Origin of the sequence: Luteimicrobium subarcticum (assembly GCF_002798015.1) — a bacterium.
In the GTDB taxonomy this organism is placed as follows: domain Bacteria; phylum Actinomycetota; class Actinomycetes; order Actinomycetales; family Cellulomonadaceae; genus Luteimicrobium; species Luteimicrobium subarcticum.
Window position 1 is genome coordinate 569,583 of the sequence record NZ_PGTZ01000006.1, and the last position, 57,671, is coordinate 627,253.

Consider the following 57,671-nt stretch of genomic DNA (forward strand, 5'->3'; position numbering starts at 1 on the left):
CGTCAGCCGATCGTCGCCGTGCGCCCCTCGACCGTCAGCCCGTCGCGTGCGACGCGGCCCACGACGTCGACGAGCAGGCTCCGCTCGGCGACCTTGATGCGCTCGTGCAGGCTCTCCTCGTCGTCGCCGTCCTCGACGGGCACGGCGACCTGCGCGACGATCGGGCCGCTGTCGACACCGGCGTCGACGACGATCACCGAGCAGCCCGACACCTTGACCCCGTAGGCGAGGGCGTCACGCACCCCGTGCGCCCCCGGGAACGAGGGCAGCAGCGCGGGGTGGGTGTTGAGGATCCGTCCGCCGAACCGTGCCAGGAACGGCTCACCGACCAGCTTCATGAAACCGGCCGCGACCACGAGGTCCGGGGCGAACACGTCGACGGCCTGCGTCAGCGCGGCGTCCCACGCGGACCGGTCGGCGAAGTCGCCCAGCCGGACCACGGCCGTCGGGACCCCCGCGTCCTGCGCGAGGTCCAGCGCACCGACGCCCGGGCGGTCCGTCACCACACCGACGACGCGGCCGCCGTACGCCGGGTCGTCGTGCACCGCGAGCAGCGCGGCGAGGTTCGACCCGCCGCCCGACGCGAGGACGACGATGCGGGTGGACGAGGCGGTCGGCACGGCGTGGCCCGAGGGTGTCTGCACGCCGACACCCTACGCGGGCTGCCTCCCCAGGGTGCGGCGCAGCCACGGACCGATCCCGAGCAGCCGCCAGCCCACCGCGAGGACGACCCCGACGCCAACCTCGGCCGCCGCCCAGGCGCCCGTGCGCCACGCGTCCGCACCGACCTGGACGAGGACGCCCGGGCCGGCCGCACCGTTCGCCAGCCCTTCCAGCCCGACCACGAGCAGTCCCGCCGTCGCGGCCGCCACGACCACCGAGACCACCAGTCCCGACCACGAGGTCCCGCCGGCGTACGCGTGCGACCGCCACAGGAACCCACCGGCGACCACCCCGAGGACGACGACCACGAGCGGCGCGAGGACGGACACGTCGTTCGTCCAGCCCGCCCCGGGCAGCACCCCGACGACCGGCAGCGCCGGGAGCGCACCCTCGACGTGGGCCGTCGTCGCGTACAGCGAGTCGGTCCCGATCCCGAACCCCGGGCCCACGACCCAGGCCGCGGCCCACGCCACGAGGTTCGGCACGAGCGCGAGCTGCGCGACCGCGAGCACCCCGCCGCCGACCACGCCGGGGTCGAGCAGGCGCAGCACGTCGGCGACCGTGGAACGCCCCGACACGGCCCACACGACCACCAGCAGCCCGGCGACCGCGACGAGCAGCAGCACGGCGACGAGCCCGGCCACGAACCCGCGGCGCAGGCCGTCGAACCAGGGGGCGCCGATCCACCGCACGCGACGGAGGACGGCGTCCTGCGCCGCCAGCGCCCGCTCGCCGACGGTCGGGCCGCGCCCGGACGCGCTGGACCCGAGCGTGAACGCGGTCGCTGCGAGGAGCGCCGCGCCCACGGCACCGCGCCAGACCGCACCGGGTGCCACGGCCGTCGTGAGCAGCGACGCGCCGGCGACCACCCCGGTGTAGAGCACGACGGCGAGCAGGAGCGGCAGGGCCGACGGGCGCAGGGTGCGCCGGGCGGCGCGGTACCCGACGAGCAGGCTGAGCGCGGTGACGCCCAGGGGGACGATCGTGAGCGTCACGCCACCGGTCACGAGGGGGACGCCCTGCGCGGCGAGCCATACCGCACCCGTCACCTGGGCCGTGCGTCCCCAGCCCGACCCGCTCGACGGCGGGCTCGCGACGAGGACGGCGCCCACGACGACCGCGACGACCACGAGCGGCAGGACGACCGTCTGGACGACCACGCCGACCGCCGCCACGACCTGCTGGGTCCGGGCACCGCGGCCCGAGCCGTCGTCCGTGCGGCCGGTGCGACGTCGCAGCCCCCGCAGTCCGCGTCGCGGGGCGTCCGGCTCCGCGTCGATCGTGCGTGCCCGGGGCGACCGGGTGGGGGTGGTGGAGCTCACGGGGCAATCGTCGCGCACGGCGGGGTCGTGGTGGTGCAGGAGCCGCGGCGGGTCGGCGCGGCGGGTCGGCACGACGACGGGCCGCCGGGGCGAGCGGTGCTCGGCCCCGACGGCCCGTCGGGTGGTGCTGCCCGGCGTGCGTCACGCCGGGATCGTGCTGCGACTCACGCCTGGGTGAGGATCTCCCGCATGAGCGCGGCGGTCTCGGACGGCGTCTTGCCGACCTTCACGCCGGCGGCCTCGAGGGCCTCCTTCTTCGCAGCCGCGGTGCCGGACGAGCCGGACACGATGGCGCCCGCGTGGCCCATCGTCTTGCCCTCGGGGGCGGTGAAGCCCGCGACGTAGCCGACGACCGGCTTCGTGACGTTCTCCTTGATGAAGGCCGCGGCACGCTCCTCGGCGTCGCCGCCGATCTCGCCGATCATGACGATCGCCTTCGTGTCGGGGTCGGCCTCGAACGCGGCGAGCGCGTCGATGTGCGTGGTGCCGATGATCGGGTCGCCGCCGATGCCGATGGCGGTCGAGAACCCGAAGTCCCGCAGCTCGTACATCATCTGGTAGGTCAGCGTGCCGGACTTCGACACGAGACCGATCGGGCCGGAGCCCGTGATCGTCGCCGGGGTGATGCCGACGAGCGACTCGCCCGGGGTGATGATGCCGGGGCAGTTCGGGCCGATGATCCGGGTCGTGTTGCCCTTCTCGGTCGCGTAGGCCCACGCCTCGGCGGAGTCCTCGACGGGCACGCCCTCGGTGATGACGACGAGCAGCGGGATCTCGGCGTCGATGGCCTCGATCATCGCGGCCTTCGTGAAGGCGGCGGGGACGAACGCGATCGACACGTCCGCGCCCGTCTTCTCCATCGCCTCGGCCACCGAGCCGAAGACGGGGAGCTCGACGGCGTTGCCGTCCTTGTCGGTGTGGTTCACGGTGGTGCCGGCCTTGCGGGCGTTCACGCCGCCGACGACCTGCGTCCCGGCCTTGAGCATGAGGGCGGTGTGCTTGGTGCCCTCACCGCCCGTGATGCCCTGGACGATGACCTTGGAGTCCTTGTTGAGGAAGACAGACATCGTTGCTCGGTTCCCTTACTTCGCAGCCAGCGCGGCGGCCTTGTCGGCGCCCTCGTCCATGGTGCTCGCCAGCGTGACGAGCGGGTGGGCGGCCTCCGCGAGGATGCGGCGGCCCTCCTCGACGTTGTTGCCGTCGAGACGCACGACGAGCGGCTTGTTCGCCTCGTCGCCGAGGATCTCGAGCGCCTTGACGATGCCGTTCGCGACGGCGTCGCACGCGGTGATGCCGCCGAAGACGTTCACGAACACCGACTTGACCTGCGGGTCGTTGAGGATCACGTCGAGCCCGGCAGCCATGACGGACGCCGAGGCGCCGCCGCCGATGTCGAGGAAGTTGGCGGGCTTCACGCCGCCGTGGTTCTCACCGGCGTACGCGACGACGTCGAGGGTGCTCATGACGAGACCCGCGCCGTTGCCGATGATGCCGACCTCGCCGTCTAGCTTGACGTAGTTGAGGTCGCTGGCCTTCGCCTTGGCCTCGAGCGGGTCGGCCGCGGCCTTGTCCTCGAGCTCCTCGTGCTCCGGGTGACGGAAGCCGGCGTTCTCGTCGAGCGAGACCTTGCCGTCGAGCGCGACGATCGAGCCGTCCGCCGTCTTGACGAGGGGGTTGACCTCGACGAGCGTCGCGTCCTCCTCCTTGTAGACGGTCCAGAGCTTCTGGATGACGTCGGCGATCTGCGGGGCGACGTCGGCGTCGAAGCCCGCGGCCTCGACGATCTCCTGCGCCTTGGCCGCGTCGATGCCGGTGAGGGCGTTGACCTCGATGCGCGCGAGCGCCTCGGGGCGCTCGACCGCGAGCTGCTCGATCTCCATGCCGCCCTCCTTGCTCGCCATGGCGAGCAGCGAGCGGTTGGACCGGTCGAGCAGCACGGAGAAGTAGTACTCCTCCGCGATCTGCGCGCCCTGGGCGATCATCACGCGGTGGACCGTGTGGCCCTTGATGTCCATGCCGAGGATCTCGGACGCCTTCTCGGCTGCCTCGTCCGCGGTCTTGGCGAGCTTGACGCCGCCGGCCTTGCCGCGACCGCCGACCTTGACCTGCGCCTTGACGACCACCACGCCGTCCTGACCACCGGTCAGCTTCGTTGCGCCTTCGCGGGCCTCTTCGGGGGTCGTCGCGACGACGCCGCCCAGCACGGGCACGCCGTGCTTCTCGAAGAGGTCGCGCGCCTGGTATTCGAACAGGTCCACCCTGGTGCGTCCTTCCATCGACGGAGATTCAACAGTGTCTCGACGTCGAGACAGCCGTGTTCCAGGTTAGACCTGCCGCGCGGCGCGACCGGCCGCAGGCGCCCTCTCGACGCCGCCTGGACGCCGCCGAGTGACGAGCGCCACATGCTCGCGCGCTCTCGTCGCCGTGCGGACACCCGGCGGACACTCGACGTCAACATGTCTTGACATCGATGGCTCGTCAACGTAACTTGACACCATGTCCGACGATCCCTCCCGCGCCCCGGCCGACCTCACGCACGCCGCCGCCGGCGACGACCCCGCAGCCGGGCTCCGGGCCGTCAGGGCGCTGCGCGTCCTCGCGGACCGGCTCGAGGCCCTCCAGGTACGTCGGGCCCGTGCGCTCGGGTGGTCGTGGCAGGAGATCGCGGACCAGCTCGGCGTCACCCGACAAGCAGTGCACCAACGGTTCGGCCGACAGGACCGGACCGGGTGAACCCACCCCGGTCACCACGCACCGCACCCGACACCACCACAGCCCGTCACCACCGCAGACAGGAGCCGACCATGTTCGCCCGATTCACCCACGACGCCCGCGCGGCCGTCAGTCGCGCCGTCGACGACGCCACCCCGACCTCCCCCGTCGACAGCACCGCACTGCTGCTCGCGCTGGCGGCGCTCGCCGACGAGGGCGACACCGGACCGGGCAGCGTCGTGCTGCGCGACGCCGGGCTCGACCGTGCCCGTCTCGCCACGGCGGCCCGTGCCGGCGCCCCGACGACGGCTGACGGCACGACCGCCGACGGGACGACCGCCGGCACGGCGTCGGCCGACGTCCTCGACGCGGAACTCGACGCCGACGCGCTGGCCTCGCTCGGCATCGACCTGGACGCCGTGCGCGCGCACGCGGACGCCGTGTTCGGCGCCGGGGCGCTCGACGCCCCGGCGCCCTCGGAGGCCCGTCGGGGCCGGCGGCCCCGGGGACGTCTGACCTCCGACGCGAAGCGTGCGCTCGAGCTCGCGCTGCGCGAGGCGGGACGGCTGCACGACAAGCAGCTCACGAGCGCGCACCTGCTGCTCGGCCTCCTGCGGGACGCGGACTCCCCCGCGTCCCGCACGCTCGCGGCGGCCTCGGCCGACGTCCCCGCGCTGCGGGCGGCCGCCGAGCGCGCCCGCGACCGCCGGACGGGACGCGCTGCCTGACGCCTGTGGGCGGCGGCCCGGCTACCGCCCGGAGACCGTCTTGAGAGCGTCCTCGACGACGCCTGCGTACACGGGGATGCCCTTCATGTTCGGGTGCGTCCGGTCCGGGTGCAGGAGGCCGGGCTCGCTCTTCGCCGCAGAGCACCAGTCCGCGACCACGACGTTGGGGTAGCGGCCCGCGATCTTCGCGAGCTCCTTGTTGGCGTCCGGCACCCAGTAGGACACCCCGACGGTGTTGACCAGGACGACCTTGCGGTCCGGGCCGAGGATCGCGAGGACCTTCTCGAGCGCCTTGTCCGAGCCCGCGAACTGGAAGCCGCCGTTCGTCCCGAAGTTGAGGACGACGTAGGGGCGGAGCTTGCCCGCGTCGGCCGCCTTCTGGACGATCGCGGGCGCGTCGACCCACTTGCGGATGGGCACGGCGTCGAGCGCGATGCCCGGGAACGCCTGAAGCAACGCGGGCGCGGCGCCCGACATCACCGAGTCGCCGAAACCGATGACCTGCTTGCCGTCGACCGCGCCGTGGACGACGAGCGGGCTCGCCGCGTCGTCTCCCGCGCCGGTGCCCGGCGCGGTCGGGATCCGCGACGGGTCGGAGGACGGGCTCTTCTGCGCGTTCCCGCGCGACGCCCTCCCGCCCGTCGTCGGGCTCGCCGTCGGGTCGGGCGTCGGGTGGGGCGTCGGGGCGGTCGCGGGGTCGACGCCGTCCGTCTCCACACCCGTCGTGTCGATGGCGGCCATGCCCGCTTCGACGGACCGCTGCGCGCTGGTCTCGGCCGGCGCCGTCGCGACCGCGCACCCGGCGACCACCACGAGCCCGACGACGCCGGCGACGGCGACGGGCGCGAGCCGCGCGCCGGGTCGGCGCACCGCCCCGGTCGCGCGGTGCCACACGGCGCGGAACCCGTCGCGACGGATCGGCGTCTCCACCCACCGGTAGGAGGCGGCGGCCACGAGGAGCGTCACGGCGACGCCGATCGCGGTCGCGAGCCACCAGGTCGACGTCCCGGGGAACGCGTCGAAGGCGCCCCAGACGACGAGCAGAACGGGCCAGTGCCACAGGTACAGCCCGTACGAGCGGACGCCGACCCAGGTCAGCGGCGACCAGCCGAGGAGTCGCAGGTAGCCGCCGGCGCGGCCGGTGCAGCCCGCGACCGCGAGCATCGCGAGGGCGGAGCCGAGCAGGATCCCGCCGCGGTACGCGAACGTCATGTCGGTGCGCAGGAACCGCATCTCGACGACGAGCGCCACGAGCGCGAGCGCGGGGACCCAGGACGCGACGGCGCGCGGCAGGAGCTCGCGCCCGCTCCCCCACCACAGCGCCGCGGCGACGCCGATCAGCAGGCCGAACACGTGGGTGTCGGTGCCGTAGTAGACGCGGGTCGGGTCGGCCCCCGGCGAGTACAGCGCCGCCATGAGGACGGCCGACCCCAGCGCCGCGGCGAGCACGACGGCGGTGCACGCCCGGCCGCCCCGCACGAGGGCGATGAGCACGGCGAGCACGACGGGCCACACGAGGTAGAACTGCTCCTCGATCGCGAGCGACCAGAAGGTCTGGAAGATCAGCGGCGACGTCTGGTCGAAGTAGCTGGACCCGGCGACGACCTCCACCCAGTTGCTCGTGAACGTCGCGGCGCCGAACGTCTGCCGGCCGATGTGGACGAGCAGGTCGGGCTCGACGAGGCGTGCAGCGACGATGCTCGTGACGACGACGACCACGAGCGCGGGCACGAGCCGTCGCACGCGCCGCATCCAGAACGCGGGCAGGTTCAGGCGGTGGCGCGTCTGCAGCTCGCGCAGTAGGAGCGTCGTGATGAGGAAGCCGCTGACCGCGAAGAACACGTCCACGCCGAGGAATCCGCCGGGAAGCCAGGTGGGCTGGACGTGGTAGACGATCACGGCGATGACGGCGACGGCACGCAGCCCGTCGAGCCCGGGCACCCTGCCGCTGCGCCGCCCCGACCGCCCTGTCCCGGTCGACGGGGCTGCGGCGCGCGGCGGCGACTGCGGTGGTGCCGGCGGCGGCGGCTGTCGCAGCGACGGTGGGGGCGGGGGCGGCGGGGGGCCGGCCACGGGCACCTCCTTCGTGGGCAGGCGGGCGTCCGCTCCCACGGTAGGACGCGTCAGGTGCTCTGCACAGCCCCCGCACGGCGCGTCCCGAGAACGACCTCAGGGCGCCCCGATCGAGGAGCAGGAGGTTGCCCGGGCTGCCCCGTCAGAGCTTGGTGACGGGTGAGAAGCGCAGCAGCAGACGCTTGGTGCCGTCGCCCCCGAAGTCGACCTTCACGACGGCGTTGCGCCCGACGCCCTCGAGCGCGACGACCGTCCCGAGCCCGTAGGCGTCGTGCGTGACCTTGTCGCCCACGTCGAGGTTCGGGATGCTCGCGTCGTCCCGGGGCGTCGCGGACCCGAACGACGGCCCGCCCTCCTGCCCGCCCCGCCCGCCGACGCCGCCGCTGCGCGCGGCCGCCCCGGAGCGGCGGAACCCGGAGCGGGGTGCGGCCGACGACCCCCAGCCGCCGCCCCACCCCAGGGAACCGCCACCGCGCAGCGTCTGCATCGACGACTCGCGCCGCCTCCAGTCGACGAGCTCCTCAGGGATCTCGTCGAGGAACCGGGACGCGGGGAACTCGTTGGCCATGCCCCAGGCGGAGCGCACGGCGGACCGCGACATGTAGAGGCGCTGGCGGGCGCGCGTGATGCCGACGTACGCGAGGCGGCGCTCTTCGGCGAGCTCGGTGTCGTCGTGCAGGGACCGCATGTGCGGGAAGGTGCCGTCCTCGAGCCCGGTGAGGAACACGACGGGGAACTCGAGGCCCTTGGCGGTGTGCAGGGTCATGAGGGTGACGACGCCGGGGTCGCGGCGTGCCGCACCGAGCCCGTCGCCCTCCCCGTCGCCGTCGTTCGGGTCACCGCCGTCGTCCGCGGGGATCTGGTCGGAGTCGGCGACGAGCGAGACGCGCTCGAGGAAGTCCGCGAGGGTGCCCTCGGGCTCGGCCTCCTCGAACTCGGCGGCGACGGCGTGCAGCTCGGCGAGGTTCTCGACGCGACCGGCGTCCTGCGGGTCTTCCGACGCGCGCAGCTCGGCGAGGTACCCGGACCGGTCGAGCACCGCGCCGAGCACCTCGGCGGGGCCGACTCCGCTCGCGGCGAGCTCGCGCAGCCCGGACATGAGGTCGCGGAACCCTTCGAGGGGGCGCAGCGACCGCGTCGTCATGCCGGGGATCTCGTCGAGGCGGTCGAGCGCCGCACCGAACGAGATGCGCTCGCGCTCGGCGAAGACGGCGACGAGCGCCTCCGTGCGGTCGCCGATGCCGCGGCGGGGGACGGACAGGACGCGGCGCAGGTTCACGTCGTCGTCGGGGTTGGTGACGGCGTGCAGGTACGCCACGGCGTCCTTGACCTCGCGCCGCTCGTAGAAGCGGGTGCCGCCGACGACCTTGTACGGGAGGCCGACGCGGATGAGGACTTCTTCGAGCGCGCGGGACTGCGCGTTGGTGCGGTAGAAGATCGCGACGTCGCCGGGCCGGACGCCGTCGCTGTCGCCGAGGCGGTCGATCTCCTCGGCGACGAACCGGGCTTCTTCGTGCTCGTTGTCGGCGACGTACCCGACGATCTGCGGGCCGGCGCCGGAGTCGGTCCAGAGGCGCTTGGGCTTGCGGTCGGGGTTGCGGGCGATGACGGCGTTGGCGGCGGACAGGATGGTCTGCGTGGACCGGTAGTTCTGCTCGAGGAGCAGGGTCCGCGCGGCCGGGTAGTCGGCCTCGAACTCGAGGATGTTGCGGATGGTGGCGCCGCGGAACGCGTAGATGGACTGGTCGGCGTCACCGACGACGGTGAGCTCGGCGGGCGGCACGACGCCCGCGTGGCGCCCTTCCCGGAGGTCCCCCTCGACGGTCTCGTCGACCTCGCCCCCCACGGTCCTGGTGGTGCCGACGCCCGCGAGCTCGCGCACGAGGACGTACTGGGCGTGGTTGGTGTCCTGGTACTCGTCGACGAGGATGTGCCGGAACCGGCGCCGGTAGTGCTCCGCGACCGCGGGGAACGCCTGCAGCAGGTTGACGGTCGTCATGATGAGGTCGTCGAAGTCGAGCGCGTGCGCCTGCGCGAGCCGCGCCTGGTAGCGCGTGTAGACGTCGGCGAGGACGCCGTCGAACTCGTTGCTGCGGGGTACCCCGGCGACACCGTCTGCGGTCGCCGCGCCCGACGTCGACCGGTACGTGTCGGGGTCGACGAGCTCGTTCTTGAGGTCGGAGATCTTGTTCGCGAGCGAACGCGGCGGGTACTTCTTCGCGTCGAGGTCGAGCTCGCGGCACACGAGCGTGACGAGCCGCAGCGAGTCGGCGGCGTCGTAGATCGAGAACGTGGAGCGCAGGCCGAGCTGGTCGTGCTCGGCACGCAGGATCCGGACGCACGCGGAGTGGAACGTGGAGACCCACATGCGCCGTGCCACGGGGCCGACGAGCGCCTCGACGCGCTCGCGCATCTCGGCGGCAGCCTTGTTGGTGAACGTGATCGCGAGGACCTCGCCCGGGCGGGCGCGGCGGGTGGCGAGGGCGTAGGCGATGCGGTGGGTCAGGACGCGCGTCTTGCCCGACCCGGCACCGGCGACGATGAGGAGCTGCCCGCCCTCGTGCAGGACGGCCTCGCGCTGCTGCGGGTTGAGCCCTTCGAGCAGCGAGTCGGGCTCGTGCACGGACGGGCCCGCAGGCACCGTCGGGCCAGGGACGGGCGACGGTCCGTCGACCGCGGCGGCACGGGTCCCGGGGCGCGCGGCGGGGCGCGTGACACCGGGCAGGGGGAGGTCGTCGAAGAGAGAGTTCATCGCGGCACCAGCCTAGGCGTCCGGGCCGACAGACGACGCCGCCCGGCAGGTCGGCGTCGCGGGCACTTGAATGGGGCCATGAGCCAACACGTCGAGGAAGGCACGCGGTCCCTGGTCCGGGAGCACCGGGGGACGGAGGCGTCCAGCCCACGGTCCGTGCGGTGCGACGACGGCCTGTGGGCCGCCGTGAAGGCCCGGGCCGAGGCGGACGGCGTGACGATCAACTACGCGGTCGGGGTGCTCCTGGAGGGGTACGCGTCCGACGCGGTGCGCCTCGAGCTCCCTCCGCCGACCGATGACCCTGCGGTCACCGGGGGGACGCGGAGCTCGGTGAGCTCGCTGCGGGTGGCCGACACCGTCTGGGCCGCCGCGAAGGCGCGGGCGGCCGGGGAGGGACTGACGATGAACGCGGTGGTCAACCGGATCCTCGGGGGCTACCACGACGGGCTCCTGCGACTGCCGACGGTCGTGCTGTACTTCGCGCCCACCGGGCGCCCCTCCGAGGCGTGAAGGTCAGGTCAGCGCGACGCCGACGAGCCACGCGGACGTCGCGAGCAGCGCCCCGGCGAGCTGGACGACGATCGTGATGCCGGTCGCGACCATCGCGGCGACGGTAGCCGCCCACGCGGCCCGCAGGTCCCGCCGTCGCAGCAGCTCGACGACGAGCACCCCGAGCACGAACCCGAGCGGCAGCCCGACGACCGGGACGACGAAGAACCCGACGACGCCGACGACGCCGCCGATCGCGAGCGTGATCCAGGGGACCTCGGCGCGGCGCAGGTGCCGTGCCCCGAGGACGAGCTGCGCGACCTCCGCGACGGCGACGCACGCGAGCGCCACGCCGAAGCAGACCCAGGCCGTCGTCCCGCCGGTGAGGATCGCCCAGACGAGGATCGCGCCCAGCACGAGCAGGTTCCCGGGCAGCACCTGGACGACCACGCCGACCAGCCCGAGCAGGATCACGATCCCGACGACGACCTCGCCGCCGGAGCTCACGGCCTCCCCGCCCTGGCCGCCCGGGCGTTGCGGCTCACCAGAAGACGGCGATGACGATGTTCGCGATCGTGAGGCCGCCGACGGCGTGCTTCATCCAGGCGGGCGCGCGGTCGCCCTTGCGCTGCACGAGGAAGGCCAGGACGGTGATGACGAGCGCGACGACGAGCTTGACGGCGAGCTTGCCGTCCGGGAACGGGTGCCCGAGGACGTCCGGGTTCGACTCGATCACGCCCATCATCACGATCCCCGAGACGAGGGCGGTCGCCGCGCCGTGGAAGACGCCCTTCGGGAGCCCGGGCTTGCGGATGCTCACGAGGTACCCACCGAGGACGATCGCCCAGCCGATGAAGTGGAGGACGGCAAAGACTTCAACGAGGATCTTCATGGTGGCCGATCGTAGTTTGCTGACACCTGTGTCGTAAAACCAGGGGGCCGATTCGCCCCGAGATCTTCCGGGACGCGCAGCACACGGCCCACGAACCGCGCAGCCGCGTCCGCGATCCAAGACACCTGTCCATGATCTGGACGCGTGGTTCCACCTCTCGGGATCGCCAGGTACCGTCGTCACCATGACCGCACTCGCACCCCGTACGACGGCACCGGCTGCCCAGCCGGCACGGCCGACGTCCGCGGCGTGCCACGGCACCCTCATGTGCCTGTGCCCGGTCGCAACGTGTTGTTGTTGACCAGCCCTACCTCGGACCTGCCGCACCGCGGCACCATCCCCCCGAGCGAGGGCGCGCGAGTGCGGACCTCGTCTCCCCCCGGGAATCGCTGAGGCTCCACCACCCGCGCGTGCTCGCGGCCACAAGGAGCACGATGACCACGCCCGCACCCCCCGCCCGCGCGGACCGCGCCGCACGCCCCGCCGGCGAGCGTCCCGCGCGTCCCGCGGCCCGTCCCCACGGGCAGTGGAAGGTCGACGGCACCACCCCGCTCAACGGCAACGAGAAGTGGAAGCAGGAGGACGGCGGCCTCTCCGTGCGCGCACGGATCGAGGAGACGTACTCCAAGCAGGGCTTCGGCTCGATCACGGACGACGACCTCCACGGGCGTTTCCGCTGGTGGGGCCTCTACACCCAGCGCAAGCCGGGCATCGACGGCGGCAAGACCGCCACGCTCGAGCCGCACGAGCTCGAGGACGAGTACTTCATGCTCCGGGTGCGGATCGACGCCGGCGCCCTGACCACCGACCAGCTCCGCGTGATCGCGGGGATCTCGCGCGACTTCGGGCGTGACACCGCCGACATCACGGACCGGCAGAACATCCAGCTCCACTGGGTCGAGGTGGAGAGCGTCCCCGAGATCTGGCGCCGCCTCGAGGCCGTCGGTCTGGGTACCACCGAGGCCTGCGGCGACGTGCCGCGCGTCGTCCTCGGCAGCCCCGTCGCGGGCGTCGCCGCGGACGAGCTGCTCGACATCGGCCCCGTCGTCGACGGCATCACCGAGAAGTACCTCGGCGTGCCCGAGCTCGCGAACCTGCCGCGCAAGTTCAAGACCGCGATCACCGGGCACCCCAGCCAGGACGTCGTGCACGAGATCAACGACGTCGCGTTCGTCGCGCACCGCCACCCGGTGCTCGGCGTCGGGTTCGACCTGTGGGTCGGTGGCGGCCTGTCCACCAACCCGCGGCTCGGCGAGCGCCTGGGCGTGTTCGTCACCGAGGAGCAGGTGCCCGACGTGTGGCACGGAGTCGCACAGATCTTCCGCGACTACGGCTACCGCCGGCTGCGCAACAAGGCCCGCCTGAAGTTCCTGCTCGCCGACTGGGGGCCCGCGAAGTTCCGCGAGGTCCTCGAGACGGAGTACCTCGGCTACGCCCTGCCGGACGGCCCGCCCGCACCGCGTCCCACGACGCCGGGCGACCACATCGGCGTCCACAAGCAGAAGGACGGCCGCAACTACGTCGGCGCCGCGCCCTACGTCGGCCGCGTGTCCGGCCAGATCCTCGCCGACGTCGCGGACCTCGCGGAGTCCGTCGGCTCGGGTCGCGTGCGGCTCACCCCCCACCAGAAGCTCCTCGTGCTCGACGTCCCCGACGCGCATGTCGAGCACGTCGTCGGCCGCCTCAAGGAGCTCGGCCTCGACGCGAACCCCAGCCCGTGGCGCCGCAGCACCATCGCGTGCACCGGCATCGAGTACTGCAAGCTCGCGATCGTCGAGACCAAGGCCACGGCGTCGGCGGCGGTCGACGAGCTCGAGAAGCGGCTGGGCGACCTGTCGCACCTCAAGCCCGTGAGCCTCAACATCAACGGCTGCCCCAACTCGTGCGCCCGCATCCAGACGGCCGACATCGGCCTCAAGGGCCAGATCATCACCGTCGACGGCGAGCAGGTCCCCGGGTTCCAGGTGCACCTGGGCGGCGGGCTCGCGTCCGAGGACCGTGACGAGGCCGGCCTCGGCCGGACCGTCCGCGGCCTCAAGGTCGCCGCGTCCGAGCTGCCCGACTACGTCGAGCGGGTCGTGCGACGGTTCGACGCCGAAGGGGCCGAGGGCGAGACGTTCGCCCAGTGGGCCCACCGCGCGGACGAGGAGGCGCTCCAGTGACCACCGAGCAGACGACCGAGCAGACCCCGACACCGGCCGACAACCCGCTGGCCGCCCTGCGGGCCGCCGCACAGGCGCGCACGCAGGCGCGCGCCACGGCGAAGGCCGCCGATGCGGAGCGACGGGCCGCGCAGGCGCGCCCGAAGCGCTCGGCCGCCGAGCTCCGAGAGATCGTGCGGCGCGGCCAGGCCGAGCTGCACGGTCCGGGCTGGCCGGGCGCCGCGCCCGACGCGACCCGCGAGGCCACCGCCGAGGAGGTCGTCGCCTGGGCCGTCCGCGAGTTCGGCGACTCGATCGCCGTGGCGTGCTCGATGGCCGACGCCGTGCTCCCGCACGTCGTCGCCGCGACCAAGCCGTGGGTCGACGTCCTGTTCCTCGACACCGGCTACCACTTCGCCGAGACGTACGGGACACGTGACGCCGTCGAGACGTCGATGGACGTCACCATCGTCGACGTCACCCCGAAGCAGACCGTCGCCGAGCAGGACGCCGCGCACGGCAAGGACCTCTGGTCGCGCGACCCCGGCCTGTGCTGCGCGCTGCGCAAGGTCGAGCCCCTGCACGACCGGCTCGCCGGGTACGAGGTGTGGGTCACGGGCGTGCGCCGCGACGAGGCGCCCACCCGCACCACGACGCCGCTCGTCACGTGGGACGAGAAGAACGGGCTGGTGAAGATCAACCCGCTCGCCGCGTGGTCGTTCGACGAGCTGCTCGCCTACGCGACCGCGCACCAGGTCGTCCTCAACCCGCTGCTCAACGACGGCTACCCGTCCATCGGGTGCGCGCCCTGCACCCGGCGCGTCGCGCCCGGCGAAGACCCCCGGGCCGGCCGCTGGGCCGGTCTCGACAAGACCGAGTGCGGGCTGCACGTATGACCGCCACCGACATCCCGCTCGCCGACCCGACGGAGACCACCGCCGTGCCCACCACAGCCCTCGCGCCCACGGACACCACGTCCGAGGCCCGCCGGCTCAGCCAGCTCCAGGCCCTGGAGTCCGAGTCGATCCACATCTTCCGCGAGGTCGTCGCCGAGTTCGAGCGGCCCGTGCTGCTGTTCTCCGGCGGCAAGGACTCCGTGGTCATGCTGCATCTCGCGACCAAGGCGTTCGCGCCGTCGCCCGTGCCGTTCCCCGTCCTGCACGTCGACACCGGGCACAACTTCCCCGAGGTGCTCGCGTACCGCGACGCGACCGCCGAGCGCCTGCGCCTGCGGCTCGAGGTCGCGAGCGTCCAGGACTACATCGACGACGGTCGCCTCCGCGAGCGCGCCGACGGCACCCGCAACCCGCTGCAGACGCAGCCGCTGCTCGACGCCATCACCGGCCACAAGTTCGACGCGGTCTTCGGCGGCGGTCGCCGCGACGAGGAGAAGGCGCGCGCCAAGGAGCGCGTCTACTCGCTGCGCGACGAGTTCGGCCAGTGGGACCCGCGCAACCAGCGCCCCGAGCTGTGGAACCTGTACAACGGTCGCCACCGCCCGGGCGAGCACGTGCGCGTCTTCCCGCTGTCGAACTGGACCGAGCTCGACATCTGGGAGTACATCGCGGCGGAGGGCATCGCCCTGCCCGAGCTGTACTACGCCCACGAGCGCGAGGTGTTCGACCGGGACGGCATGCTCCTCGCCGTGAGCCCCGTGTCGCTGCCGCGCACCGACGCCGAGGCCGCGAGCGTCCGCACCGAGACGGTCCGCTACCGGACGGTCGGCGACATGTCCTGCACGGGCGCCGTCGCGTCCGACGCGTACGACGTCGCCGCGGTCATCGCCGAGGTGGCGACCACCCGCATCACGGAGCGTGGCGCGACCCGCGCCGACGACCGCCTGTCCGAAGCCGCCATGGAAGACCGCAAGAAGGAGGGCTACTTCTGATGGGTACCCCCACCCGCTCCGTCAGCACGCCCGCCACGAGCGACCGTGGCACCAGCACGCTGCTGCGCCTCGCCACCGCCGGCTCCGTCGACGACGGCAAGTCCACGCTCGTCGGCCGCCTGCTGTTCGACTCCAAGTCCGTCCTCGCCGACCAGCTCGACGCCGTCGAGCGGGTCAGCCGTGACCGCGGCCTCGAGTCGGCCGACCTCGCGCTGCTCACCGACGGCCTGCGCGCCGAGCGCGAGCAGGGCATCACGATCGACGTGGCCTACCGCTACTTCGCCACCGCGAAGCGGTCGTTCATCCTCGCCGACTGCCCCGGGCACGTGCAGTACACGCGCAACACGGTCACCGGCGCGTCCACGGCCGACGTCGTCGTCCTGCTCATCGACGCCCGCAAGGGCCTGCTCGAGCAGACGCGCCGCCACCTGGCCGTCGCGAGCCTGCTGCGCGTCCCGCACGTGGTCGTCGCCGTGAACAAGATCGACCTGGTCGACTGGTCGCAGGCGCGCTACGACGAGCTCGCTGCCGAGATCCGGACGGTCGCGGCGTCCCTCGGGGTCGCGGACGTCCACACCGTCCCCGTGTCCGCGCTGCTCGGCGACAACGTCGTCGACCGGGGCGAGCACACGCCCTGGTACGACGGCCCGACGCTGCTCGACCTCCTCGAGGTGCTGCCGACCGGCGACGACCCCGAGGTCGAGGCGTTCCGCCTGCCCGTCCAGGTCGTCCTGCGGCCCCAGGGCGCTCCCGCGCCCGGCCACGACCACGACCTGTTCCGCGACTACCGCGGGTACGCCGGCCAGGTCGCGTCCGGCGTGGTCAAGGTCGGCGACGAGGTCGTCGTGCTCCCCAGCGGGCGCCGCACCACGGTCGTCGGCATCGACACGGCCGACACGCTCGCCGACGGCGACGACCCGTTCGCCGGGCTGCCCGAGGCGTTCGCCCCGCAGTCGGTCACGCTGCGCCTCGCGGACGACGTCGACATCGCCCGCGGCGACCTCATCGCCGCCGCGTCCGACGTCCCCGAGACCACGCAGGACGTCGAGGGCACCGTGGCGTGGCTGTCCGGGTCGCCGCTGCGGCCGGGCGCGCGCGTCCTGCTCAAGCACACGACCCGCACGGTCCAGGCCGTCGTCAAGGACGTGGCCGGGCGCCTCAACCTCGACACCGCCGAGCTGGACCCCGCGGACCAGCTCGAGCTCAACGACATCGGTCACGTCACGCTGCGCCTCGCGCAGCCGGTCGCGGCCGAGGAGTACCTCGTCTCCCGGCGCACGGGCGCCTTCCTCCTGATCGACGGCCAGGACGGCGGCACCCTCGCCGCCGGGATGGTCGGTGACGCACTGGCTGCTGCGCGATGTCCTGCGCAGCGCCCGGTCCAGTACGTCATCTGACTCAGGCATCCCGGCGTCCGTCCCGGACGCGGCCCGTGTCGATGACGGGCTGGCCGGCGCTGCGGCCCGCAAGACCGCGCACCGCCCTGCCAGACCCGAGAACTCACCGACAAGGAACACACCATGACCGTCCGTCACCCCCACCCGCCCAGTTCCTCCTCCGCCACCGCACGCGCGCCGCGACGCCGGCGCCGGCTCAGCGCGGCGCTCGCCCTCCCGCTCGCGGCCGTCCTCGCCGCGTCGCTCGGCGCGTGCTCGTCGGACGACGCGTCGGGCAAGGCGTCCGACCAGGGCCCGGCGTCCGCACTCCGCCTCGGCTACTTCGCGAACGTCACGCACGCCCCCGCCGTCGTCGGGGTCGCCGAGGGCACCTTCCAGAAGGACCTCGGCTCCACGAAGCTCTCGACGCAGATCTTCAACGCCGGCCCGGCCGCGATCGAGGCGCTCAACGCCGGGGCTATCGACGCCGCGTTCGTCGGCCCGAACCCGGCGATCAACGCGTACGTGAAGTCGCACGGCGACGCGATCCGCATCGTCGCCGGTGCGGTCTACGGCGGCGCGCAGCTCGTCGTCCAGCCCGACATCACCAGCGCCGCCGACCTCAAGGGCAAGGACCTCGCGACCCCGCAGCTCGGCGGCACGCAGGACGTCGCGCTCCGCAGCTGGCTCACCGACCAGGGCCTCAAGAACTCGGTGAGCGGCGGCGGGGACGTCACCATCACGCCCACGGACAACGCGCAGACCCTCCAGCTCTTCCAGGACAAGAAGATCGACGGCGCCTGGGTGCCCGAGCCGTGGGCGTCGCGCCTCGTGCTCGACGGGGGCGGCAAGGTCCTCGTCGACGAGAAGACGCTGTGGCCCGAGGGCAAGTTCCTCACGACCAACCTCATCGTGTCGAAGAAGTTCCTCGACGAGCACCCCGAGACGGTCAAGGGCCTCGTCCAGGGCGAGGTCGACGCCGTGAAGTGGATCCAGGACAACCCCGACGAGGCGCCGAAGGTCGTCAACGAGCAGATCGAGAAGCTCAGCGGCAAGTCGCTGTCCGACGACGTGATCACGCGCGCGTGGGCGAACATCACGACGTCCGTGGACCCGCTCGCGAGCACGCTGCAGGAGGTCCAGGACCACGGCGTGACCGCGGGGACCACCCAGAAGGCCGACCTCAAGGGCATCTACGACCTGCGGATCCTGAATTCGATCCTCACGGCCGACGGCCAGCCCACCGTGTCCGCCGGCGGGCTCGGCGAGGAGTAGGCACCCGCCCGCACCGCGCCCGCAGCACCTTCGCAGCACCCAGGAGCACGCATGACCACCACCGACGCCACCACCGAGCCCGCCGAGGCCGCCCCCGGGGCGGTGCCCGCCGACGGGCCCGCACCGGCCGTCCGGGTCTCCGACGTCACCAAGCGGTTCTCGTCGTCGGGCCCCGCCGTCCTCGACGGGGTCAGCATCGACATCCGCCCCGGTGAGTTCGTGTGCCTCCTGGGGGCATCGGGCTGCGGGAAGTCGACGCTCCTGGGCATCGTCGCTGGCCTCGACCGTCCCACCTCCGGGACGGTCGAGGTCGGGGGCGCCCCGGCCAAGGCCGGTCGGGCGTCGCTCATGTTCCAGGAGTCGGCGCTGTTCCCCTGGCTCACCGCGCGCCGGAACATCGAGCTCGCGCTCAAGCTGAACGGCGTGGGCCGCGCGACCCGTGCCGAGCGGGCCACCGAGCTGCTCGACCTCGTGCGGCTCTCCAGCGCGGGCGACAAGCTCGTGCACGAGCTGTCCGGCGGCATGCGCCAGCGCGTCGCCCTGGCCCGCGCGCTCGCGCAGGACTCCCCCGTCCTGCTCATGGACGAGCCCTTCGCGGCGCTCGACGCCATCACCCGCGACCTGCTCCACGACGAGCTCGAGCGCATCTGGCGCGAGACCGGCCGCACCATCGTCTTCATCACCCACAACGTCCGGGAGGCGGTGCGGCTCGGGCAGCGCGTCCTGCTCATGTCGTCCCGCCCGGGCCGCATCGTGCGCGAGTGGCCCGTCGTCGTGACCGGCGAGCGGCGCATCGAAGCGCCCGAGGTCGCCGCGCTCGCCGCGGAGATCACGACCCACCTGCGCGAGGAGATCCGCCGCCATGCCCACTGACCTCTCCGCCGAGACCTCGCGCGACACCCCGCGCGACACCCTGGGTGCGCTCGAGGCCGGCCTCGACGCGCTCCAGACCGACGCTCGCGACCGCGACCCGTGGCCCCGGCGCCTCGGCCGTTCCGTGCTGCCGCCGGTGCTGGCCGTCGTGATCCTGCTCGCGATCTGGCAGGTCGTGTACGCGCTGCACATCAAGCCCGACTACGTCATTCCCGGTCCTGCACAGGCGTGGGACACCGCGTCCCGCCTGTGGGACGACGGATCGCTGCAGCGCGCCGTGTGGACGAGCCTGTCGCGCGGCGTGATCGGCTTCGTCGCGTCCGTGATCATCGGCACCCCGCTCGGCATCGTCGTGGCGCGCGTGCGGTGGGTGCGCGTGGCGTTCGGCCCGATCATCTCGGGCCTCCAGGTGCTGCCGTCCGTCGCCTGGGTGCCGGCCGCGATCATCTGGTTCGGCCTGTCGGACGCCACGGTCTACTTCGTGGTCCTCATGGGCGCGACGCCGTCGATCATCAACGGGATCGTCGGCGGGGTCGACCAGGTGCCGCCGCTGCTGCGCCGCGCCGGTCTCGTGCTGGGCGCCGGGCCCGTCCAGCTCGTGCGGCACGTCATCCTGCCCGCCGCCCTCCCCGGGTACGTCGCCGGGCTCAAGCAGGGCTGGGCGTTCTCGTGGCGCTCCCTCATGGCCGCAGAGATCATCGCCGTGGGCGGCTCGCTCGGGTTCGGGCTCGGTTCGCTGCTGTCCCAGGGCCGCGACCTGGCCGACATGACCGTGGTGTTCGTCGCGATCGTGGCGATCCTGCTCGTCGGCATCCTCATCGAGATGGCGTTCTTCGCGCCGGTCGAGAAGCGGCTGCTGCGCCGCCGTGGTCTGCTGCAGTCGTGAGCGTGGACGACCCGACCTACCCCCTCGGGCTGCGGCTCGCCGGACGACGGGTCGTCGTCGTGGGAGCCGGACCGGTCGCGGCGCGACGCCTGACCGCCCTGGTCGACGCGCACGCGGACGTGCTGGTGATCGCCCCGACGGCGGACGACGCCGTGGCGCGCCTCGCCGCGGCCGGCACCGTCACCTGGGAGCCCCGCCCGTACGCGTCCGGTGACCTCCACGGTGCCTGGCTCGTGCACGCGGCGACGGGCGACCCTGCTGTCGACGAGCAGGTCGCGGCAGACGCCGAGGCCGACCGCGTGCTGTGCGTCACTGCCGGCGACGCCGGGCTCGGGACCGCCTGGGTGCCCGCGGTGGCCCGCACCACCACCGAGGACGGCGCCACCGTCACCGTCGCGGTGCAGGCCGGGGGCGACCCGCGCCGTGCCGTCGCGCTGCGCGACGCCGTCCGCGCCGCGCTCGACGCCGGCACGCTCCCGCTGCGGCGGTACCGTACGCACCGCTCCGCCGCGCCCGCGCGTGCGGCGGTCGGGCACGTCGCCCTCGTGGGCGGGGGCCCGGGCGACCCGGGCCTGCTGACGTCGCGGGGCCGCAGGCTCCTCGCGGAGGCGGACGTCGTCGTCGTCGACCGGCTCGCCCCGCGCGCCGTCCTCGGTGACCTGGCTGACGACGTCCTCGTGGTCGACGTCGGCAAGACGAGCGGGCACCACCCCGTCCCGCAGGACGAGATCAACGCGCTGCTCGTCGAGCACGGCCTCGCCGGGCGTCGCGTGGTGCGGCTCAAGGGCGGCGACCCCTACGTGTTCGGGCGCGGGGGCGAGGAGGCGGACGCGTGCCGCGCCGCGGGCGTGCCCGCCGAGGTCGTCCCCGGGGTGACGTCCGCGATCGCCGTCCCGGCCGCCGCCGGGATCCCCGTGACGCACCGTGGGCTGTCGCGCGGCTTCACCGTGCTCACCGGCCACGAGGACGTCGGCAAGGTGCCCGCGGCGCCGGACCACACGGTGATCCTGCTCATGGGCGTCTCGCGGCTCGCGGCGACCGCCGAGGCGCTGGTCGCGAGCGGTCGTGATCCTGCGACGCCCGTCGCCGTCGTCGAGGACGGCTTCGGGCCGCGCCAGCGCACGACGGTCGGCACGCTCGCCACCATCGCCGCCGATGCAGCGCGCACCGGCGTGCGTCCGCCGGCCGTCACGGTCGTCGGCGACGTCGTGACCCGCTGCCCCGAATGGGTGGCCCGGACGGCGAAGGAACGGACAGCCGACTGACCACGCCGCGCGCGGTTGCGCGGAAGCCTCGTCGTCGATGCTCGACAGTCGAGCAAAGCGTTGCCTTCTGCGTCGTACGGGGCTCGAGCGTCACTCGCCCTGGTGGGCTCGATGCCATGTCGCGGGTGTAGCCCCGCGAAAACGTCCAGCTGGCCTTGTGACCGACGGGACGTTTTGGGAGAGGTTTTTGACCGGCGCGCCGTCCGGCGTGTCGCCGCCCCGGCAGGTCCGTCAGAAACGGTCGATTCTGCACGCCCCGTGGGAGCGGCTCAGCTCTCGCACCCCCTCGCGTGCTGACCAGCCGCTCGCCCCGTGCGCGCCAACTGCAAGCAGTCGCTGGCCCAACCTGCCAGCGGGCTACAGGCTGCTGACGCGACACCGAAGGCGGTTACATCACACCAGGCGCATGCGACCTGTCAACGCCGGGGTGGGTTCTAGTCAACGTCGCAACACGGACTGGTCGGACGAGGCTAGCAGCGCGGCGAAGAGCTCGGCCGGGGTGTGGTCCTCGAGGACGAGTCGAGGGCGGGTGTTGATCTCGTTCTCGACGGCGAGCAGGTGCTCGGGCGAGTGGATGGACAGGTCGGTTCCTTTCGGGAAGTACTGGCGCAGGACTCCGTTCATGTTTTCGTTGCTGCCGCGCTGCCACGGGGAGTGGGAGTCGCAGAAGTAGACGGGCGCACCCAGCGTCGCGGTGATCGTCGGGTGCTGGGCCATCTCGGTGCCCTGATCCCAGGTGATCGAGCGCATCAGATCGGCCGGCAGATCGGCCATGCGGGCCGTGATCGCCGTGGCGACGGTCTCGGCGTCGCGTGCGCTCAGGTGCACGAGCCGGACCGTGCGCGTCTGTCGTTCGACGAGAGTCGCGATCGCGGACCCCTGGCCCTTGCCGATGATGAGATCCCCTTCCCAGTGCCCGGCCTGGGACCTATCGGTGGGTTCGAAGCCGCGGTCATGGACCGAGAGCATCGGCTGGGCGAACCGGGGACGACGCTCCTGCCCGGTGCGGTGCGCGCGGCGGTGCTCACGACCAGTGCGCAGCGGTGAACGCCGAGGTGCGGCGACCATCGAGGGGCGCACCAGCGTTGAGCCGTGCTTATAGATCGCCTGATAGATGGACTCGTGGCACAACCACATCGACGGATCGTCGTGGTGCTTGGCGCGCAGATACCTGGAGATCTGCTGCGGGCTCCACCGCTGCGCGAGGAGCTCACCGACGACCTCGCGCAGGCGTGGCACGGTCTCCACCCGTCGCAGCCGACCACGAGCCCGGCGAGCGGCAGCCCGGCGATGGGCGTCGAACGGCCGGTAGCCGCCGCGAATGTGAACGTTGCGGCGCAACTCACGCGAGACCGTCGAGGGCGACCGCCCGATCCGGGCACCCACCGCCCGGATGCTCAAGCCCGCACGTCGCAGGTCCGCGATCTCGATCCGCTCGTCCTGCGTCAGGAAACGGCCGCTGATCTCCCGGACCACGAGCGGGTCCAGCGGCGGCACGAAGCCCACGACCTTGCCCTTGCGGTAGACCTTGTGCCCACGCGACCAGTTCTTCCCCGTCGACCGCGAGACGCCCGTTTCTCGGGCCGCGCCCGCGATGCTCCACCCCCGCGCGCGCAACTCCATGAACCTCGCACGCTTCGCCGACAACGGCCGCCGACCAGGACCTTTCTTCACACGCCTCACCGACGACAACACGACCTCCATGATCGAGGAGTGTTGCGACACCAAGTAGAAACCACCTCGGCACCCGGGGGTCAGTCTTCACGCGGCATCGACACGACCAGAGGCCGAGCTATTTTCCCCCAACAACACGCAGTCGGCCCGTGGCGAACTTTTCGGCCTTCATCGAAGCTCGCCACCGACTACGAGACCGGCATCCCATCAAGTCCGAGATGACTCCGTGGGGATCGCCCGCGGCCATGGCGATATTGCGCCCGTATGGAGACGCCGCCCTTATTGCGATCCGTCGGCACCGCCCACCCGGATAGCCCACCACATACCCAGCAATGCGGACCGCCGGAAAGCAGGAGCGACGTCAAACCTGAAGCACTTCAAGACGGGCCAAAGCGTGCTCAAATTCGCGAATCGCCTCCGCTTGCTCTGACGATGCTGTGTCGAACAACCGCTGCGCCGCTGCACGGCCGTATTCCTCGCTGATCAACCTTCGCGCCTCGATCGTGATCCTCCCGCGACGAACTCCGCCAGCGGCATAGCCAAGGATCAGATCTACGAACGCCGATAACTCCAAGTCGCTCTCAGGAACATCCCGAGGAGATTGAAATACCGAATTCAATCTCTTTGAGGCCTGACTAAATGTACGGTGTCCGCGGCATCGGAGATTCACGGCCGCCTATACCTCCATTCTCTACCAAAAAGAGTGCCACTGATTCCGGGCCGAGTTCAGGATTCCTCCCCGGCTTCCCCTGATGCTCCTCCTCGACGAGCCAGCGACCTGTCGCAGCCGGTATCGCGCGCTCCCGAGATAGCGAGCGTGTGACCCGTAACTTGTTCCATGCTTGGCATAGTGATAGACGAAGGAGCTTTCAGACGACCCGAATGAACCCCTCGAGAAGGTGTGACGAACGGCATTAATTCGTCGCGCGTTGCGAGTGACATATACGGCCGCACGGACACTCTTGATGCCCGAATTAACTCCCCGGTAGGCTTATGTCGCGCGAATGGCGGCAACCAGGACGGCAGCCAGCGCAGCCAGCCAAAGCGCTCCAGCGAAGAGACGCATTTGCCTCCTATTTGGAACGTCCTTTGGTCCCCCGTCTCGCTTGCTACTTGCACGCCACACAACGGTGGCCAAACCGAAATTTCCGACCGCGGTAGCAAAAAACATCCATGGCGCAGCGGGTGACGGCTCCGATGGGGGCGCAAACAACCAGAGTGAACTCGCGAGGGCCGTTGCACCACCAATGAAAATGCCCCCCCACAGCAATGGGTCAGATGGCCGGTTGTCAGACTTGAAGATGGCTCGCCGCCACCCGAGCCCGGAGACGGCCCATGTGACCATTCCGACTGTAAACAGAAGGATCGCGAGGAAGGTGATCATCTAGTACCAGCTTCCCCTGACTGAGCGATAGCCCGAGTAGACGTTGAATCCGGTGCGACCGGCCGAGCGCCACGGATGGTGACGGAAAGATTGCCGGACAGATGGTCGCGGCATTCGCCGCGCTGTTCGCAACGCTCGCCCACCTCGGCCATTGAGCATGCTCGCACCGAATCGCGTGTGCGCACCGGGGAAGCGCCGAACAGCACGCACACCAGGGACAAACATGCTGCCGAAATCGAATGCCGTGTTCAATGCAAAGCTGCGTCCGCTCATCTCGTGATGGCGCCAGCCCCATCCATTGCTCAGGATGCTTGCCGATCCAGCAGCAATAGCGGCAACGCCGCAGATGCCCGCCGTAGCAGCAATGCACGCGACAGCAGCGGCGACCCCAAGAGTCGCCACGCCACGCTTGATCCACTTTCGCCAACCGAACTGGCCGTTGAGGTCGAAGCTGTTGATGGGGTCTTGGGGGTAGGCGTACGCGGTGGTGTTGCCGCCAGCGACGGGGTCGGTGGAGGTGAATTGGCCGGCGGCGGGGTTGTAGAGGCGTGCGCCCATGAGGGCCAGGCCGGTGGTGTCGGTGGCGCGTTGTTTGGCGCCGAGGGCGCCGTAGTGGATGGCGCCGGTGGCCGAGCTGGTGGTGGTGTCCCCGTCGGTGAGGTTGCCGTCGTCGCCGGTGGCGGTGAGGTTGGTGCAGGTGTTGCCGTACTCGTCGAACGCCTGGATGGGGGACGCGAGCAGCGCCACGGAACCGTCGGTGGGGATGGTGAGGGTGGTGATGGTGTCGCCGTGCGGGTCGGCGAGGTCCAGGGTGGCGGTGGTCCCGGTGGTGTTGAACCCGAGGTCACCACCAATGCTGGATCCATACACGCTGACCACAGGCGCGCCCGTGCCGGTGGTCTGGGTGGCGTAGGACGGGTTGTCGGAGCCGTCGCCGAAGTCCATGACCGTGGACACGGTGTCCGCACCAGGCTTGGTGACGGTGGAGGTGCCCCGGCGACCGGCGGGGTCGAGCGTGTACGTCGTGGTGGTCCCACCGGTGGTGGTGGTGTGGGCGGCGTCGGTGTCGTAGTACCCGAGCGTGACGTCACCCGCGGTGACCGGCTGCCCCGTGGCTTCAGCTGACTGTGCTGCGGGGGTGTCCCCCGCGGGCAACGTGGTGACCCGACCCAGTCCGTCGTAGGTGTAGCTGGTGGTGCTACCGGTGTCGGTGGTGGTCGAGGTCGGGTTGCCGTTGTCGTCCGTGCCGGCCACGACCGCGTGCACCGCGGCGTCCCGCGCGATGCGGTCCGCCCCGTCATAGCCCCAGGTCTTGGTGACCGTGGTCGTGGTGTTCGCCGCGACCGTGCAGTCCGTTCCGGTGACCGTGGTCGTGGTCTGGCTCGTGCGGTTCCCGTTGTCGTCGAACCCGTAGGAACGGTCCTGACACGCGCCACCCCGCGCATCGACGACATCCGTCAACCGGCCCGCAGTGTCATACGTGTACCCCAGGGTCCGACCGATCGAGGCGTACCCCGTGGTCCCATCGGTCCCCACGGCGGCGTTCGTGTCGACCCGGGTGGTGCGACCCTGGGAGTCCGAGACCAGGGTCCACGCCAGCATCGCGACACTGGAGCCGTCTGCGGCGGTCCCGTCGTAGGCGAGCGAGGTCTGGCGACCATCACGCGGCGAGTACGCGTTCGTCTGCGTGACACCGCCGGGCAGGGTCTGGGTGACCATGTCCCCCACCGTGTCATACGACGCCCCATACGTGAACGACCTCGCGCCGATCGTGGTGACCTGCTTGATCGTGTTCCCGGCAGCGTCGTAGCTGTAGGTCGTGGAGGACTGGTCGTCTTCACCGCCGAGACCGACCGCGCGCTTCACGCTGAAGGCCGACGCGGCCTCGAGCTGCAGGCCGGAGATGACTGTGTCGGCCACGCTGACGTCGTCGGCGTTGCTGATGCTCGGTGAAGGCGCGGCGCCTCGGCCCTCCGCGCCTTGAGATGAGCAACCAGCCAGTGCGCCGGGGTGTCGCGCCCGTCGACGCGTGGCACGCTGGCGGACCATGAGGATCCTCGTGCTCGGTGGGACCGGCTGGCTCGGCGGTGAGGCGGCCGACCAGGCGGTGGCCGCCGGGCACGACGTGACGTGCGCCGCGCGCGGGAGCGGCGTCGCCGCGGGCGCCCGGCACGCGCGCGTCGACCGGGACGACGACACCGCACTCACCGGGCTCGCGCGCGAGCGCTGGGACGCGGTGGTCGACGTCGCCCGCGACCCCGAGCACGTCCGGCGCGCGGTCCGCGACCTCGGCCCCCGCAGCGACCGGTACCTGCTCGTCTCCACCGCGAGCGTCTACGCGTCCCAGTCCGAGCTCGGCGCCGACGAGGACGCCCCCCGCCTCGACCCGCTCCCCAGCGGCTCCGTGGCACGGCCCGAGGACTACGGCGCCGCCAAGGTCGCGTGCGAGGACGCCGTTCTGGACGCACTCGGCACCCGGTCCGTCGTGGTCCGGCCCGGCCTGATCGGCGGCCCCGGCGACACCACCGGGCGGACGGGGTGGTGGCCGTGGCGCTTCGCCCGGCCCGCGGGGCGTGCAACCGGCGACAACCGTGTGCTCGTGCCCGACGCACCGGACCTGCCGACCGCCGTGCTGGACGTCCGCGACCTCGCCGCGTGGCTCCTGCACCTCCTCGGCGCGGGCACCACGGGCGTCTTCGACGCCGCCGGCCAGACGCTCCCCCTCCCCCAGCACCTCGCGGCCGCCCGCGACGCCGCCCGCGCCGCCGGCGGACCTGCCGCGCACGCCGCGGCCGCACCGCAGGAGTGGCTCACGGAGCACGGCGTCGCTGCCTGGGCAGGTCTCCGTTCGCTCCCCCTCTGGCTGCCGGGCCGGGACCTTTACGGCATGAGCGCTCGCTCGGGCGCGCGGGCGCTCGCGGCCGGGCTCCGGCGTCGTCCCCTCGCGCAGACGCTGCACGACACGCTCGCGTGGGAGCTCGGCCTCCCCGGGCACCCGCACGGCGCGGGTCTCACCGACGCCGACGAGCGCGACCTGCTCGCGGCGCTCGACCGGTGAGGCCGTCAGAGCCGGGCAGCCTCGTCGAACCGGTCCAGCACGACGTCGGCGAGGACGGGCGACGGCGCCAGCGGCGCGGTCACGACGTCGGCGCCGGACGTGGCGAGCTGGTCGTGGAAGAAGCCCGGCGCGAGCAGGTACGACGCGACCACCACGCGCGACGCGCCTGCGGCCCGCGCGGCGGCGACGGCGTCGGGCACCGACGGCGTCGCGATGGAGCCGTACCCGACGCTCACCGGCCCGTCCCACGCCGCGGCGACGTCCCGCGCCACCTGCTCGACGTCGGCGACCGCGCGCCGGTCGCTCGACCCGGCGGCGGCGACGACCACCGCGTCGCCGGGCGCTGCGCCGGCCTCCTCGACACGGGCCAGCAGCAGGTCGACGAGACGCCGGTCCGGCCCGAGCGCGTCGCTCGCGACGGTGTCGGAGCGGTCCGCGACCGCCTCAGCGATGTCGACGTGAACGTGGAACCCGGCCGACAGCAGCAGAGGCACGACGACGACGGGCCAGCCCGCGTCGACCCCGTCGACCACCTCGCCGACCTGGGGGTGCTGCACGTCGACGTACGTCTCGCGGACGTCCAGGGTCGGCCGGGCTGCCCGCACGTCTCCCAGGATGCTGCGGATCGCCTGCTGGCCGGCGAGGTTGGCGGTCCCGTGCGAGCAGCCGACGAGGACGGGGACGGCGGGCGTGGTCACCCGGTCACCCTAGTGCGCGCGAGGCCCGGGACGTCACCGTCCCGGGCCTCGCGAGCGTGCTCTCAGAGGGAGGTGTGCCGGCCGGGGGCCGTGCCGCCGTCGTCCGTGGTGCCGTCGTCCGTGGTGCCGTCGGCACGGTTCTGGAGACCGCGCACCTCCTCGTCGGCCGGGAGATCGTCGGCGACCGGCGGGTCGTCGACCGGCCGGACCTGGTCGTCGACCGGAACGGCGCGGTCGACCACCGGGTTCGCCTGGACCGGCGCCGCGGACGGGGTGTCGGCTGCCGGGACCGCCGGGGAGACCGCGGTCGGGGCGACGGGCTCGGACGCCGCGACGACGGGCGTCGCCTCGGCCCGCGCCGCGGCGCCCGCGGTCGTGCCGGGCACCGACTGATAGCTCTCGCGGACGGGCGGCGCGACCGGCGTCGCGACGGGGGCGACCGCTGCCGGCGCCACGGGGGCGGGGTCCGTCTGCGTCGGGACCTGGTCCGCCGGCACGACGCCGAGGACCGTGACGTCACCGCGGCCGAGCCGCCGGAACGCGATGCCGAACAGGATGAAGAAGAACCCCATCGCGAACACGAACGCGGCCACGCCGAACGCCACCACCGAGGTGAACAGGGAGGCCCGCAGGAAGGACGCATTCATGACGGTGTCGCGTTTGGGGTCGTCCTGGGCGAGCTCCGCGTAGGTCTTGCCGCCCGAGATCTCGAGCGCGTGCTTGTTGATCACCTCGGCCTGGGAGTACGCGGTGAGCGGGTCCTGGACGCGGTGGCCGGCGAGGAAGTCGGCGTCGTCCGACACCGTGATGTTCTCGTCACGGAGCTGCGACGTCACCATCCCGTAGGTCACCGCGCCCGCGGCCATGAAGACGATGCCGACGATGATCGTGAACAAACCGATGCCGCGGACGCCCCGTACGGGCCTCGCGGTGACGCTGCTTGCCATGGCACAACCTCCGGCAGGGACGGAACTGCTCCATTGCCCGCCTGCGTCACAGGCAGGTCATCCTCAGCCCAAAGTATCCCGAACGGGGTGTCGTCGCACGTCAGCGCGCCAGGCGTGTCGGGTCAGCGCGCACCGGCCGAGTAGGCGACGGCGACGCGGTCGCGCACGCCGACGAGCTCGAGCAGGTCGAGCACCACGGTCGGCGGGTCGAGGAGGACCACGTCGCGCCCCTCCTGCTCACCGATGCCGAAGAGCTGGAGCACGAACCCCATGCCGGACGAGTCGACGAACGTCACCGCCGACGCGTCCACGACGATCCCGTCGTGACGTGCCAGCACCTGGGACACCACGGCGCTGGCCTGCGGGCGCAGGCTCGCGTCGATCTCGCCGGAGAGCCGGACCCGCAGCCCGGTCGCCGACTCCGACGCCTCGATGGTCGACGGGGTCGGCGTGGTGCTGGTCATGGTGTGTCTCCTGGTCGGCGTCGGTGAACGAGCGCGCGGGTGCCTGCTCGGGGTCGTGGACCCCCCACATTGTGGTCGCTGCCCCTGACCGACGCGAGCCGGGCACCCTCCTCGCGTCACAGCAGACGACGGGCCGCCGCCCAGCGGGTCAGCTCGTGCCGCGAGGAGAGCTGGAGCTTGCGCAGGACGGCCGACACGTGGGTCTCCACCGTCTTGACGGAGATGAACAGCTTCGACCCGACCTCGCGGTAGGTGTAGCCGCGGGCGATGAGCCGCATGACCTCCTGCTCGCGTGCCGAGAGCCGGTCCATCTCGTCGTCGGCGAGCGCCACGTCGCCCATGCCGGTGCCGAACGCGTCGAGCACGAAGCCCGCGAGCCGGGGCGAGAAGACCGCGTCGCCCGCTGCCACGCGCAGCACCGCGCCGGACAGCTCCGGCCCCGTGATGTTCTTTGTCACGTACCCGCGAGCACCCGCACGGATCACGGCGACGACGTCCTCCGCCGCGTCCGACACCGACAGCGCCAGGAACCGGGTGCCCGGGGCGAGGTCCGCGCAGCGCCGGGCCACCTCGGCGCCCCCACCGCCGAGACCCCCCGGCAGGTGGACGTCCAGCAGCACGACGGCAGGGCGCAGCGCGTGCGCGGACTCGACCGCGCCGTCGACGTCCGCAGCCTCGCCGACCACGTCGACGCGGTCGTCGAGCGACGCCCGCACCCCGGCGCGAAACATGAGGTGGTCGTCCACGAGGAGGACGCTGACGGGCGGCCGCGGGGTGGTCGTGGGCTTCGGGTCGCTCATGGCGTCGCCTCCGTGGTCTGGTTGTGGCTCTCGGACGAGCGTCGAGGCATCTCGAGGCGGACCTCGGTGCCGAACCCGGTGGACGACTCGACGACGGCCGTGCCGCCGCGGCGCTGCACGCGACCGCGGATCGACTCGCGCACGCCGAACCGGTCCGTGGGCACGGCGTCGACGTCGAACCCGTCGCCGCGGTCGCGGACGAACACCTCGACCGCGTCGGCCCGCACCTCGAGGTACACCGAGACGGGCGGGCTGCCGTGCCGGACGGCGTTGAGCAGCGCCTCGCGGGTCGCCCGCAGGAGCGCCCACGCGTCGTCGTCGGGCACGCAGTCTCCCACGACGACCACCTCGACGGGCGTGGCGTGCGCGTCCTCGACCTCGCCGACGAGCTCGCGCAGCGCCTGCGCGAGCGACGTCCCGCTCTCGGCGCGGTCCGTGTAGAGCCACTCGCGCAGCTCGCGCTCCTGCGCGCGGGCGAGGCGCGCGACCTGGTCGGGGTCGGTCGCCGAGGCCCGGATCAGCGCGAGGGTCTGGAGCACGGAGTCGTGCAGGTGCGCCGCGATGTCGGCCCGCTCCGCCTCGCGGGCGCGGGCCGCCCGCTCGTCGCCCAGCGCCCGGACGAGCCGAAGCCACCAGGGCGCGAGGACGACCGCAGCGCCGGCGAGCACCGCGACGGCGGCGACCCACGCGCGCGCCATGTCCGACGCGGACGACGAGCGTCCGACGAGCAGGAGCGCGCCCACGAGGACGAGCAGCAGCCCGCCGCCGAGCCGCAGGAGCCCCGCGGGGGTGCGGCCGCCCGCATGGGAGAGCATGCGTCCGCGCTGGGCCGTGTCGAGCTGCCCCCAGGCGAGCGCCAGCCCTGCCAGGAGGACCAGCAGCGGCAGCACCCACCCGGTCGCGACGTGCGCCCCCGCGCGCTCGGCCACGAGCAGGCCGGCGACGGCCAGGAGCACCAGGCCGGCGAGGACGTCCCGCACCGGCAGCACCGTCCGCTCGGTGTGCAGGCGGCGGGCGAGCCGCGACAGCCCGGCCGGGTGCGCCTCGCGGGCCGCGTCGCCCACGGGCACGGTGATCCACCAGAAGACGTAGAGGACGACGCCGACGCCGCACACGCCCAGCAGGACCATCGCGAGCCGCACGGTGCGCACGGGCAGGTCGAGGTGCGTCGCGACCCCCGCGCACACGCCGCCGAGGCGCCGGCCCTGCTCCGGGCGCAGCAGGGGCGGGCGCACCGGGGGCGCGGACGCGGAAGACATGCGTCGATCGTGGCACGGACGGACGCACCCAGGGTGCTCCCCGGCGCAGGTTCAGGGTGCCGGGCGCGGCCGTTCAGGGTCGGCTCAGGGCGGCACCGCATGGTCGGGGACAGGCGTGACGCACCACGATGGTGACCATGAACGACCCCCACGGAGCCAGCGACCGCACCACCGGTGCCCCGCCCGAGACCCCCCGCCCGGACGCCGCGCGCGGAGACACGCCGCCCGGCACCGGCAGCACCGACGCGTTCTTCGCGTCGATCGAGCGTGCCGGGCTACGACGGTCGGACGACCGGTGGGTCGCCGGCGTCGCCGGGGGCGTCGCGCGCCGGTACGGCATCGACCCGGTCCTCGTGCGCGGCATCTGGCTCGTCGCGTGCCTCGTGGCGGGCGTCGGGCTGGTCGTCTACGCGCTCGCCTGGGCGTTCCTCCCCGACGACCGGGAGGGCACCAGCCTCGTGCAGGACGCCGTCCACGGCCGGTTCCGGGCCGGGCTCGTGGGCGCGATCATCGCCTTCCTCGTCGGGATCAACGGGAACTGGTGGGGCTGGTCGCACGTCCCGACGTTCTTCTCCGTGGTGTTCTGGCTCGGCGCACTCGGGGCGACGGCGGTCCTCGTCGTGGCGCTCGTCGGGTCGTCGCGCCGCCAGCAGGGCGGTGCACCGCGTCCACAGGGGGCTCCGGGCTGGACGGCCCCGGCGCCGGCACTGAGCGCTCCCCCGCCCGCTGCGACGGCGCCCTACCCCACCACGGGGGCCCCCGCCCCGCGCGACACCTGGCCACCCGCCGCGACGAAGACGCCGGTCACCCCGCGACCGCGCCGGCGCGGCGGCGTCCAGGGGATCGTCCTCGGGCTGGTCCTCGTCGCCGGAGCGGTCGTGCTCACCGCCGACCATCGCGGCTCCGTGACCTCGCCGTGGCTCGTGTGGGGCGGCGCGGCGATGGTGCTGCTCGGTCTCGGCATCGCGGTCGCCGGCGTGCTCGACCGGCGCAGCGGCTGGCTGACGACGATCGCGATCGTCCTCGGCGTCACCCTGCTGCCCGCCGCGGCGCTCGACCGGAGCGGCGCGTTCGACGGGGACGTCCGGTCGATCGCCCCGAGCGACCCCGTCGTCGTGAGCGACGTCACCACCGCCGAGCAGGGCTACACATACTCGGTCGGCGACCTGACGCTCGACCTGTCCGAGCTGCCGCTGCCCGCGACGGGCGACGGACCCGTCACCGTCCCCGTGCGGCTCGGGGCGGGCAACACCGTCATCGAGCTGCCGCCGGGCGCCGAGGTCCAGGCGGACGTCGACCTGTGGGCCGGGGACGTCACCTGGGACGTCGGCGGGGACCACCAGGCGCAGACCGGCGTCCACTCGGGCGACCAGCACTACCAGACGTCCGGCGTCGCGGCGGGCGGGACCCCGCAGATCCGGCTCGACGTCACCGTGGCCGCAGGCCAGATCACCATCGAGGAGAAGTGATGAGCACGCTGCCGAACCCGCTTCCCCCCGAGGGCCCCGAGTCGCTCGCCGCGACCCGACCGCTCGACGCCGCCTCGCCGACGCCTCCCTCTGCCCCTGCCTCTGTCCCTGCCCCGGCCCCGGCCCCGGCCGCGACCGAGAAGCCGGCCCTGCCCGAGAAGCCCGTCCCCGCACCACGGCGGACCGTGCGGGTCGGGTCGATCGTCTGGGGGTTCGTCGTCGTGGCGTGCGGCGTGGTGGCGCTGGCGGTCGCGGGAGGCGCGTCGGTCGACGGCGAGGTCCTCACGATCGGGCTGCTCGGCGGAGCGGGCGTCGCGCTCGTCCTCGGCTCGGTGCTGTCCGCCGTCCGGCGCCGGCGGTGAGCGCTCACGCGGCCGTTCCGGGCTCGGTCGCGCATCCCGAGACGCGGGATGCCCGATTCGCCGTAGACGTCCCCGCATCGATGACGAGCGCAACAGAATCGTGACCTCAGGAGTTTGACCCTGCCGAGCACGACGGCCTAGCGTTGCGGACGCCTGCTCGTGTGATCCACGACACAACGTCGTGGTGCGTGGGCGGCAAAGTCCGGGACAACGGCGTCGCGGACTTCCTAACTTCCTCCGCCGGACCCGGAAGCCCGGGTGAGCGCCACCGCGCGCTCGAGCACCTGCGCGGCACCGTCGTCCGCGTTGGTGGCGACGACCTCGTCGGCCGTGGCGCGGACGTGCTCGGCCGCGTTACCCATCGCGAAGGACCGCCCCGCCCACGTGAGCATCGGCAGGTCGTTGGCGGCGTCGCCCAGCGCCCAGACGTCCTCAGCCTCGACCCCGCGGGCGGCGAGCCAGGTCGCGAGCGTCGTCGCCTTGCTGACGTCGGGCCGCGAGACCTCGCCGAGGTCGTCGACGCCCGAGTGGGCCACGGTGGCGAGGTCCTCGAAGGCCACGGCCAGCGCGGCGTGCAGGTCGGGCCGCGGCGTCGTGGTCCGCACGAGCAGCTTGAGGGTCGCGTCATCGAGGACATCCTCGATGCGTTCGGCGGTGGGTGTCCCCGGCGGGACGTCGTGCGGGCCGCGGTAGTGGTCCTCGGTCGCGAACCCGCGGACGCTCTCGACGGCGAGCTGCACCTCGTCCTGCCCGAGGGCGGCACGGGCGCGGCGGGCCAGCTCGGCGACCAGGGGCGCGTCCATGCCGTGCTGCTCGACGACGCGCAGCGACGCCACCTCGACGACCGCAGCGCCGTTGGCGCAGATCGCCGCGCCGTGCCTCGCGACGTAGGGCGCGAGCTCGACGAGCCACCGCGGCGGCCGGGCCGTCACGAAGACGACCTCGACCCCGGCGTCCGCGGCCGCGAGGAGCGCCCGGGCCGTCCGCGGCGACACCCGACCGTCGGGCCCGAGCAGCGTCCCGTCGAGGTCGCTCGCCACGACTCGCGGCGCGGGGAGCGCCGTCGAGCCTACGGCCACCGCGAAACGCCCACGGTGTCGGAGTCGGGGGCTGCCGTGCGGGTCGTGGCGGGTCTGGCGGGAGGCCGCGAGGTACGAGCGGCCGGATGGAAGACCCGCACGGCAGCCCCCGACTCCGACAACACCACCCTCACTCCCACTCGATCGTCGCCGGCGGCTTGCTGGTGACGTCGAGGACGACGCGGTTGACGTCGCGGACCTCGTTGGTGATGCGCGTGGAGATGACCTGGAGGACGTCGTAGGGCAGGCGGGTCCAGTCGGCGGTCATGGCGTCCTCGGACGACACGGGACGCAGCACGATCGGGTGGCCGTAGGTGCGGCCGTCGCCCTGCACGCCCACGGAGCGCACGTCGGCGAGGAGCACGACGGGGCACTGCCAGATGTCGTCGTCGAGACCGGCCCGGGTGAGCTCGTCGCGCGCGATGGCGTCGGCGGCGCGCAGGATCTCGAGGCGCTCCGCGGTGACCTCGCCGATGATGCGGATGCCGAGGCCGGGGCCCGGGAACGGCTGGCGGGCCACGATGACCTCAGGGACGCCGAGCTCGCGCCCGACGGCCCGCACCTCGTCCTTGAACAGGGTGCGCAGCGGCTCGACGAGGTCGAACTGGAGGTCGTCGGGCAGGCCGCCGACGTTGTGGTGCGACTTGATGTTGGCCGCGCCCTCGCCGCCGCCGGACTCGACGACGTCGGGGTACAGGGTGCCCTGGACGAGGTACTTCACCTCACCACCGGACTCGCCGGCGTCCTCGACGACGCGACGCGCCGCGTCCTCGAACGCGCGGATGAACTCGCGGCCGATGATCTTGCGCTTCGTCTCGGGGTCGGTGTGCCCGGCGAGGGCGGTGAGGAACCGCTCCTTCTCGTCGAGGACGACGAGCCGCACGCCGGTCGCGGCGACGAAGTCGCGCTCGACCTGCTCGACCTCGCCCTGGCGCAGCAGCCCGTGGTCGACGAACACGCAGGTGAGCTGGTCGCCCACGGCCTTCTGCACCAGCGCGGCCGCGACGGACGAGTCCACGCCGCCGGACAGGCCGCAGATGACGCGCGCGTCGCCCACCTGGGCGCGGATCGCGTCGACCTGGTCGGCGATGACGTTGCCGGGCGTCCAGTCGGGGGCGAGCCCGGCGCCCTCGTAGAGGAACTTCTCCAGGACGGCCTGGCCGTGCGCGGAGTGCTTGACCTCGGGGTGCCACTGCACGCCGAAGAGACGGCGGGCGCTGTCCTCGAACGCGGCGACGGGCGAGCCCGCGGACGTCGCGAGGACCTCGAAGCCGTCGGGGGCGCGGTGCACGGAGTCGCCGTGGCTCATCCACGTGGTCTGGTTCTCGGGGGTGCCGGCGAGCAGCACGCCGGCCGCGCACACCTCGACCTCGGTACCGCCGTACTCGCGCTGCCCCGTCTGGGCGACGTCGCCGCCGAGCGCCTTCGCCATGGCCTGGAAGCCGTAGCAGATGCCCAGGACGGGCACGCCTGCCTCGAACAGCGCCGGGTCGACGAACGGCGCACCGGCCGCGTAGACCGACGACGGGCCGCCGGACAGGATGATCGCAGCGGGGTCCTTCGCGAGCATCTTCTCCACGGACCACGTGTGCGGCACGATCTCGGAGTAGACCTTCGCCTCACGCACGCGGCGGGCGATGAGCTGGGCGTACTGGGCGCCGAAGTCGACGACGAGCACGGGACGGGCGACGTGTTCGGGCGAGGTGGAGGTCACGGCGGCCATTCTACGGGGGTCTCCCGGTGGCCCAGGAGGCGTCGCACGGACGTCCCCCCGGGGATCAGGAGGTCGGCGGTCACCGGTCCGCGCCCGTCACGACGGCGCGCAGGTGCCGCGCCGCGGCCTCGGGGTCGTCGGCGGCTGTGACCGCGCGGACGACGACCACGCGTCGGGCCCCCGCCGCCACGACCTCGTGGACGGTCTCCTCGTCGATGCCGCCGATCGCGAACCACGGCGTCGTCGGTCCGGACGCCGCGACCCGGCGCACGAGGTCCAGGCCGACCGCCGGCCTCCCCGCCTTCGTCGGCGTGGGCCACACCGGGCCGACGCAGAAGTAGTCGACGTCCGGGTCGGCGTCCGCCGCCGACGCCTCGGCGTCCGCGTGCGTCGAGCGACCGAGCAGGACGTCGGGCCCGACGAGCCGCCGGGCCACGGCGACCGGCAGGTCGTCCTGCCCGGTGTGCAGGACGGGCGCGCCCGCGAGCGCCGCGAGGTCTGCCCGGTCGTTCACCGCCCAGAGCGCACCGTGCCGCGCGGCGACGTCCGCGACGAGCTCGAGCAGCTCGAGCTCGCGGCGGGTGCTGATGCCGCGGTCGCGGAGCTGGACGACGTCGACACCGCCGCGCAGCGCCGCGTCGAGGAAGTCCTCCAGGTCGCCGGACGCCTCCCGGGCGTCCGTGCACAGGTACAGGCGGGCGGCGCCGAGACGCACCGCGTGGAGGCTTCCGGGACGGGACGCACCGGGCGCGTCGGGCGGGTTCGTCATGAGCCGCGAGTGTAGTGTGACCGGCGCACGGGAGTCCCCGTTCCGGGGCTGAGAGGACGCGGGGCGCGCGTCGACCGTCGAACCTGATCTGGGTCATGCCAGCGATAGGGAGCCGAACGTTGTCGACCACCCCGCGCGCCGTCCCCGGCGCGTCACGGAACACTCGCCCGACGCGCGCCACCGCGCCCGCGAAGCCGCCCGCGCCGCGCCCCCCGCGCGCTGCCGAGCCCGCCGACGTCCTGGTCGTCGGCGCAGGGATCGTCGGGGCCGCGATCGCGTGGCGTGCTGCCGCCGCGGGCCTCACCGTCACGCTGCTCGACCCGGAGCCCGGGGACGGTGCGACCCACGCGGCCGCCGGGATGCTCGCCCCGGCCGCCGAGTCGACGCCCGGCGAGGACGCCGCCGCCGCGCTCCACCGCGCCGCCGCGGACGCCTGGCCCGCCTTCGCGGCCGAGCTCACCGCGGCGTCCGGCGTCGACGTCGGCCTGCGCACGTCGGGCACGGTCCTGCTGGCGCACGACTCGGGCGACCGGCGCACGCTGCACGACGACGTCGCCCGGCACCGCGCAGCGGGGCTGCCCACGGTCGACCTCGACCTCGAGGAGGCGGCCGGGCTCGCGCCGTTCGTCGGCCCGCTCGTGACGGCCGCCGCGCACGTGGGGAGCGACCACCAGGTCGACCCGCGCGCCACGCACCGGGCGCTGCTCGCCGCCCTCGATGCCACCGGACGGGCGACCCTCGTCCGGGCGTCGGCAGACCGGGTCACGACGGTGCAGGGGGCCGTCGTGGGGGTCGTCGACGACGCCGGTCGCGCCCACCGGGCGCACCGGACCGTGCTCGCGGCGGGCGTCGCCACCACGGCGCTCGCCGCGAGCCTCGGCGCGGCCACGGCTCCCCTCCTGCCGCTGCGCGGGGTGGTCGGCCAGACCCTGCGCCTGCAGGCCGACCCGTGGCTCCGGCTCCCGACCGTGCTGCGCGGTCTCGTCCAGGGCCGCGAGGTGTACGTCGTGCCGCGCGAGCCCGCGGAGGACGGCCGCTACGAGATCGTCGTCGGCGCGACCACCGAGGAGACCCCCGACGACCGTCGCCCCCGGGCAGGCGGCACGTTCGCGCTGCTGCGCGACGCGCGCGTCCTCGTGCCGGCGCTCGACGAGTGCGTCCTGCTCGACGTCACGCAGCGCGCGCGGCCCACGACGCCCGACCTGCTCCCGCTCGTCGGAGAGTCCGGCGTGCCGGGGCTGCTCGTCGCCGCGGGGCACCACCGCAACGGCGTCCTGCACGCGCCGCTGACCGCCGACGCGGTCGTCGCGCTGCTCACGGGCGGCACGCTGCCCGCCGTGCTGGTGCCCGCCGACCCGCGCCGCTTCGCCCCCGCCCCCCGCCCGCGCCGCCGCCCCGCGCCGCTCGCCGCGGCCGGCCTGTGGGCGTCGCGCGACGGCGCCCCCGCGCAGCGATGAGCGGTCCGGCCGGCACGGCCCTGGTCAACGGCGCTCCCTTCGCGCTGCCGGCACCGCTGCCCGTCGACGACGTGGTGCGCCGGTTCGCGCCGGGTGCGGTCCGCGACGGCGTCGCGCGGGGCGTCGCGGTCGCCGTGGGCGACGCCGTCGTCCCGCGCAGCGCGTGGTCGACGACGCTCGTCCGACCGGGCGACGTCGTCGAGGTGGTCGGGGCGGTGCAGGGTGGCTGACGCGCTCGCCGACGGTCTCGTGGTCGCGGGGCACACGTTCGGGTCACGCCTCGTCCTGGGCACGGGCGGTGCCGCGAACCTCCTGACCCTCGAGGACGCGCTCGTGGCGTCCGGCACCGAGCTGACGACGGTCGCGCTGCGCCGCGTGGTCCCGGGCGCCCGACCGGCCGGTCCTGCGGGCGGGTCGTCCGGTGGGTCGTCCGGTGAGGGCGGCGTCTGGGACCTGCTGGCACGCCTCGGCATCCGCGCGCTGCCCAACACCGCGGGATGCTTCACCGTGCGCGACGCGGTGCTCACCGCCCAGCTCGGACGCGAGGCCTGCGGGACCGACTGGGTCAAGCTCGAGGTCGTCGCGGACGACGTCACGCTCCTGCCCGACCCGCTCGCCCTCGTCGACGCGGCGGCCGTCCTGGTGCGCGACGGGTTCGTCGTCCTGCCCTACACGAACGACGACCCCGTGCTCGCGCGGCGGCTCGAGGACGTGGGGTGCGCGGCCGTCATGCCGCTCGGCTCCCCCATCGGCTCGGGTCTCGGCATCGCGAACCCGCGCAACATCGCCGCGATCGCAGCCCGTGCGGGCGTCCCGGTGATCCTCGACGCGGGCATCGGCACGGCGTCCGACGCGGCGCTCGCGATGGAGCTCGGCTGCGACGGCGTGCTGCTCGCGACGGCCGTGACACGCGCCGACGACCCGGTCCGGATGGCGCTCGCGATGCGGCACGCGGTCGAGGCGGGGCGGCTCGCGGTGGGCGCGGGGCGCATCCCGCGGCGCGAGGAGGCCCTGGCGTCGTCGCCCGTCGACGGCCGCATCGGGAACCTCGACCTGGCCCTGTAGCCGGTCCGGTCCGCCGGCGTCCGATCCGCCCGCGACCGCAGTCGCCAGGGCGGTCCGTCAGACGGAGACCTCGGTGCGCCAGGCGACCAGCCCGCCGACGACGTTGCGCGCGTCGACCCCCGCCTCCCGCGCGACCTCCGCGACCCGGGCCGACCGGGGGCCCGCCTTGCAGAGCACCGCGACGGGCCGGTCGTCCGGCAGGTCTGCGAGCGCCCGTCGCGCCGCGTCGCCACCCCCGAGCAGGGTGCCGGACGGCACGTGGCGTACGCGCGGGTCGTGGGCGTGCACGAACGGCTCGGCGGCGAGCTCCCAGTCCTCGCGCACGTCGACCACGACGACGTCGGCCCCGGACTCGAGGAGGTCGGCGAGCTCGCGGGCGCTGACGTCCGTGGGAGGGGCGGCCGGTGCTGACGTGTCGCCCGCGGCGCCCTGGTCGGCACGGGCAGGGACGGCGCACGCGACCGGCGCGGGCTCGGCGACCGCGGTGACGGGCTCGCGCGCCGGGTCGGCGCGGACGGTGAGGTAGCGCCACGTCCCGTCGAGGGCGTCGTGCACCGCGAGGCGTCCGAGCAGCGGTGTGCCGACCCCGGTGACGAGCTTGACGACCTCGGTGGCCATCGCGGTGCCCACGGTCCCGCACGTGACCCCGAGGACGCCGCCCGTCGCGCAGTCGGGCACGGTGCCGGGGGGAGGCGGGTCGGGGAACACGTCGCGGTACGTCACGCCCGGCAGGTCACCGAGCGGTCGGGCGGAGAACACGGCCACCTGGCCGTCGAACTGGTGCACGGCACCCCACACGACGGGGCGCCCGGCGACCTCCGCGGCGTCCGACACGAGGTAGCGGGCCCCGAAGCTGTCGGTCCCGTCGACCACGACGTCGTACGTGGACACGAGGTCGACCGCGTTGGACGCGTCCAGGCGGAACGGGTGCGCCTCGACGACGACGTGCGGGTTGGTGCGTGCCACCGCGTCGCGGGCCGAGTCGACCTTCCGGCGGCCGACGTCGGCGTCGCGGTGCAGCACCTGGCGCTGCAGGTTGGAGGCGTCGACCACGTCGTCGTCGACGATGCCGAGCGTGCCGACGCCCGCGGCCGCGAGGTACTGGACGACCGGGCTGCCGAGCCCGCCCGCGCCGACGACGAGCACCCGCGCGTCGCGGAGCCGACGCTGCCCGTCCAGCCCGACGCCGGGGAGCGGCAGGTGCCGCGCGTACCGGGCGAGCTCGGCCGGGGCGAGCGTGCCCCGGGTGAGCGTGTCCGGGGACGGCCCGAGGGCGGCGGACCGGGGTCCGCCGCCCTCGGCGACAGGTGCTGCGGTGCGGTCGGTGCCCATGCGACCCATCATGCGCCACCCGTGGCGCCTTCAGGCGCTGCTTCGGCGCGGGCTCCGGCGGGACGCCGGCCGAAGAGCGAAGGTCAGAGGATGCCGCGACGACGACCACGACCGGCGGTGCGGCCCGCGTACAGCGAGACGAACAGCGCGGCGAGGATCACCTGGATGAACAGCTGGATCCAGTCGATGCCGTCGGTGTGCCGCACGCCGAGGAACCCGGCGATGATCGTGCCGATGAAGGCGGCCACGATGCCGATGAGGATCGTCGCGAGGATCGAGATGTTCTGGTGGCCGCGGACGAAGAGGCGACCGAGGGCGCCGATGACGAGCCCGACGATGATGGCCGTGACGATGGAGGTGACCGTGAGAGTCATGGAATGTCTCCTTGGGGGGCTTCGTACCGTTCTGGTATGAACGTTCCCCTAAGGTGCCGTCCGCGCGGGAGGCACGCACGCGGAACGCGTCCTCGTCGCCGCGGACGCGCTACCGGTTGCCTGTCGGCACGAACCGTGGGAAAAGCGACAGCCGGTCCTCCGCGTCAGGCGTCGGCGTCAGGCGTCCACGTCACACGCCGTACTGCGAGGCCAGCCCGTCGAGCTTCGCCTCCGCGTCGCGGTGGACGTTGCGCTCGACCACGAAGCTCATGACCGGGACGACGCCCGCGAGCACCTGGGTCACGAGGCGCGGGAACCGCCACCGCATCTTGGACCACAGGTCGACGACCGTCACGAGGTAGACGACGTAGATCCACCCGTGCGCGTACGGGATCCACTCGACGGCACCGATCCACGACACGTCCACCACGTACTTGAGCAGGAGCTCGACGCAGAGCAGGAGCAGCATCACGCCGGTGACGATCGCCATCACGCGGTAGCGCGCGAGCGCGCCGCGCGCCTTGCGGATGGCCGTCTGGGCGGCCGCGGTGTCGACGGACTTGCCGGTGGTCGGGGACGTCATGCTCGCCTCGCAGGTCGGTGCGGCTGAACCACGCGGCCGGGGCCGGGAGCCCGGTCCCACGGTTCAGCACAGGTCGTGCACACCGGTCCCACGCCGCGCGCATGGCGTGCGTCACAGTCCGGTGTGCCGGGTCGGCCCGTTATTCGGGTGATCGATGTCCGAGGGCCGACCTAATGTTATGCGGTGCTTCCCCTCCCCCAGCCCGACGTCGGCACGCCGCCGCTCGACTCGCCCGCGCGCGCCCTCCTCTGGCAGGGGTGGCGCCAGCGCGGCATCCTCACCGCCTCCCTCGTCGCGGGCTCCGTGACGATGGTGTCGCAGTCGCTCACCGCGCTGCTCCTCGGCCACGCCATCGACGACGGGCTCAGCAACGGGTTCGGCCCCGAGCTCCTGCTGTGGGTCGGGATCATGTTCGCCAACGGCGTCGTCATGGTCACCGCCGGGGCGCTGAGCCACAAGTACGACGTCCTCAACTGGCTGCGCGCGTCGTTCGCGTCGTCGCAGCGCATCGGCGACCACGCCACCCGCACGGGCCACCGCATCACCCGCGAGCTGCCCACCGGCGAGGTCGTCTCCGCCGTCGCCAACGACGCACTGCGCACCGGCGAGGTCTACGCCATCGCCGGGCGGTTCGTCGGGTCGCTCGTCGCGTACGTCGGCGTGGCCGTCGTGATGTGCGTGATGTCGCTCCCGCTCGGGCTCGTCGTCGTCCTCGGGCTGCCCGTGGTCGCCGGCATCCTGGCTCTGCTCGTCAAGCCGCTCCAGGCCCGGCAGGCGGCCCAGCGCGAGGAGCAGGGGCACCTCACCGCGCTCGGCGCCGACACCGTCTCGGGTCTGCGCATCCTGCGCGGCATCGGCGGCGAGGGCGTCTTCGCGGCCCGGTACGCCGAGCAGTCCCAGGTCGTGCGGCGCGAGGGCGTCCGCGTCGCTGGCATCCAGTCGTGGCTCGACGGCCTCCAGGCCCTCCTGCCCGGTCTTCTCGTCGCGCTCGTCATCTGGCTCGGCGCCCGCGAGGCGATCGCCGGCGACATCACCGCGGGCCAGCTCGTCACCTTCTACGCCTACGCGGCGTTCCTGTCCTGGCCCCTGCAGATCGCGACGCAGACGCTCCAGATCGTCACCCGCGGCCTCGTCGCGACCGGCAAGATCCAGAACGTGCTGCGGACCGAGAGCGCGACCCCCTCGCCCGCGACCCCGGCCACGGCGCCCGCACCCGGCGCCGCCCTCGAGGACGAGACCTCCGGGCTGGTGCTCGCGCCCGGCCGCGTCGTCGGGCTCGTGTGCGCCGACCCGGACGCGTCCGCCGCCGTCGCCACCCGCCTGGGCCGGTTCGACGACGACGCCGAGGCCACGACGCCCGTCCGCCTCGGCGGCACGCTCCTCGCCGACCTCGACAAGGAGCACCTGCGCCACCGCGTCGTCGTGTCCGAGGCCACGGGCCACCTGTTCTCCGGCATCCTCGGCGAGGCCCTCGACGCCCGGGGCCGCGCCGTCGAGCGCGAGCTCCTGGACGCGATCACCGTCGCCGACGCGCACGACGTCCTCGACTCCGTGCCCGGCGGCCTCGCCGGCGAGCTGCCGGAGAAGGGCCGTTCGCTGTCCGGCGGGCAGCGGCAGCGCGTCGCCCTGGCGCGCGCCCTGCTCACCGAGCCGGAGATCCTCGTGCTCGTCGAGCCGACCAGCGCGGTCGACGCCCACACCGAGGCGCGCATCGCCGAGCGCGTGGCCCAGGTCCGGCGCGGCCGCACCACGCTCGTCGTGACCGCCAGCCCCCTCGTCCTCGACCACCTCGACGACGTGCTGCTGCTCGAGGACGGCCGCGTGGTGACGCACGGCACCCATGCCGAGCTGCTCACCCGTGCCGACGCCGCCGCCGCCCGCTACCGCGCGGTCGTGGGCCGGTCGATGGACGAGGTCGAGGGCGCGGCCGAGAACGAGAACGAGACCGAGACCGAGACCGAGAACGCGACCGCAGGGAGGACCCGATGAGCGCCACGCTCCCCATCGCGGACCCGTCGACCGTCCGCCGCGAGACGGCGACGCTGCTCCGCGCCCACCGGACCGAGCTCGGCAAGGTCCTCGCCCTGCACACCGTCGCCGCTGTCGCCGGCCTCACCGGGCCCTGGCTGCTCGGCCGGCTCGTCGACATGGTCACCGACGGCACGACGACGAGCGCGGTCGACCGGCTCGTCGGCGTCCTCGTCGCCGCGGTCCTCGTCCAGGCCGTCGTCATCCGGTTCGCCCAGAAGGCGTCGATGATCCTCGGCGAGAAGGTCTTCGCGGAGCTCCGCGAGAGCTTCATGGACACCGTCACCCGGCTGCCGCTGTCGACCGTCGAGCGGGCCGGGACGGGCGACCTCGTCGCGCGCACCACGAACGACGTCAACAAGCTGCAGCACGCCGTCCGGTTCGGTGTCCCCCGCATCCTCGTGTGCGTGGTGACGATCCTGCTGACCTTCGCGGCCGCGCTGGTCGTCGCCCCGCTCGTCGCGCTCGGCCTGTTCGTCGGCATCCCGTTCGTCGTGCTCGCGACGCGCTGGTACCTGCGCCGCGCCACTCCCGGGTACCTGCGGGAGTCCGCCGCGTACGCGACGCTGAACGGCACGATCACCGAGGCCGTCGAAGGCGCCCGCACCACCGACGCGCTGCACCTCGGCGCCCCCCTGCGCCGCCGCGTCCGCCGCGACCTGCGCGAGGCGTTCGAGGCCGAACGGTTCACGCTCGGCCTGCGGCTCGTGCTCATCCCGACCGTCGACGCGGCGTTCTCCGCCGCGCCGGTGATCGCGATGCTGTGGGGCGGCTGGCTCGTCTCGCAGGGGCACGCGTCCGTCGGTGAGGTCACGACCGTCGTCGCCTTCGGGTTCCAGCTCGGCGGGCCCGTGTTCGACCTCATCTTCTGGCTCGACGAGCTCCAGGTGGCCGCCGTGTCGCTCGCGCGGGTCGTCGGTGTCGGTCAGGTCCCGCAGGACCGCGAGGCCGGGACGGCGGTGCCGTCCGACGAGCACGTGGTCGGGACCGGCGTGCGCTACGCGTACCGCGAGGGGCACGACGTCCTGCACGGCATCGACCTCGACCTGCGCGTCGGTGAGCGGCTCGCGATCGTGGGGCCGTCCGGCGCCGGCAAGTCGACGCTCGGGCGCATGCTCGCCGGCATCCACCCGCCCACCGGCGGCTCGGTGACGGTCGGTGGCGTGCCCCTCGTCGACCTGCCGCTCGAGGACCTGCGCGGGCACGTCGCACTCGTCACCCAGGAGCACCACGTGTTCGTGGGGACCCTCGCCGACAACCTCCGGCTCGCCGACACCGGCGCGTCGGACGAGCGGCTCGCCGAGGCCCTCGACGCGGTCGACGCCCGCGGCTGGGCGGAGGCGCTGCCCGACGGTCTCGCGACGAAGGTCGGGTCCGGCGGCCACGTCCTGACCGCTGCCCAGGCGCAGCAGGTCGCGCTCGCACGGCTCGTGCTGCTCGACCCGCACACGCTCGTGCTCGACGAGGCGACGTCGCTGCTCGACCCGCGCGCCGCCCGGCACCTCGAGAAGTCGCTCAACGGCGTCCTCGAGGGGCGGACCGTCGTCGCGATCGCGCACCGCCTGCACACCGCGCACGACGCCGACCGTGTCGCCGTCGTCGACGGCGGCCGGATCACCGAGATCGGCCCGCACGACGAGCTCGTCGCGGCGGGCGGCGACTACGCCAAGCTGTGGCACTCCTGGCAGCACGAGTAGCCCTCCCGAGCTCCGAGCGGGCTAGACGCCCGGTCGGCGACGGGGACGACGGCAGGACGATCGCGAGAGGCGGGCGCGGGAGAATGGTCCCGTGACCCGTCTCGCGTTCCTCGTCTCCCCCTCCCACAACCGCGTCTACGCCGCCGACGCGCCACGGCTCGCCGCGGCCGAGCTGCGCGTCCTCGGCGACCGCGCCCTCGACGGTCGTGTCAGCGACGTCGCCGAGCAGACCGTCGCGGGGGTGCCGTACGTCGGGTTCACGCTCGACGGTGCGCTCAGCGACGCCGACACCCGCGCGATCGCGAACCTCTCGTCGCTCTACGCCCTGTTCGAGACGGTCCCCGGCGACACCGACGGCGACGCCGCGACCGCCACACGACTGCTGCGTCCCGTCCTCGCGCCCCGGCGCGACGTCCTGCCGTCCGACCTGCTCACGATCCAGAAGTACGCCGGCAAGACCAACGAGGACTTCACGCGCCTGCTCCTCAACACCACCGTCCTGGCGACCGACCGGCCCGACGCCCTCGGCGCCCCCGCGGACGTCCTCACGGGTGGCCCGCGCGGCGAACGCCGGCTGCGGGTCCTCGACCCGATGTGCGGTCGCGGCACGACGCTCAACCTGGCGCTCGCGTCAGGGTGGGACGCGATCGGCGTCGACCTCGACACGCAGGACGTCGAGGCGTACGCGACCTTCCTACGGACGTGGCTCAAGACCCACCGCTACAAGCACGCCGCGGACCTGTCGACGCAGCGCCGCGACGGCAAGAGCCTCGGGCGCCGGTTCCACGCGGCGTTCGGCCTGACCCGGGAGGAGTGGGCCGCCGGGCGCTCGCTCGAGGTCACTGTCCACGCGGCCGACACCCTCCGGACGGCCGAGCTGGTCAAGCCGGGGAGCGTCGACGTCGTCGTGACGGACGCGCCGTACGGGGTCCAGCACGGCACGCGGTCGCGCGGCACGGGGACGGGCCGGGGTGGCCGGGACGTCCTCGACCGGAGCCCCCTCGCGCTGCTCGAGCAGGCCGTGCCCGTGTGGTCGCGGCTGCTGCGGCGGGGTGGTGCGGTCGGCATCTCGTGGAACACGCGCGTCGCGCCCCGGGACGCCCTGGTGAGCCTCTTGGCCGACGCCGGGCTCGAGCCCGCGGACGACGCCACGCACCGCGGGTTCGCGCACCGGGTCGACCAGTCGATCCAGCGGGACCTCGTCGTCGCCCGCAAGCCCTGACGCCGCTGCCGACCCCGTCGTCGGGGTCGGCAGGCGGGCGGTCACGCCTCGGCGTCGGCGTGCTCCTCGGTCGAGCGGGAGTCGCTGAGCGTCCAGGCCCCGAAGGCCGCGACCACACCGACGACGACGGCCAGCAGTGCGTACGTGATCCGCTCGCCGTGGAGGAACGACTCCACGAGCTCGTCGGACCAGGTGCCGGCCGGGAGGGTGCTCGCCACGAGGGTCGCGATGAGCGTCCCGACGACCGCGGTGCCGACGCTCGTGCCGACCTCCTGGGCGGTGTCGTTCAGGGCGGTGCCCATCGTGGTGCGGTTCGCGGGCATCTCGTCGACGAGCGCGACGGCACCGACCGTCATGACGGTGCGCAGGCCGACGGTCATGACGACCATCGCGGCCGCGATGGCGAGGTAGCCGTGCTCGACGCCCCAGGCCATCCCGCCCACGCCGACGGCCAGGAAGCCCGCCCCGACGAGGCACGCGACGCGGTGCCCGAACCGGCTCACGAGCCACTCGGAGAACGGGGTGGCGCCGAGCATCGTGACGATCATGGGCAGGTTCGCCAGGCCGGCCTTCACCGGGCTCCAGCCCCACGCGTACTGGAAGTGCAGGACCAGGCCGAACATGATGCCGGCCATCGCCACGGCCGTCCCGATCTGGGCGATCGAGGCGCCGCGCACGGTCCCGTTCTTGAACAGGTCCAGGTCGAGCATCGGCGCCGCGCTGCGGCGCTCGTGCCGGACGAACAGCAGCGCCGCGAGCACGGCCCCGACGACCGAGGCGAGGGTGGGCAGCGAGAGCCAGCCGTGGTCGACGCCGCTGGTCAGGGAGTAGCAGGCGAGGCCGATGGTGACGATGCTGAGGCCGGCGCCGGGGAGGTCGAGGGCGTCGTCCGTGAGGCCGTCCTTCGTGTCGGCGGCGACACCGAGGCGCACGCCGATCCACGCGATCAGGGCGATCGGCGCGTTGATGAGGAGCAGCCACTGCCAGCTGACGTGCGCGAGCGCGGTGCCGCCGAGCAGCGGGCCGAGGATGAAGCCGGACATGCCGACGACCATCATCACGGTGATGGCGCGCATGCGGAGCGCCTTGTCGTCGAACAGGCGGAAGACGAGCGAGTTGGTCACGGGCGCCATGCAGGCGGCGGCGAGGCCGAGCGCGGCGCGCAGGACGATGAGCTCGCCGCTCGTGGAGACGAGCAGCGCACCGAGGCTGATGGTGCCGAACGCGGCCAGCCCGACGAGCAGGACGCGACGGCGGCCGAACCGGTCGGCGACCGAGCCGGCGGTCAGCAGGAGGCCGCCGAAGGTCAGGGAGTAGGCACCGCTGACCCACTGGAGGGCCGTGGTGCTGCTGCCGAGGTCGCGGCCGATGGTGGGCAGCGCGACGGACATGAGGGTGTTGTCGACCATCTCGACGAAGAAGGCGAGGCACAGGGCAGCCATCGGGATCCACGCCGCGCGCAGCGACGAGTAGGTCCGCGTGGTCGCAGGCTGCGGCGACAGGGTTGATGTGGTCATGACGTCCACTCTGCTCGGGCGCGCTGTCGCCCCGCTGACACGTCGCTGGCCCCGCTGTCAGGTCGCTGACGGCGGGTCGTCGGGGGCGATCACGGACGGCGAGCGGGGAGCCCGGCGATCCCTTCGTCCGCGGCCGTCCGCCGTCCGGGCTCTGCGGGCTCGCCGGTCGCCCCGCCGGTCAGCCCGACCGCGGCGCGCTCGCTGTCGCGGTGGTCGCGCACGATCCGCCACCATACGAACACGGCGAAGCACGCGAACAGCCACCACTGGAACGCGTAGGACAGGCTCTGGAAGTTGACGCCGCCCGCGCCCTCGGCCACCGGCCGCGGCAGGGCCACGAGGACGCCCACGGGCGCGTCGGCCGCGTCGGTGACGGTGGGGGCGCCGGTCCCACCGCCGTCCGCGGCCGGCCGCACGACGAGGTACCCGGCGTAGATGGGTCCGCCCCAGCGGTTCGCGAGCGCCCCGGACGACACGGACCGTGTCTGCCCGGCGGGCAGCCCGTCGTCGGCCGTCGTCGCCTCGGACGCCTGGAGGTAGCCCGTGAGGTGGACGGTCCCTGCCGGCGGCACGGGCGGGGTGGGTGTGTCGGTTCCCGCGACCCACCCGCGGACGACGGGCAGCACGGGGGCCCCCGAGAGGTCGGCCCAGGACGCACCGCCGGTCCCGTCGTCGGTGACCCGCAGGGGGGTGACGACGAGGTACCCGGTGCGGCCGTCGAGGGCGCGCCCGGGGACGAGCACCTGCCCGTCGGGCTCGTAGGCGCCGCTGACCTCGACGAGCTCGCCGACCATCGCGTTGGTGAACGTGGACTGCGGCGGGAGGACCGTGCCGAGGCCCTGGGGACCGGCGGCCTCCTCGTCGGCGAGCCGCTGGTCGAGGGTGTGCTGCTGCGCGGTGTGCCCGCGCTCGTAGGCGCGGTCGAGCTGCCACTTGCCGAGCGCGCCGAACACGGCGGCGAGGGCGAGGAGGGCGACGAGCAGGCCGATCATGGCGGGTCGGCGAGCGACCTCGCCCCACGTCGGGCGCGCGGGCGTCGCGCGCGGTCCTGCGGAGGTCACCGTCCCACCGTAGCGGCGCAGGCCGCGCCCTCCGGACCATGACGGCCCGCTCCGGCCCGAGCGTGACGTACCTCGCAGAGGCGTGACGTACCTCGCAGTGGTCCGCCCGCGACCCCCGCGCGCCCGCCGCGCGCCGCGGAGCCCCCTGCGATGGAATGAGGACGTCAACCCGAGCACCTCAAGGAGCGTGTGGAAGATGTCCCCCTGGAAGTCCGTGCCCGACGCCTCGCTCGACGCCGAGACCGCAGAGCGCATCCACCGGTGGTGGCGTGCGGCGAACTACATGTCCGTCGGCCAGATCTACCTGCTGGACAACCCGCTGCTGCGGCGGCCGCTCTCGCGGGACGACGTGAAGCCGCGCCTGCTGGGCCACTGGGGGACGACGCCCGGCCTGAACTTCCTGTACGCGCACCTGAACCGCGCGATCGCGGAGCGCGAGCAGTCGACGATCTACGTCGCCGGGCCGGGTCACGGCGGCCCGGGCCTGGTGGCGAGCACATACCTGGACGGCACGTACTCGGACTACTACTCGGACATCACCGAGGACGAGGACGGCCTGCGGCGCCTGTTCCGCCAGTTCTCGTTCCCGGGCGGCATCCCGTCGCACGTGGCGCCGGAGACGCCGGGCTCGATCCACGAGGGCGGCGAGCTCGGGTACGCGCTCTCGCACGCGTACGGTGCGGCGTTCGACAACCCGGACCTGCTGGTCGCTGCGGTGGTCGGCGACGGCGAGGCGGAGACGGGTCCGCTGGCGACGAGCTGGCACTCGAACAAGCTGCTCAACGCGTCGCACGACGGGGTGGTCCTGCCGATCCTGCACCTCAACGGGTACAAGATCGCGAACCCGACGATCCTCGACCGCATCGGTCGCGAGGAGCTCGAGTCGCTGATGGTGGGCTACGGCCACAAGCCGTACTGGTTCGAGGTCGCCGACGACCCGGAGGGCGAGTCGTTCGACAGCATCCACCACCGCTTCGCCGCGCTGCTCGACGAGGTGCTCAACGAGATCGCGGCGATCAAGGCGCGCGCGGCAGAAGAGGGGCCGGACATGCCGCGTCCGGCGTGGCCGATGATCGTGTTCCGCACGCCGAAGGGCTGGACGGGTCCGGAGTACATCGACGGCAAGAAGACGGTCGGGTCGTGGCGGGCGCACCAGGTGCCGCTCGCGAGCGCCCGGGACACGCCCGAGCACCTGAAGGTGCTCGAGGACTGGCTGAAGTCGTACCGGGCCGAGGAGCTGTTCGACGACCGGGGCCGGGTACTGGACGACGTCCGCGCGCTGGCCCCGGCGGGCGACCTGCGCATGAGCGCGAACCCGCACGCCAACGGCGGGCTGCTGCTGCGCGACCTGCGGATGCCCGACTTCCGTGACTTCGCGGTGGACGTGCCGCAGCCGGGCAGCGGTGCGGTCGAGGCGCCGCGTGTCCTCGGGACGTTCCTCACGGAGATCATCCGGCGCAACCCGGACAACTTCCGGATCTTCGGGCCGGACGAGACGGCGTCCAACCGCCTGCAGGCGACCTTCGAGGTCACGGGCAAGCAGTGGAACGCGGAGTACTTCTCCCCCGCGGTGGACGAGCACCTGGTGCGCGTCGGTCGCGTGATGGAGCAGCTCTCGGAGCACCAGTGCCAGGGCTGGCTCGAGGGGTACCTGCTCACGGGGCGCCACGGCCTGTTCACGAGCTACGAAGCCTTCATCCACATCATCGACTCGATGTTCAACCAGCACGCGAAGTGGCTCAAGGTCACGAACCACATCCCGTGGCGGCGGCCGGTCGCGAGCCTCAACTACCTGCTGTCGAGCCACGTGTGGCGCCAGGACCACAACGGGTTCAGCCACCAGGACCCGGGGTTCATCGACCACGTCGTGAACAAGAAGGCCGAGGTCGTCCGCGTCTACCTGCCGCCGGACGCCAACACGCTGCTGTCGACGTACGACCACTGCCTGCGCAGCCGGCAGTACGTCAACGTGGTGGTCTCGGGCAAGCAGCCCGCGCCGCAGTTCCTCACGATGGACCAGGCGGTGGCGCACTGCACGCGCGGCCTGGGCATCTGGGACTGGGCGGGCACGGAGACGGAGGGTGAGGAGCCGGACGTGGTCCTCGGGTGCGCGGGCGACGTCCCCACGCTCGAGATCCTCGCGGCGGCGGACATCCTGCGCCGGCGCGTCCCGGGCCTCAAGGTGCGCGTCGTCAACGTCGTGGACCTCATGCGCCTGCAGGACGAGAAGGAGCACCCGCACGGCCTGTCGGACAAGGACTTCGACACGCTGTTCACCCGCGACAAGCCGGTGATCTTCGCGTACCACGGGTACCCGTGGCTCATCCACCGCCTCACGTACCGCCGCACGGGGCACGCGAACATCCACGTGCGCGGGTACAAGGAGGAGGGCACCACGACGACGCCGTTCGACATGGCGATGCTGAACGACATCGACCGGTTCTCACTGGTCATCGACGTGGTCGACCGCGTCCCTGGTGTGTCGCAGCGCTACGCGGGCCTGCGCCAGGAGATGCAGGACAAGCGGCTCGAGGCGCGCCAGTTCACGCGCGAGCACGGCGACGACCTGCCGGAGGTGCGCGACTGGGTGTGGCCGGACGCGCAGGACCTCGCGGACAGCGACCAGGTCGAGGCGACGATCGGCACGGGCGGCGACAACGAGTGAACGCACGTCCCCGGGTGACGGGTCGGGCTCACGGGGTCTCCCGATGAGCCCGACCGCGGCCCGCAGCGTCTTCGTCGCGTCGGCCGAGGGCGACACGGGCAAGTCGACGGTCGCGCTGGGCGTGCTGTCGGTCCTGTCGGTCCGCACGCAGCGGGTCGGGGTGTTCCGACCGATCGCGCGCTCCGCGGACGCCGACCCGGCGACGGGCCGGGGCGACTACGTGCTGGACGTGCTGCTGTCCCGCACGACCGCGGGGCTGGAGTACGAGCAGTGCCTCGGCGTCACGTACGACGAGGTGCACCGCGACCCCGAGGCGGCGCTGGCTCGCATCGTCCAGCGGTACCACGAGGTCGCGGCGCAGTGCGACGCCGTGGTCGTGCTGGGCAGCGACTACACGGACGTCGCGGGGCCGACGGAGCTGGCGTTCAACGCACGGATCGCAGCCAACCTCGGCACCCCGGTGATGCTGGTGCTCCGCGGGCTGGACCGCGAGCCCGCCGAGGTCCGTTCGCTCGCGGAGGTCTGCCTCGCGGAGCTGCGCGCCAACCACGCTCGCCCGTTCGGGATCGTGGTGAACCGGTGCGCGCCCGACGACGTCGACGCGCTGCGCGACGCCGTCGCGGGGATCGTCCCCGCGCCGGCGTCCGACCCGCTGCCGGCGTGGGCGATCGCCGAGGACGCGTCCCTGTCGGCGCCGACGGTGCAGGCGCTGACGGCCGCGGTGCAGGGCACCCTGGCCGTCGGCGAGGACGACCTCCTCGCGCGCGAGGCGCTCACCGTGCTGGTGGGCGCGATGACGTTCGAGCACGTCCTTGACCACCTGTCGGACGGCGCGGTCGTCATCACGCCGGGCGACCGCTCGGACGTCGTCGTGGGCCTGCTCGCCGCGCACGCGGCCGTGGGCTTCCCGTCGCTGGCCGGGCTGATCCTCACGGGCGGCCAGTACCCGCCGGAACCGGTGGCGTCGCTCATCGACGCCCTGTCCCCCAAGCTCCCGGTGATCACGACCGGGCTCGACACGTTCGAGGCGGCACGTCGCGCGTCGCGGACCCGGGGGCGGATCACGCTCGACTCGTCGACGAAGGTCGACACGGCCCTGGCCCTGTTCGAGCGCGCCGCGGGCACCGGGACCTTCGAGGCCAGCCTGGACGTGCGGCGCTCGGACGTGGTGACGCCCCTGATGTTCGAGTACGACCTGCTGTCCCGGGCCCGCGCGGACCGGCGGCACGTCGTGCTGCCGGAAGGCGGCGACGACCGCATCCTGCGCGCCGCATCGACGCTGCTGCAGCGCGGCGTCGCCGAGCTGACGATCCTGGGCGACGAGGTGCCGATCCGAGCCCGCGCGGCCGAGCTGGGCCTGCGGCTGGACGACGCGCACGTGCTGAGCACGCACGACCCCGAGCTGGTCGACCGGTTCGCCGAGGAGTACACGACGATCCGCGCACACAAGGGCATGACGGTGGACCGGGCCCGCGAGATCGTCACGGGGGCGTCGTACTTCGGCACGATGATGGTCCACCTCGGGCTCGCGGACGGGATGGTCTCCGGCGCCGCCCACACGACCGCGCACACCATCAAGCCGTCGTTCGAGATCGTGAAGACCGCGCCCGGGGTGTCGGTCGTGTCGTCCGTGTTCCTCATGTGCCTGCAGGACCGCGTGCTGGTCTACGGGGACTGCGCGGTCATCCCGGACCCGACGTCCGAGCAGCTCGCCGACATCGCGATCTCGTCCGCGGCGACGGCCCGGCAGTTCGGCGTGGACCCGCGGATCGCGATGCTGTCGTACTCGACGGGCGAGTCGGGCTCGGGCGCCGACGTCGACAAGGTCCGCGCGGCGACCGCGCTCGTGCGCGAGCGCCGTCCCGACCTCTCGGTGGCCGGCCCGATCCAGTACGACGCGGCCGTGGACGCGTCGGTCGCGGCGTCGAAGATGCCGGGCTCGGACGTCGCGGGCAAGGCGACCGTGTTCGTCTTCCCGGACCTCAACACCGGCAACAACACGTACAAGGCCGTGCAGCGGTCCGCGGGCGCCGTCGCGATCGGGCCGGTCCTGCAGGGCCTCGCGAAGCCCGTCAACGACCTGTCGCGCGGCGCGCTCGTCCAGGACATCGTCAACACCGTCGCGATCACGGCGATCCAGGCGCAGTCGCAGTCGCAGTCAGCCCCCGGAGGGAACGCATGAGCATCCTGCCCGAGTCCGACCGCCCGAACCCGTACTCGGCGTACGGGGCGCACGGCTCGGTCCTCGTCCTGAACTCGGGGTCGAGCTCCCTGAAGTACCAGCTCGTGAACCCGGTGGGCGGCGAGGCGATCGCGTCGGGGATCGTCGAGCGGATCGGCGAGTCGTCGAGCCCGGTCAAGCACACGTTCGCGGGCAACACGACGCAGCGCGAGGAGCAGGTCGCGGACCACGCCGCCGCGCTCGAGCTCGCGCTCGGCCTGTTCGGCGAGCTCGGGCCCGACCTCGCGCACGCGGGGGTGCACGCGGTGGGCCACCGCGTGGTGCACGGCGGCGAGCTGTTCTCCGACCCGGTCCTCGTGGACGACGACGTGCTCGCGAAGATCCGCGACCTGTCCCCCCTCGCGCCGCTGCACAACCCGGCGAACGCCACAGGCATCGAGGTCGCGCGCCGGCTCATGGGCGACGTCCCGCACGTCGCGGTGTTCGACACGGCGTTCTTCCAGTCGCTGCCCGCGCACGCGCACACGTACGCGCTCGACCGCGAGGTGGCGCGCGCGCACGGCGTGCGCCGCTACGGATTCCACGGGACGAGCCACCAGTACGTGTCGGGCAAGGCGGCACGCGTCCTGGGCCGGCGCGTGCAGGACCTCAACACGATCGTGCTGCACCTGGGCAACGGCGCGTCGGCGTCCGCGATCGAGGGCGGGACGCCGGTCGAGACGTCGATGGGCCTCACGCCGCTCGAGGGTCTCGTCATGGGCACCCGGACGGGCGACATCGACCCCGCCGTCGTGTTCCACCTCGTGCGCAACGCGGGCATGAGCGTCGACGACGTCGACGACCTGTTCAACAAGCGCTCAGGCATCAAGGGGCTGTCGGGCGAGAACGACTTCCGCGAGCTGCACGCGATGATCGCGCGCGGCGACGAGGACGCCCAGCTCGCGCTCGACGTCTACATCCACCGGCTCAAGAAGTACGTCGGCTCGTACGCGGCGGTGCTCGGCCGGGTCGACGTCATCGCCTTCACGGCGGGCGTGGGCGAGAACGACGACGTGGTCCGTGCTCTCGTGTGCGAGGGCATGACGGGCCTCGGGATCGCGATCGACCCGGAGCGCAACGCCGGCCGCGTGTCCGAGCCCCGGATCGTGTCGCCCGCATGGGCGCAGACGCTGGTCATGGTCGTGCCGACGATGGAGGAGCTGGCCATCGCGCGGCAGTGCATCGAGGTCGTGGACGGGCTCGACCCGACCGCCTGAACGACGGCCGGGCCGGGCGAGGTCACAGCCCGAGGGTGTCCGCGACGCCGGGGACGAGCGCGGCGACGGCCGCGGCGCGGGCGTCCGGCGCCTCGTCGCACGCGAGGGCGGCAGCCGCGACGGCCTGGGCCTGCTCGAGCGTGTGGGACTTCACGGCGAACCGGACGGCGGGCACGGCGGACGCCGCCATCGACAGGCTCGTGATGCCGAGCCCGGTGAGCACGACCGCCATGACGGGGTCGGACGCCGACTCGCCGCACACCCCGACGGGCTTGCCGACGTCCTGGCCGGCCCGGGCCGTGGCGGCGACGAGATCGAGCACCGCGGGCTGCCACATCGAGATGAGGTCGGCGAGCTCGCCGCGCAGCCGGTCGGTCGCCATCGTGTACTGCGCGAGGTCGTTCGAGCCGATGGACACGAAGTCGACCTCGGCGAGGATCGCGGGGGCGCGCAGGGCCGCGGACGGCACCTCGACCATGACCCCGACCTTCTCGACGCCCTGCGCCCGGGCGGCGGCGGCGAAGTCGCGCGCCTCGGACGGCGTCGCGATCATGGGCGCCATGACCCACGGCGCGATGCCGGTCTCCCGCTGGGCGTCGCCGAGCGCCTCGAGCTGCGTGGTGACGACGTCGGGCACGGTGCGCACGAGCCGGTAGCCGCGCACGCCCAGCGCCGGGTTCTCCTCGTCGGGCTGCGTGGCGAACTTCAGGGGCTTGTCGGCGCCGGCGTCGAGCGTGCGGACGACGACCTTGCGGCCCTCGAACGCGCGCAGCGTGCGCGCGTACACCGCGGCCTGGTCCTCGCGCGTCGGGGCGGTCTGCGCCTCGAGGAACAGCACCTCGGTACGGAACAGCCCGGAGCCCTCGACGGCCTGTGCGGCGGCCCGCTCGGCGTCCTCGGGCGTGCCGATGTTGGCGAGGAGCTGGACGGGGTGGCCGTCGGCGGTCGCGCCGGGGCTGGTGTCCTCGGCGAGCCGGGCGGCGCCCTCGGCGCGGAGCGCGAACGCGGCGGCGACCTCGGGCGCGGGGTCGATCTCGACGGTCCCGGCGGCGGCGTCGACGGCGACGACCGTGCCGTCCGTGAGGTCGACCGCCCCCGCGGTCCGCACGACGCACGGGATGCCGAGCTGGCCGGCGATGATCGCGGTGTGGGAGGTGGGGCCACCGAGCTCGGTGACGATCGCGAGGACGTGCGCGATGTCGAGCGCGGCGGTGTCGGCGGGCGCGAGGTCTCCGGCGACGACGACCGACGGCACGGTGAGCGCTGGCACGCCCGGCTCGGGCACCCCGAGGACCCGCGCGACGACGCGGTGACGGACGCTGCGCAGGTCGGTGACACGCTCGGCGAGGTAGCCGCCCGCCTGCTCGAACATCGTGGCGAACTGGTCGACGACGGCGTCGAGCGCGGTCACCGGGCCTTCGCCGGCGGCGATCTTGGCGAGGGTCTGCTTGCGCAGCGCCTTGTCGTCGGCCATCTGGGCGGTGGCGGCGAGCACCTCGACGGCCGGGCCGGACGCCGCGGCGGACTGCGCGCGCAGGCCCTCGGCGACGGCGCCGAACGCCTCGGTGACGCGCGCCTGGACGGCGTCGACGTCCTCGGGTGCGGTCCCGGGCTCGTCGGACGGCGCGGCGGGGGGAGCTGCGACGGTGGCCACGGGGCCGACGACCCCGGCCCGCCCGACGCCGACCCCGTGCAGCACACGCGTGCCGTCGCGGGTGGGCTCCGGGGTGCTCGGGCTGACGGCTGCGTCCTGGGTCATGGTTCTGCGTCCTCGTCGTCGAAGGTGTGTCGTCGAAGGTCAACCGCTGGTGGTCTAGACCAGGCGTGCCTGGTCCGACTCTAGTCGTCCACGGGGACGTCGGCACCCCGGCCGGACGGCCCTCGGGGTCCCCGGTCCGGCGTCAGGCGCCGCACCGGGGACCCCGTCCGTCCGTCAGGCTGCAGCCGTCGCGGCCGGTGCCGCCGGGGCGTCGACCGGCGTGTCGTCCTGCGTCTCGAACCGGCGCTCCCGCACCGTCTTGAGCGCGGTCAGGACGACCGCCGACACGACCGTCCCGGCGGCGAGCGCCACGAGGAACAGCAGCGGCTTGCCGATGAGCGCGATGACCCAGATGCCGCCGTGCGGGGCGAGCTGGCCCGACCCGAACGCCATCGACAGTGCGCCGGCGACCGCGCCGCCCGCCATGAACGACGGGATCATGCGCAGCGGGTCGGCGGCGG

48 protein-coding genes (1 of these 48 only partly in view) are annotated in these 57,671 nt (G+C 73.3%); 23 read left to right on the forward strand and 25 right to left on the reverse strand.

Annotated features, from left to right (window positions below; all coding sequences use genetic code 11):
* Positions 1–2: 2 nt before the first annotated feature.
* The 4 genes from purN to sucC all read right to left on the reverse strand — a co-directional run bounded on the left by purN (position 3) and on the right by sucC (position 4,243).
* On the reverse strand, positions 3–644 hold the full coding sequence (purN, locus tag CLV34_RS03240; RefSeq protein WP_100348765.1) for a phosphoribosylglycinamide formyltransferase: 642 nt from the start codon (positions 642–644) through the stop codon (positions 3–5).
* A gap of 9 nt (positions 645–653) precedes the next feature.
* Complete coding sequence (locus tag CLV34_RS03245; protein ID WP_157803678.1) at positions 654–1,985, reverse strand: cell division protein PerM; 1,332 nt, start codon at positions 1,983–1,985, stop codon at positions 654–656.
* Positions 1,986–2,149: 164 nt separating this feature from the next.
* Complete coding sequence (gene sucD / locus CLV34_RS03250) at positions 2,150–3,052, reverse strand: succinate--CoA ligase subunit alpha (RefSeq protein WP_100348767.1); 903 nt, start codon at positions 3,050–3,052, stop codon at positions 2,150–2,152.
* A 15-nt stretch (positions 3,053–3,067) separates the two neighbouring features.
* On the reverse strand, positions 3,068–4,243 hold the full coding sequence (gene sucC / locus CLV34_RS03255) for an ADP-forming succinate--CoA ligase subunit beta (RefSeq protein WP_100348768.1): 1,176 nt from the start codon (positions 4,241–4,243) through the stop codon (positions 3,068–3,070).
* 238 nt (positions 4,244–4,481) lie between these two features.
* Here sucC and CLV34_RS03260 point away from each other — a divergent pair, with 238 nt between their 5' ends.
* Both CLV34_RS03260 and CLV34_RS03265 read left to right on the forward strand, forming a co-directional pair.
* Positions 4,482–4,718 carry a helix-turn-helix domain-containing protein gene (locus tag CLV34_RS03260; protein ID WP_100348769.1) on the forward strand — a complete coding sequence of 79 codons (237 nt, stop codon included), beginning with the start codon at positions 4,482–4,484 and terminating at the stop codon, positions 4,716–4,718.
* A gap of 71 nt (positions 4,719–4,789) precedes the next feature.
* The gene (locus tag CLV34_RS03265) at positions 4,790–5,425 is read left to right on the forward strand and encodes a Clp protease N-terminal domain-containing protein (RefSeq protein ID WP_100348770.1); all 636 of its coding nucleotides are present in this window, start codon (positions 4,790–4,792) and stop codon (positions 5,423–5,425) included.
* Between the two features lie 21 nt (positions 5,426–5,446).
* Here CLV34_RS03265 and CLV34_RS03270 read toward each other — a convergent pair whose 3' ends face one another.
* Together CLV34_RS03270 and pcrA are read right to left on the reverse strand one after the other, a co-directional pair.
* The gene (locus CLV34_RS03270; protein ID WP_245858944.1) at positions 5,447–7,366 is read right to left on the reverse strand and encodes an acyltransferase family protein; all 1,920 of its coding nucleotides are present in this window, start codon (positions 7,364–7,366) and stop codon (positions 5,447–5,449) included.
* Positions 7,367–7,640: 274 nt separating this feature from the next.
* Positions 7,641–10,250 (reverse strand): DNA helicase PcrA, encoded by a 2,610-nt coding sequence (gene pcrA / locus CLV34_RS03275; protein ID WP_100348771.1) that lies wholly within the window; start codon positions 10,248–10,250, stop codon positions 7,641–7,643.
* 78 nt (positions 10,251–10,328) lie between these two features.
* Here pcrA and CLV34_RS03280 point away from each other — a divergent pair, with 78 nt between their 5' ends.
* A complete protein-coding gene (locus CLV34_RS03280; protein ID WP_100348772.1) occupies positions 10,329–10,760 on the forward strand; it encodes a hypothetical protein in 432 nt (143 codons plus the stop codon).
* A 3-nt stretch (positions 10,761–10,763) separates the two neighbouring features.
* Here the strand turns inward: CLV34_RS03280 and CLV34_RS03285 are convergent, their stop codons facing one another.
* Both CLV34_RS03285 and CLV34_RS03290 read right to left on the reverse strand, forming a co-directional pair.
* A complete protein-coding gene (locus CLV34_RS03285) occupies positions 10,764–11,246 on the reverse strand; it encodes a DUF456 domain-containing protein (protein WP_100348773.1) in 483 nt (160 codons plus the stop codon).
* Between the two features lie 34 nt (positions 11,247–11,280).
* Positions 11,281–11,631: a hypothetical protein gene (locus CLV34_RS03290; RefSeq protein WP_100348774.1), complete on the reverse strand. Its 351-nt coding sequence runs from the start codon at positions 11,629–11,631 to the stop codon at positions 11,281–11,283.
* A gap of 434 nt (positions 11,632–12,065) precedes the next feature.
* On the opposite strand from CLV34_RS03290, the gene CLV34_RS03295 reads away from it, so the two are divergent.
* The 8 genes from CLV34_RS03295 to cobA all read left to right on the forward strand — a co-directional run bounded on the left by CLV34_RS03295 (position 12,066) and on the right by cobA (position 21,335).
* Positions 12,066–13,793: a nitrite/sulfite reductase gene (locus tag CLV34_RS03295; protein ID WP_100348775.1), complete on the forward strand. Its 1,728-nt coding sequence runs from the start codon at positions 12,066–12,068 to the stop codon at positions 13,791–13,793.
* Between the two features lie 170 nt (positions 13,794–13,963).
* Complete coding sequence (locus tag CLV34_RS03300; protein ID WP_425436176.1) at positions 13,964–14,668, forward strand: phosphoadenylyl-sulfate reductase; 705 nt, start codon at positions 13,964–13,966, stop codon at positions 14,666–14,668.
* Positions 14,665–15,660: a sulfate adenylyltransferase subunit CysD gene (cysD, locus tag CLV34_RS03305; RefSeq protein ID WP_100348776.1), complete on the forward strand. Its 996-nt coding sequence runs from the start codon at positions 14,665–14,667 to the stop codon at positions 15,658–15,660. Before CLV34_RS03300 ends, cysD begins: the two co-directional genes overlap by 4 nt.
* Positions 15,660–17,057 (forward strand): sulfate adenylyltransferase subunit 1, encoded by a 1,398-nt coding sequence (locus tag CLV34_RS03310; protein WP_100348777.1) that lies wholly within the window; start codon positions 15,660–15,662, stop codon positions 17,055–17,057. Before cysD ends, CLV34_RS03310 begins: the two co-directional genes overlap by 1 nt.
* Before the next feature lie 123 nt (positions 17,058–17,180).
* A complete protein-coding gene (locus tag CLV34_RS03315; RefSeq protein WP_100348778.1) occupies positions 17,181–18,311 on the forward strand; it encodes an ABC transporter substrate-binding protein in 1,131 nt (376 codons plus the stop codon).
* A gap of 51 nt (positions 18,312–18,362) precedes the next feature.
* Entirely contained in the window at positions 18,363–19,184 is an 822-nt protein-coding gene (locus tag CLV34_RS03320; RefSeq protein ID WP_100348779.1) for an ABC transporter ATP-binding protein, read from the forward strand.
* Positions 19,174–20,070: an ABC transporter permease gene (locus tag CLV34_RS03325; protein WP_100348780.1), complete on the forward strand. Its 897-nt coding sequence runs from the start codon at positions 19,174–19,176 to the stop codon at positions 20,068–20,070. Before CLV34_RS03320 ends, CLV34_RS03325 begins: the two co-directional genes overlap by 11 nt.
* On the forward strand, positions 20,067–21,335 hold the full coding sequence (gene cobA / locus CLV34_RS03330) for a uroporphyrinogen-III C-methyltransferase (RefSeq protein ID WP_100348781.1): 1,269 nt from the start codon (positions 20,067–20,069) through the stop codon (positions 21,333–21,335). Before CLV34_RS03325 ends, cobA begins: the two co-directional genes overlap by 4 nt.
* A gap of 438 nt (positions 21,336–21,773) precedes the next feature.
* Here the strand turns inward: cobA and CLV34_RS03335 are convergent, their stop codons facing one another.
* Positions 21,774–23,039: an IS30 family transposase gene (locus tag CLV34_RS03335; RefSeq protein ID WP_245858945.1), complete on the reverse strand. Its 1,266-nt coding sequence runs from the start codon at positions 23,037–23,039 to the stop codon at positions 21,774–21,776.
* A gap of 1,354 nt (positions 23,040–24,393) precedes the next feature.
* Positions 24,394–26,313, reverse strand: coding sequence for an RHS repeat-associated core domain-containing protein (locus CLV34_RS03340; RefSeq protein WP_170044553.1), 1,920 nt, complete (start codon positions 26,311–26,313; stop codon positions 24,394–24,396).
* Positions 26,314–26,440: 127 nt separating this feature from the next.
* Between CLV34_RS03340 and CLV34_RS03345 the strand changes: the two genes are divergently transcribed.
* On the forward strand, positions 26,441–27,451 hold the full coding sequence (locus tag CLV34_RS03345; RefSeq protein ID WP_100348783.1) for an NAD-dependent epimerase/dehydratase family protein: 1,011 nt from the start codon (positions 26,441–26,443) through the stop codon (positions 27,449–27,451).
* A 5-nt stretch (positions 27,452–27,456) separates the two neighbouring features.
* Here the strand turns inward: CLV34_RS03345 and CLV34_RS03350 are convergent, their stop codons facing one another.
* From CLV34_RS03350 to CLV34_RS03370, 5 genes are all read right to left on the reverse strand, one after another.
* Positions 27,457–28,149 carry a sirohydrochlorin chelatase gene (locus tag CLV34_RS03350; RefSeq protein ID WP_100348784.1) on the reverse strand — a complete coding sequence of 231 codons (693 nt, stop codon included), beginning with the start codon at positions 28,147–28,149 and terminating at the stop codon, positions 27,457–27,459.
* Between the two features lie 62 nt (positions 28,150–28,211).
* Positions 28,212–29,096 carry a hypothetical protein gene (locus CLV34_RS16670; protein ID WP_211289333.1) on the reverse strand — a complete coding sequence of 295 codons (885 nt, stop codon included), beginning with the start codon at positions 29,094–29,096 and terminating at the stop codon, positions 28,212–28,214.
* Between the two features lie 122 nt (positions 29,097–29,218).
* A complete protein-coding gene (locus CLV34_RS03360; RefSeq protein ID WP_100348785.1) occupies positions 29,219–29,560 on the reverse strand; it encodes an STAS domain-containing protein in 342 nt (113 codons plus the stop codon).
* Between the two features lie 116 nt (positions 29,561–29,676).
* The gene (locus CLV34_RS03365; RefSeq protein WP_100348786.1) at positions 29,677–30,360 is read right to left on the reverse strand and encodes a LuxR C-terminal-related transcriptional regulator; all 684 of its coding nucleotides are present in this window, start codon (positions 30,358–30,360) and stop codon (positions 29,677–29,679) included.
* Positions 30,357–31,619, reverse strand: coding sequence for an ATP-binding protein (locus CLV34_RS03370; RefSeq protein ID WP_100348787.1), 1,263 nt, complete (start codon positions 31,617–31,619; stop codon positions 30,357–30,359). Before CLV34_RS03370 ends, CLV34_RS03365 begins: the two co-directional genes overlap by 4 nt.
* Before the next feature lie 137 nt (positions 31,620–31,756).
* On the opposite strand from CLV34_RS03370, the gene CLV34_RS03375 reads away from it, so the two are divergent.
* Both CLV34_RS03375 and CLV34_RS03380 read left to right on the forward strand, forming a co-directional pair.
* Complete coding sequence (locus CLV34_RS03375) at positions 31,757–33,088, forward strand: PspC domain-containing protein (protein WP_170044555.1); 1,332 nt, start codon at positions 31,757–31,759, stop codon at positions 33,086–33,088.
* Positions 33,088–33,450, forward strand: coding sequence for a hypothetical protein (locus CLV34_RS03380; RefSeq protein WP_100348789.1), 363 nt, complete (start codon positions 33,088–33,090; stop codon positions 33,448–33,450). The genes CLV34_RS03375 and CLV34_RS03380 overlap by 1 nt, the downstream gene beginning before the upstream one ends.
* Before the next feature lie 227 nt (positions 33,451–33,677).
* Here the strand turns inward: CLV34_RS03380 and CLV34_RS03385 are convergent, their stop codons facing one another.
* The 3 genes from CLV34_RS03385 to thiE form a co-directional block, all read right to left on the reverse strand.
* The gene (locus CLV34_RS03385) at positions 33,678–34,529 is read right to left on the reverse strand and encodes an HAD family hydrolase (RefSeq protein ID WP_245858946.1); all 852 of its coding nucleotides are present in this window, start codon (positions 34,527–34,529) and stop codon (positions 33,678–33,680) included.
* 130 nt (positions 34,530–34,659) lie between these two features.
* Positions 34,660–36,252 (reverse strand): glutamine-hydrolyzing GMP synthase, encoded by a 1,593-nt coding sequence (gene guaA / locus CLV34_RS03390; protein ID WP_100348791.1) that lies wholly within the window; start codon positions 36,250–36,252, stop codon positions 34,660–34,662.
* Positions 36,253–36,322: 70 nt separating this feature from the next.
* The gene (gene thiE / locus CLV34_RS03395; RefSeq protein WP_100348792.1) at positions 36,323–37,012 is read right to left on the reverse strand and encodes a thiamine phosphate synthase; all 690 of its coding nucleotides are present in this window, start codon (positions 37,010–37,012) and stop codon (positions 36,323–36,325) included.
* Between the two features lie 119 nt (positions 37,013–37,131).
* Here thiE and thiO point away from each other — a divergent pair, with 119 nt between their 5' ends.
* Genes thiO through CLV34_RS03410 form a run of 3 tightly spaced genes read left to right on the forward strand, consistent with a single transcriptional unit; the run spans position 37,132 to position 39,534 of the window.
* Positions 37,132–38,469, forward strand: a complete 1,338-nt coding sequence (gene thiO, locus CLV34_RS03400; RefSeq protein ID WP_245858947.1) for a glycine oxidase ThiO — start codon at positions 37,132–37,134, stop codon at positions 38,467–38,469.
* Positions 38,466–38,699 carry a sulfur carrier protein ThiS gene (thiS, locus tag CLV34_RS03405; protein WP_100348793.1) on the forward strand — a complete coding sequence of 78 codons (234 nt, stop codon included), beginning with the start codon at positions 38,466–38,468 and terminating at the stop codon, positions 38,697–38,699. The genes thiO and thiS overlap by 4 nt, the downstream gene beginning before the upstream one ends.
* On the forward strand, positions 38,692–39,534 hold the full coding sequence (locus CLV34_RS03410; protein ID WP_100348794.1) for a thiazole synthase: 843 nt from the start codon (positions 38,692–38,694) through the stop codon (positions 39,532–39,534). Before thiS ends, CLV34_RS03410 begins: the two co-directional genes overlap by 8 nt.
* Positions 39,535–39,591: 57 nt before the next feature.
* On the opposite strand, the gene CLV34_RS03415 is transcribed toward CLV34_RS03410, so the two are convergent.
* The 3 genes from CLV34_RS03415 to CLV34_RS03425 all read right to left on the reverse strand — a co-directional run bounded on the left by CLV34_RS03415 (position 39,592) and on the right by CLV34_RS03425 (position 41,823).
* A complete protein-coding gene (locus CLV34_RS03415; protein ID WP_100348795.1) occupies positions 39,592–40,866 on the reverse strand; it encodes a ThiF family adenylyltransferase in 1,275 nt (424 codons plus the stop codon).
* Positions 40,867–40,949: 83 nt separating this feature from the next.
* Positions 40,950–41,240, reverse strand: coding sequence for a GlsB/YeaQ/YmgE family stress response membrane protein (locus CLV34_RS03420; protein ID WP_100348796.1), 291 nt, complete (start codon positions 41,238–41,240; stop codon positions 40,950–40,952).
* A gap of 190 nt (positions 41,241–41,430) precedes the next feature.
* Positions 41,431–41,823, reverse strand: a complete 393-nt coding sequence (locus CLV34_RS03425; RefSeq protein ID WP_100348797.1) for a DUF3817 domain-containing protein — start codon at positions 41,821–41,823, stop codon at positions 41,431–41,433.
* Positions 41,824–42,006: 183 nt separating this feature from the next.
* On the opposite strand from CLV34_RS03425, the gene CLV34_RS03430 reads away from it, so the two are divergent.
* The 3 genes from CLV34_RS03430 to CLV34_RS03440 all read left to right on the forward strand — a co-directional run bounded on the left by CLV34_RS03430 (position 42,007) and on the right by CLV34_RS03440 (position 46,770).
* Positions 42,007–43,812: an ABC transporter transmembrane domain-containing protein gene (locus CLV34_RS03430; protein ID WP_100348798.1), complete on the forward strand. Its 1,806-nt coding sequence runs from the start codon at positions 42,007–42,009 to the stop codon at positions 43,810–43,812.
* The gene (locus CLV34_RS03435; RefSeq protein ID WP_100348799.1) at positions 43,809–45,548 is read left to right on the forward strand and encodes an ABC transporter ATP-binding protein; all 1,740 of its coding nucleotides are present in this window, start codon (positions 43,809–43,811) and stop codon (positions 45,546–45,548) included. The genes CLV34_RS03430 and CLV34_RS03435 overlap by 4 nt, the downstream gene beginning before the upstream one ends.
* A 91-nt stretch (positions 45,549–45,639) precedes the next feature.
* Complete coding sequence (locus tag CLV34_RS03440; RefSeq protein ID WP_100348800.1) at positions 45,640–46,770, forward strand: TRM11 family SAM-dependent methyltransferase; 1,131 nt, start codon at positions 45,640–45,642, stop codon at positions 46,768–46,770.
* Positions 46,771–46,811: 41 nt separating this feature from the next.
* Here the strand turns inward: CLV34_RS03440 and CLV34_RS03445 are convergent, their stop codons facing one another.
* Together CLV34_RS03445 and CLV34_RS03450 are read right to left on the reverse strand one after the other, a co-directional pair.
* A complete protein-coding gene (locus CLV34_RS03445; RefSeq protein WP_100349201.1) occupies positions 46,812–48,287 on the reverse strand; it encodes an MFS transporter in 1,476 nt (491 codons plus the stop codon).
* Between the two features lie 89 nt (positions 48,288–48,376).
* Complete coding sequence (locus tag CLV34_RS03450; protein WP_245858948.1) at positions 48,377–49,348, reverse strand: SURF1 family protein; 972 nt, start codon at positions 49,346–49,348, stop codon at positions 48,377–48,379.
* Positions 49,349–49,544: 196 nt separating this feature from the next.
* Between CLV34_RS03450 and CLV34_RS03455 the strand changes: the two genes are divergently transcribed.
* From CLV34_RS03455 to CLV34_RS03465, 3 genes are read left to right on the forward strand one after another with little or no spacing between them, the layout of a single operon-like run.
* The gene (locus tag CLV34_RS03455) at positions 49,545–52,013 is read left to right on the forward strand and encodes a phosphoketolase family protein (protein WP_100349202.1); all 2,469 of its coding nucleotides are present in this window, start codon (positions 49,545–49,547) and stop codon (positions 52,011–52,013) included.
* Between the two features lie 43 nt (positions 52,014–52,056).
* Positions 52,057–54,195 (forward strand): phosphate acetyltransferase, encoded by a 2,139-nt coding sequence (pta, locus tag CLV34_RS03460; protein ID WP_100348802.1) that lies wholly within the window; start codon positions 52,057–52,059, stop codon positions 54,193–54,195.
* Entirely contained in the window at positions 54,192–55,451 is a 1,260-nt protein-coding gene (locus CLV34_RS03465; protein ID WP_100348803.1) for an acetate kinase, read from the forward strand. The genes pta and CLV34_RS03465 overlap by 4 nt, the downstream gene beginning before the upstream one ends.
* Before the next feature lie 22 nt (positions 55,452–55,473).
* Here CLV34_RS03465 and ptsP read toward each other — a convergent pair whose 3' ends face one another.
* Positions 55,474–57,210: a phosphoenolpyruvate--protein phosphotransferase gene (gene ptsP, locus CLV34_RS03470; RefSeq protein ID WP_100348804.1), complete on the reverse strand. Its 1,737-nt coding sequence runs from the start codon at positions 57,208–57,210 to the stop codon at positions 55,474–55,476.
* A gap of 174 nt (positions 57,211–57,384) precedes the next feature.
* Positions 57,385–57,671: the 3' portion of a PTS fructose transporter subunit IIC gene (locus CLV34_RS03475; protein ID WP_100348805.1), read on the reverse strand. It continues 1,279 nt past the right edge of the window; 287 of the gene's 1,566 nt are visible here — the last part of the coding sequence; the start codon falls outside the window, past its right edge; its stop codon occupies positions 57,385–57,387.

Bases quoted from the DNA above. Each gene is read 5' to 3' on its own strand.
- sucD (WP_100348767.1), bottom strand. From the start codon at position 3,052: ATGTCTGTCTTCCTCAACAAGGACTCCAAGGTCATCGTCCAGGGCATC.
- CLV34_RS03260 (WP_100348769.1), top strand. From the start codon at position 4,482: ATGTCCGACGATCCCTCCCGCGCCCCGGCCGACCTCACGCACGCCGCC.
- CLV34_RS03265 (WP_100348770.1), top strand. From the start codon at position 4,790: ATGTTCGCCCGATTCACCCACGACGCCCGCGCGGCCGTCAGTCGCGCC.
- pcrA (WP_100348771.1), bottom strand. From the start codon at position 10,250: ATGAACTCTCTCTTCGACGACCTCCCCCTGCCCGGTGTCACGCGCCCC.
- CLV34_RS03280 (WP_100348772.1), top strand. From the start codon at position 10,329: ATGAGCCAACACGTCGAGGAAGGCACGCGGTCCCTGGTCCGGGAGCAC.
- CLV34_RS03290 (WP_100348774.1), bottom strand. From the start codon at position 11,631: ATGAAGATCCTCGTTGAAGTCTTTGCCGTCCTCCACTTCATCGGCTGG.
- CLV34_RS03295 (WP_100348775.1), top strand. From the start codon at position 12,066: ATGACCACGCCCGCACCCCCCGCCCGCGCGGACCGCGCCGCACGCCCC.
- cysD (WP_100348776.1), top strand. From the start codon at position 14,665: ATGACCGCCACCGACATCCCGCTCGCCGACCCGACGGAGACCACCGCC.
- CLV34_RS03310 (WP_100348777.1), top strand. From the start codon at position 15,660: ATGGGTACCCCCACCCGCTCCGTCAGCACGCCCGCCACGAGCGACCGT.
- CLV34_RS03315 (WP_100348778.1), top strand. From the start codon at position 17,181: ATGACCGTCCGTCACCCCCACCCGCCCAGTTCCTCCTCCGCCACCGCA.
- CLV34_RS03320 (WP_100348779.1), top strand. From the start codon at position 18,363: ATGACCACCACCGACGCCACCACCGAGCCCGCCGAGGCCGCCCCCGGG.
- CLV34_RS03325 (WP_100348780.1), top strand. From the start codon at position 19,174: ATGCCCACTGACCTCTCCGCCGAGACCTCGCGCGACACCCCGCGCGAC.
- CLV34_RS03335 (WP_245858945.1), bottom strand. From the start codon at position 23,039: ATGGAGGTCGTGTTGTCGTCGGTGAGGCGTGTGAAGAAAGGTCCTGGT.
- CLV34_RS03345 (WP_100348783.1), top strand. From the start codon at position 26,441: ATGAGGATCCTCGTGCTCGGTGGGACCGGCTGGCTCGGCGGTGAGGCG.
- CLV34_RS16670 (WP_211289333.1), bottom strand. From the start codon at position 29,096: ATGGCAAGCAGCGTCACCGCGAGGCCCGTACGGGGCGTCCGCGGCATC.
- CLV34_RS03360 (WP_100348785.1), bottom strand. From the start codon at position 29,560: ATGACCAGCACCACGCCGACCCCGTCGACCATCGAGGCGTCGGAGTCG.
- CLV34_RS03365 (WP_100348786.1), bottom strand. From the start codon at position 30,360: ATGAGCGACCCGAAGCCCACGACCACCCCGCGGCCGCCCGTCAGCGTC.
- CLV34_RS03370 (WP_100348787.1), bottom strand. From the start codon at position 31,619: ATGTCTTCCGCGTCCGCGCCCCCGGTGCGCCCGCCCCTGCTGCGCCCG.
- CLV34_RS03375 (WP_170044555.1), top strand. From the start codon at position 31,757: ATGAACGACCCCCACGGAGCCAGCGACCGCACCACCGGTGCCCCGCCC.
- CLV34_RS03380 (WP_100348789.1), top strand. From the start codon at position 33,088: ATGAGCACGCTGCCGAACCCGCTTCCCCCCGAGGGCCCCGAGTCGCTC.
- guaA (WP_100348791.1), bottom strand. From the start codon at position 36,252: ATGGCCGCCGTGACCTCCACCTCGCCCGAACACGTCGCCCGTCCCGTG.
- thiE (WP_100348792.1), bottom strand. From the start codon at position 37,012: ATGACGAACCCGCCCGACGCGCCCGGTGCGTCCCGTCCCGGAAGCCTC.
- thiS (WP_100348793.1), top strand. From the start codon at position 38,466: ATGAGCGGTCCGGCCGGCACGGCCCTGGTCAACGGCGCTCCCTTCGCG.
- CLV34_RS03415 (WP_100348795.1), bottom strand. From the start codon at position 40,866: ATGGGCACCGACCGCACCGCAGCACCTGTCGCCGAGGGCGGCGGACCC.
- CLV34_RS03420 (WP_100348796.1), bottom strand. From the start codon at position 41,240: ATGACTCTCACGGTCACCTCCATCGTCACGGCCATCATCGTCGGGCTC.
- CLV34_RS03425 (WP_100348797.1), bottom strand. From the start codon at position 41,823: ATGACGTCCCCGACCACCGGCAAGTCCGTCGACACCGCGGCCGCCCAG.
- CLV34_RS03435 (WP_100348799.1), top strand. From the start codon at position 43,809: ATGAGCGCCACGCTCCCCATCGCGGACCCGTCGACCGTCCGCCGCGAG.
- CLV34_RS03445 (WP_100349201.1), bottom strand. From the start codon at position 48,287: ATGACCACATCAACCCTGTCGCCGCAGCCTGCGACCACGCGGACCTAC.
- CLV34_RS03455 (WP_100349202.1), top strand. From the start codon at position 49,545: ATGTCCCCCTGGAAGTCCGTGCCCGACGCCTCGCTCGACGCCGAGACC.
- pta (WP_100348802.1), top strand. From the start codon at position 52,057: ATGAGCCCGACCGCGGCCCGCAGCGTCTTCGTCGCGTCGGCCGAGGGC.
- CLV34_RS03465 (WP_100348803.1), top strand. From the start codon at position 54,192: ATGAGCATCCTGCCCGAGTCCGACCGCCCGAACCCGTACTCGGCGTAC.
- ptsP (WP_100348804.1), bottom strand. From the start codon at position 57,210: ATGACCCAGGACGCAGCCGTCAGCCCGAGCACCCCGGAGCCCACCCGC.